At 41.6% G+C, this 57,671-nt stretch carries 51 protein-coding genes and 4 tRNA genes (2 of these 55 cut by a window edge); 22 read left to right on the forward strand and 33 right to left on the reverse strand.

Annotated elements, in window-relative coordinates; all coding sequences use genetic code 11:
• The 7 genes in view from cmoA to GFB48_RS07230 are tightly spaced (at most 16 nt apart) and all read left to right on the forward strand, a layout consistent with a single transcriptional unit that may run on beyond the window.
• Positions 1 to 404, forward strand: the 3' portion of a protein-coding gene (gene cmoA, locus GFB48_RS07200) for a carboxy-S-adenosyl-L-methionine synthase CmoA (RefSeq protein WP_163933241.1). Its footprint begins 328 nt before the window's first position; the window shows 404 of its 732 coding nt (coding positions 329–732); its start codon lies beyond the left edge, outside the window; its stop codon occupies positions 402 to 404.
• Entirely contained in the window at positions 401 to 1,387 is a 987-nt protein-coding gene (gene cmoB / locus GFB48_RS07205) for a tRNA 5-methoxyuridine(34)/uridine 5-oxyacetic acid(34) synthase CmoB (protein WP_163933245.1), read from the forward strand. Before cmoA ends, cmoB begins: the two co-directional genes overlap by 4 nt.
• 16 nt (positions 1,388 to 1,403) lie before the next feature.
• Positions 1,404 to 2,135 (forward strand): ATP-dependent zinc protease, encoded by a 732-nt coding sequence (locus GFB48_RS07210; protein ID WP_163933248.1) that lies wholly within the window; start codon positions 1,404 to 1,406, stop codon positions 2,133 to 2,135.
• Positions 2,135 to 3,643, forward strand: coding sequence for an inactive transglutaminase family protein (locus tag GFB48_RS07215; RefSeq protein WP_163933251.1), 1,509 nt, complete (start codon positions 2,135 to 2,137; stop codon positions 3,641 to 3,643). The genes GFB48_RS07210 and GFB48_RS07215 overlap by 1 nt, the downstream gene beginning before the upstream one ends.
• Complete coding sequence (locus GFB48_RS07220) at positions 3,643 to 4,593, forward strand: alpha-L-glutamate ligase-like protein (protein WP_163933254.1); 951 nt, start codon at positions 3,643 to 3,645, stop codon at positions 4,591 to 4,593. The genes GFB48_RS07215 and GFB48_RS07220 overlap by 1 nt, the downstream gene beginning before the upstream one ends.
• Entirely contained in the window at positions 4,538 to 6,115 is a 1,578-nt protein-coding gene (locus GFB48_RS07225) for a hypothetical protein (protein ID WP_163933257.1), read from the forward strand. The genes GFB48_RS07220 and GFB48_RS07225 overlap by 56 nt, the downstream gene beginning before the upstream one ends.
• Positions 6,045 to 7,115, forward strand: coding sequence for a DUF3541 domain-containing protein (locus GFB48_RS07230; RefSeq protein ID WP_163933260.1), 1,071 nt, complete (start codon positions 6,045 to 6,047; stop codon positions 7,113 to 7,115). Before GFB48_RS07225 ends, GFB48_RS07230 begins: the two co-directional genes overlap by 71 nt.
• A 63-nt stretch (positions 7,116 to 7,178) precedes the next feature.
• Here the strand turns inward: GFB48_RS07230 and GFB48_RS07235 are convergent, their stop codons facing one another.
• The gene (locus tag GFB48_RS07235; RefSeq protein ID WP_163933263.1) at positions 7,179 to 8,018 is read right to left on the reverse strand and encodes an isopenicillin N synthase family oxygenase; all 840 of its coding nucleotides are present in this window, start codon (positions 8,016 to 8,018) and stop codon (positions 7,179 to 7,181) included.
• A 252-nt stretch (positions 8,019 to 8,270) separates the two neighbouring features.
• On the opposite strand from GFB48_RS07235, the gene GFB48_RS07240 reads away from it, so the two are divergent.
• Genes GFB48_RS07240 through GFB48_RS07250 form a run of 3 tightly spaced genes read left to right on the forward strand, consistent with a single transcriptional unit; the run spans position 8,271 to position 12,069 of the window.
• A complete protein-coding gene (locus tag GFB48_RS07240) occupies positions 8,271 to 9,092 on the forward strand; it encodes a mannosyl-3-phosphoglycerate phosphatase (RefSeq protein ID WP_163933266.1) in 822 nt (273 codons plus the stop codon).
• Positions 9,093 to 9,104: 12 nt separating this feature from the next.
• Positions 9,105 to 10,346, forward strand: a complete 1,242-nt coding sequence (locus GFB48_RS07245) for a glycosyl transferase (RefSeq protein WP_163933269.1) — start codon at positions 9,105 to 9,107, stop codon at positions 10,344 to 10,346.
• Positions 10,333 to 12,069 carry a sugar phosphorylase gene (locus GFB48_RS07250; protein ID WP_205597697.1) on the forward strand — a complete coding sequence of 579 codons (1,737 nt, stop codon included), beginning with the start codon at positions 10,333 to 10,335 and terminating at the stop codon, positions 12,067 to 12,069. The genes GFB48_RS07245 and GFB48_RS07250 overlap by 14 nt, the downstream gene beginning before the upstream one ends.
• A 90-nt stretch (positions 12,070 to 12,159) precedes the next feature.
• Here GFB48_RS07250 and GFB48_RS07255 read toward each other — a convergent pair whose 3' ends face one another.
• Positions 12,160 to 13,443 (reverse strand): DEAD/DEAH box helicase, encoded by a 1,284-nt coding sequence (locus GFB48_RS07255; protein ID WP_163933272.1) that lies wholly within the window; start codon positions 13,441 to 13,443, stop codon positions 12,160 to 12,162.
• A gap of 283 nt (positions 13,444 to 13,726) precedes the next feature.
• Here GFB48_RS07255 and GFB48_RS07260 point away from each other — a divergent pair, with 283 nt between their 5' ends.
• A complete protein-coding gene (locus GFB48_RS07260; protein WP_240464842.1) occupies positions 13,727 to 16,306 on the forward strand; it encodes a parallel beta-helix domain-containing protein in 2,580 nt (859 codons plus the stop codon).
• A 51-nt stretch (positions 16,307 to 16,357) separates the two neighbouring features.
• Positions 16,358 to 17,533, forward strand: coding sequence for an SO2930 family diheme c-type cytochrome (locus tag GFB48_RS07265; protein ID WP_163933277.1), 1,176 nt, complete (start codon positions 16,358 to 16,360; stop codon positions 17,531 to 17,533).
• Here GFB48_RS07265 and GFB48_RS07270 read toward each other — a convergent pair.
• The 4 genes from GFB48_RS07270 to GFB48_RS07285 all read right to left on the reverse strand — a co-directional run bounded on the left by GFB48_RS07270 (position 17,530) and on the right by GFB48_RS07285 (position 21,652).
• On the reverse strand, positions 17,530 to 18,438 hold the full coding sequence (locus GFB48_RS07270) for a helix-turn-helix transcriptional regulator (RefSeq protein ID WP_163933281.1): 909 nt from the start codon (positions 18,436 to 18,438) through the stop codon (positions 17,530 to 17,532). The genes GFB48_RS07265 and GFB48_RS07270 overlap by 4 nt on opposite strands.
• A 116-nt stretch (positions 18,439 to 18,554) precedes the next feature.
• Complete coding sequence (gene rplY / locus GFB48_RS07275) at positions 18,555 to 18,842, reverse strand: 50S ribosomal protein L25 (RefSeq protein ID WP_163933284.1); 288 nt, start codon at positions 18,840 to 18,842, stop codon at positions 18,555 to 18,557.
• 143 nt (positions 18,843 to 18,985) lie between these two features.
• Positions 18,986 to 20,185 carry a L,D-transpeptidase family protein gene (locus tag GFB48_RS07280; RefSeq protein ID WP_163933287.1) on the reverse strand — a complete coding sequence of 400 codons (1,200 nt, stop codon included), beginning with the start codon at positions 20,183 to 20,185 and terminating at the stop codon, positions 18,986 to 18,988.
• Between the two features lie 96 nt (positions 20,186 to 20,281).
• Positions 20,282 to 21,652, reverse strand: a complete 1,371-nt coding sequence (locus GFB48_RS07285) for a hypothetical protein (RefSeq protein ID WP_163933290.1) — start codon at positions 21,650 to 21,652, stop codon at positions 20,282 to 20,284.
• Between the two features lie 406 nt (positions 21,653 to 22,058).
• Between GFB48_RS07285 and GFB48_RS07290 the strand changes: the two genes are divergently transcribed.
• The 4 genes from GFB48_RS07290 (at position 22,059) to GFB48_RS07305 (ending at position 28,153) form a co-directional block, all read left to right on the forward strand.
• Positions 22,059 to 23,174 (forward strand): MFS transporter, encoded by a 1,116-nt coding sequence (locus GFB48_RS07290; protein ID WP_163933293.1) that lies wholly within the window; start codon positions 22,059 to 22,061, stop codon positions 23,172 to 23,174.
• A 68-nt stretch (positions 23,175 to 23,242) separates the two neighbouring features.
• Entirely contained in the window at positions 23,243 to 23,671 is a 429-nt protein-coding gene (gene trxC, locus GFB48_RS07295; protein WP_163933296.1) for a thioredoxin TrxC, read from the forward strand.
• A 109-nt stretch (positions 23,672 to 23,780) separates the two neighbouring features.
• Positions 23,781 to 24,971: an efflux RND transporter periplasmic adaptor subunit gene (locus GFB48_RS07300; protein ID WP_163933299.1), complete on the forward strand. Its 1,191-nt coding sequence runs from the start codon at positions 23,781 to 23,783 to the stop codon at positions 24,969 to 24,971.
• A gap of 2 nt (positions 24,972 to 24,973) precedes the next feature.
• The gene (locus GFB48_RS07305; RefSeq protein WP_163933302.1) at positions 24,974 to 28,153 is read left to right on the forward strand and encodes an efflux RND transporter permease subunit; all 3,180 of its coding nucleotides are present in this window, start codon (positions 24,974 to 24,976) and stop codon (positions 28,151 to 28,153) included.
• A 64-nt stretch (positions 28,154 to 28,217) separates the two neighbouring features.
• Here GFB48_RS07305 and metA read toward each other — a convergent pair whose 3' ends face one another.
• The 8 genes from metA to GFB48_RS07345 all read right to left on the reverse strand — a co-directional run bounded on the left by metA (position 28,218) and on the right by GFB48_RS07345 (position 35,770).
• Positions 28,218 to 29,159 carry a homoserine O-succinyltransferase gene (metA, locus tag GFB48_RS07310; protein WP_163933305.1) on the reverse strand — a complete coding sequence of 314 codons (942 nt, stop codon included), beginning with the start codon at positions 29,157 to 29,159 and terminating at the stop codon, positions 28,218 to 28,220.
• A 136-nt stretch (positions 29,160 to 29,295) separates the two neighbouring features.
• Entirely contained in the window at positions 29,296 to 29,568 is a 273-nt protein-coding gene (locus GFB48_RS07315) for a DUF1315 family protein (protein WP_163933307.1), read from the reverse strand.
• Positions 29,568 to 29,894 carry a zinc ribbon domain-containing protein gene (locus tag GFB48_RS07320; protein WP_163933310.1) on the reverse strand — a complete coding sequence of 109 codons (327 nt, stop codon included), beginning with the start codon at positions 29,892 to 29,894 and terminating at the stop codon, positions 29,568 to 29,570. Before GFB48_RS07320 ends, GFB48_RS07315 begins: the two co-directional genes overlap by 1 nt.
• 111 nt (positions 29,895 to 30,005) lie before the next feature.
• The gene (gene kdgT / locus GFB48_RS07325) at positions 30,006 to 31,004 is read right to left on the reverse strand and encodes a 2-keto-3-deoxygluconate transporter (protein ID WP_163933313.1); all 999 of its coding nucleotides are present in this window, start codon (positions 31,002 to 31,004) and stop codon (positions 30,006 to 30,008) included.
• Between the two features lie 111 nt (positions 31,005 to 31,115).
• Complete coding sequence (locus tag GFB48_RS07330) at positions 31,116 to 31,691, reverse strand: hypothetical protein (protein WP_163933316.1); 576 nt, start codon at positions 31,689 to 31,691, stop codon at positions 31,116 to 31,118.
• Positions 31,692 to 31,737: 46 nt separating this feature from the next.
• Positions 31,738 to 32,667: a homocysteine S-methyltransferase gene (mmuM, locus tag GFB48_RS07335; protein ID WP_163933319.1), complete on the reverse strand. Its 930-nt coding sequence runs from the start codon at positions 32,665 to 32,667 to the stop codon at positions 31,738 to 31,740.
• Positions 32,668 to 32,748: 81 nt separating this feature from the next.
• Positions 32,749 to 35,127, reverse strand: a complete 2,379-nt coding sequence (locus GFB48_RS07340) for an acyl-CoA dehydrogenase (protein WP_163933323.1) — start codon at positions 35,125 to 35,127, stop codon at positions 32,749 to 32,751.
• 13 nt (positions 35,128 to 35,140) lie between these two features.
• Positions 35,141 to 35,770, reverse strand: coding sequence for a TetR/AcrR family transcriptional regulator (locus tag GFB48_RS07345; protein ID WP_163933326.1), 630 nt, complete (start codon positions 35,768 to 35,770; stop codon positions 35,141 to 35,143).
• A 174-nt stretch (positions 35,771 to 35,944) separates the two neighbouring features.
• Here GFB48_RS07345 and GFB48_RS07350 point away from each other — a divergent pair, with 174 nt between their 5' ends.
• Together GFB48_RS07350 and GFB48_RS07355 are read left to right on the forward strand one after the other, a co-directional pair.
• Entirely contained in the window at positions 35,945 to 37,684 is a 1,740-nt protein-coding gene (locus GFB48_RS07350) for a DEAD/DEAH box helicase (RefSeq protein ID WP_163933328.1), read from the forward strand.
• A 71-nt stretch (positions 37,685 to 37,755) separates the two neighbouring features.
• Positions 37,756 to 38,019, forward strand: a complete 264-nt coding sequence (locus GFB48_RS07355; protein WP_163933331.1) for a GrxA family glutaredoxin — start codon at positions 37,756 to 37,758, stop codon at positions 38,017 to 38,019.
• A gap of 89 nt (positions 38,020 to 38,108) precedes the next feature.
• Here the strand turns inward: GFB48_RS07355 and GFB48_RS07360 are convergent.
• From GFB48_RS07360 to GFB48_RS07415, 12 genes are all read right to left on the reverse strand, one after another.
• A tRNA-Lys gene (locus GFB48_RS07360) sits at positions 38,109 to 38,184 on the reverse strand.
• Between the two features lie 47 nt (positions 38,185 to 38,231).
• Positions 38,232 to 38,307: transfer RNA gene (locus GFB48_RS07365), tRNA-Lys, on the reverse strand.
• Positions 38,308 to 38,354: 47 nt separating this feature from the next.
• A tRNA-Lys gene (locus GFB48_RS07370) sits at positions 38,355 to 38,430 on the reverse strand.
• Between the two features lie 47 nt (positions 38,431 to 38,477).
• Positions 38,478 to 38,553 (reverse strand) — tRNA-Lys (locus GFB48_RS07375).
• Positions 38,554 to 38,690: 137 nt separating this feature from the next.
• Entirely contained in the window at positions 38,691 to 39,425 is a 735-nt protein-coding gene (gene ybgF / locus GFB48_RS07380) for a tol-pal system protein YbgF (protein ID WP_163933334.1), read from the reverse strand.
• A gap of 15 nt (positions 39,426 to 39,440) precedes the next feature.
• Positions 39,441 to 39,962 (reverse strand): peptidoglycan-associated lipoprotein Pal, encoded by a 522-nt coding sequence (gene pal / locus GFB48_RS07385; RefSeq protein ID WP_163933338.1) that lies wholly within the window; start codon positions 39,960 to 39,962, stop codon positions 39,441 to 39,443.
• 31 nt (positions 39,963 to 39,993) lie between these two features.
• Positions 39,994 to 41,349: a Tol-Pal system beta propeller repeat protein TolB gene (gene tolB / locus GFB48_RS07390; RefSeq protein ID WP_163933405.1), complete on the reverse strand. Its 1,356-nt coding sequence runs from the start codon at positions 41,347 to 41,349 to the stop codon at positions 39,994 to 39,996.
• An 8-nt stretch (positions 41,350 to 41,357) separates the two neighbouring features.
• The gene (gene tolA, locus GFB48_RS07395) at positions 41,358 to 42,254 is read right to left on the reverse strand and encodes a cell envelope integrity protein TolA (RefSeq protein ID WP_163933341.1); all 897 of its coding nucleotides are present in this window, start codon (positions 42,252 to 42,254) and stop codon (positions 41,358 to 41,360) included.
• 2 nt (positions 42,255 to 42,256) lie between these two features.
• A complete protein-coding gene (gene tolR, locus GFB48_RS07400) occupies positions 42,257 to 42,694 on the reverse strand; it encodes a protein TolR (RefSeq protein ID WP_163933344.1) in 438 nt (145 codons plus the stop codon).
• Between the two features lie 2 nt (positions 42,695 to 42,696).
• Complete coding sequence (gene tolQ, locus GFB48_RS07405) at positions 42,697 to 43,380, reverse strand: protein TolQ (RefSeq protein ID WP_163933346.1); 684 nt, start codon at positions 43,378 to 43,380, stop codon at positions 42,697 to 42,699.
• Positions 43,370 to 43,771 (reverse strand): tol-pal system-associated acyl-CoA thioesterase, encoded by a 402-nt coding sequence (gene ybgC, locus GFB48_RS07410; protein ID WP_163933349.1) that lies wholly within the window; start codon positions 43,769 to 43,771, stop codon positions 43,370 to 43,372. The genes tolQ and ybgC overlap by 11 nt, the downstream gene beginning before the upstream one ends.
• A 398-nt stretch (positions 43,772 to 44,169) precedes the next feature.
• Complete coding sequence (locus tag GFB48_RS07415; protein WP_163933352.1) at positions 44,170 to 45,021, reverse strand: OmpA family protein; 852 nt, start codon at positions 45,019 to 45,021, stop codon at positions 44,170 to 44,172.
• 160 nt (positions 45,022 to 45,181) lie between these two features.
• Here GFB48_RS07415 and rnt point away from each other — a divergent pair, with 160 nt between their 5' ends.
• Together rnt and GFB48_RS07425 are read left to right on the forward strand one after the other, a co-directional pair.
• Positions 45,182 to 45,847 (forward strand): ribonuclease T, encoded by a 666-nt coding sequence (gene rnt / locus GFB48_RS07420; RefSeq protein WP_163933355.1) that lies wholly within the window; start codon positions 45,182 to 45,184, stop codon positions 45,845 to 45,847.
• Complete coding sequence (locus GFB48_RS07425; RefSeq protein WP_163933358.1) at positions 45,844 to 47,166, forward strand: Na+/H+ antiporter family protein; 1,323 nt, start codon at positions 45,844 to 45,846, stop codon at positions 47,164 to 47,166. Before rnt ends, GFB48_RS07425 begins: the two co-directional genes overlap by 4 nt.
• A 271-nt stretch (positions 47,167 to 47,437) precedes the next feature.
• Here GFB48_RS07425 and sucD read toward each other — a convergent pair whose 3' ends face one another.
• The 3 genes from sucD to grxD form a co-directional block, all read right to left on the reverse strand.
• On the reverse strand, positions 47,438 to 48,310 hold the full coding sequence (gene sucD / locus GFB48_RS07430; RefSeq protein WP_163933360.1) for a succinate--CoA ligase subunit alpha: 873 nt from the start codon (positions 48,308 to 48,310) through the stop codon (positions 47,438 to 47,440).
• A 1-nt stretch (position 48,311) separates the two neighbouring features.
• The gene (sucC, locus tag GFB48_RS07435) at positions 48,312 to 49,478 is read right to left on the reverse strand and encodes an ADP-forming succinate--CoA ligase subunit beta (RefSeq protein ID WP_163933363.1); all 1,167 of its coding nucleotides are present in this window, start codon (positions 49,476 to 49,478) and stop codon (positions 48,312 to 48,314) included.
• 333 nt (positions 49,479 to 49,811) lie between these two features.
• Positions 49,812 to 50,150, reverse strand: coding sequence for a Grx4 family monothiol glutaredoxin (gene grxD / locus GFB48_RS07440; RefSeq protein ID WP_163933407.1), 339 nt, complete (start codon positions 50,148 to 50,150; stop codon positions 49,812 to 49,814).
• A 205-nt stretch (positions 50,151 to 50,355) separates the two neighbouring features.
• On the opposite strand from grxD, the gene sodB reads away from it, so the two are divergent.
• Together sodB and GFB48_RS07450 are read left to right on the forward strand one after the other, a co-directional pair.
• Positions 50,356 to 50,940: a superoxide dismutase [Fe] gene (gene sodB, locus GFB48_RS07445; protein ID WP_163933367.1), complete on the forward strand. Its 585-nt coding sequence runs from the start codon at positions 50,356 to 50,358 to the stop codon at positions 50,938 to 50,940.
• Between the two features lie 245 nt (positions 50,941 to 51,185).
• Positions 51,186 to 51,911 (forward strand): SapC family protein, encoded by a 726-nt coding sequence (locus tag GFB48_RS07450; RefSeq protein ID WP_163933371.1) that lies wholly within the window; start codon positions 51,186 to 51,188, stop codon positions 51,909 to 51,911.
• 17 nt (positions 51,912 to 51,928) lie between these two features.
• Here GFB48_RS07450 and GFB48_RS07455 read toward each other — a convergent pair whose 3' ends face one another.
• The 4 genes in view from GFB48_RS07455 to GFB48_RS07470 are tightly spaced (at most 8 nt apart) and all read right to left on the reverse strand, a layout consistent with a single transcriptional unit that may run on beyond the window.
• Positions 51,929 to 52,666: an efflux RND transporter periplasmic adaptor subunit gene (locus GFB48_RS07455; protein WP_163933374.1), complete on the reverse strand. Its 738-nt coding sequence runs from the start codon at positions 52,664 to 52,666 to the stop codon at positions 51,929 to 51,931.
• 8 nt (positions 52,667 to 52,674) lie between these two features.
• Entirely contained in the window at positions 52,675 to 54,639 is a 1,965-nt protein-coding gene (locus tag GFB48_RS07460; protein WP_163933377.1) for a DEAD/DEAH box helicase, read from the reverse strand.
• On the reverse strand, positions 54,632 to 56,791 hold the full coding sequence (locus GFB48_RS07465; protein ID WP_163933380.1) for an efflux RND transporter periplasmic adaptor subunit: 2,160 nt from the start codon (positions 56,789 to 56,791) through the stop codon (positions 54,632 to 54,634). The genes GFB48_RS07460 and GFB48_RS07465 overlap by 8 nt, the downstream gene beginning before the upstream one ends.
• Before the next feature lie 3 nt (positions 56,792 to 56,794).
• Positions 56,795 to 57,671: the 3' portion of an efflux RND transporter periplasmic adaptor subunit gene (locus GFB48_RS07470; protein ID WP_163933382.1), read on the reverse strand. The gene runs 1,061 nt beyond the window's last position; the window shows 877 of its 1,938 coding nt (coding positions 1,062–1,938); the start codon falls outside the window, past its right edge; its stop codon occupies positions 56,795 to 56,797.

Consider the following 57,671-nt stretch of genomic DNA (forward strand, 5'->3'; position numbering starts at 1 on the left):
CAAGTATTGATATTATTTATCAAGATATTAGAGAAACAGAAATTGAAAATGCCTCCTTAGTCATTTTAAATTTCACCATGCAATTCCTAAAGCCAGAAGACCGACAAACCTTAGTAAACAAAATTTATCAAGGACTTAACCCTGGTGGGGCACTCATAGTCTCTGAGAAGTTAAGCTTTAATTCAGCTACTGTTGGTAAGCTAATCGATGATCTCCATTTGGACTTCAAAAGAGCCAATGGCTACAGTGAATTGGAGATAAGTCAAAAACGTTCCGCACTGGAAAACGTAATGAAACCAGACACCCTTGAAACCCATTTAAATCGACTCAAAGAAGCTGGGTTTGAACATAAAAGCGTCTGGCTACAAACCTTAAATTTTGCATCCATGGTGGCAATCAAGTGATCTCTTTTAGTTCTTTTTATCAACAAATCGCCGATGATGTTCTTGCCCATTGGTTAGAAGACCTGCCTAAAATTTTAGGCCAGTGGCAGCATGAAAATAAACATGGAAAATTGCCATCCTGGGAAAAAGTTCTCAATAAACTGCCAAATAACTGTGCCGATTACATCGACTTAGAAAATACGGTAACGATAGGTAAGGCTGATGAACTGGATGCCAGTCAACGTCAAAAAATTCATAATTTGCTGAAAATCTTTATGCCCTGGCGTAAGGGCCCCTATCAAGTTTTTGATACCTTTATTGATACCGAATGGCGTTCCGATTGGAAATGGGAGAGGCTCAAAGATCATATCAGCCCATTAAACAATCGATTAGTGCTCGATGTCGGCTGTGGCAGTGGTTACCATATGTGGCGCATGTTAGGTGCTGGCGCTCGTCGAGTCGTTGGGGTCGATCCTTCGGCATTATTTTTATGTCAATTTGAGGCCATAAAACGCTTAGCTGGAACAGACAAGCCGATCCATCTACTACCTTTGGGAATAGAGCAACTGCCACCATTGGATGCTTTTGATACTGTTTTCTCGATGGGCGTGCTTTACCATAGGCGCTCTCCAATTGAACACATCTTGCAGTTAAAAGATTTACTTCACGGTGGCGGTGAACTTGTCTTAGAAACATTAATCATCGATGGTGATGAGAATACTGTACTCGTGCCTCCTGGTCGCTACGGAAAAATGAATAATGTGTGGTTCTTACCTTCAATCAAAGCGTTAGAGTTATGGCTAGCAAAATGCGGTTTTGAAAATATCAGAGTAGTCAACGAAGATGTTACTGCCTTAGCAGAGCAAAGAGCAACCCCTTGGATGACCAGTGAATCTTTAGTCGACTTTTTAGATCCCAATGACATCGACAAAACGATAGAAGGTCACCCAGCGCCAAAACGTGCTACATTTGTAGCAACAAAGCCAATAAAACCATTATCTTAATAAATAGAGTTTATCAATGATACGAACTATTTTAGCGTTATTAAGCTTGTCATTTGTGAGTGCCTGTAGCATCACCTCAACTACCCCAGGGGTCACCCAGAAGCAGTTAAAATCAGCCCTAGATAAACAGCAGCAGCTAATTGCTTCTCAAATTGCTGAGCAATGTACCCCTCCGAAATTAGTCACCGGCCTACAACAACAAGTTCAAGCCCTTGGCCAATCACTGCAACAAATAGACGATAAAAAGTTAACGATGCAAATGGCCCAGACAATGCCGAAATGCCCTGAAACTCCTAGTATGCAAGATAAAATGATCTTAGGCGCAATTGAAAATGCCTATTTAAGTACCTTTAAAACACAATTAGTCGCAAGAATTGATACAGGCGCCGAATCCTCATCTTTAGATGCCCGAGAGATCCAAAACTTTGAGCGCGATGGCGATGACTGGGTTAGGTTTACCTTAATCAATGGTCAGCAACCCATAGTGCATGAAGCTAAAGTTGTCCGTTTTGTCAATATTAGACAATCTGCAACCAATAATGCAGACAGAAGGCCAGTGATTCATGCACATTTGCAAATAGGCAGTTATGGCCAAACAACTGAAATAAACTTGACGGACCGTTCCCATCTTGACTATCCCCTATTGCTAGGCAGAAAGTTCATCAAAGATATTGCCATTGTTGATGTATCTAAAGAGTTGTTCCAAGGTGAACCTACTAAGCCAATTTCACGCCAAAAGGATAACTAATGCAATCGCGCAAACCTTTTTATTTATTTATTAGCATTTTATTTATTGTCGGCATCATCACGACTGCCTTTCGACATATTGAACAAGATGTGCCTTTAGTGCCTGGCGAGCAAATCCAAAGTTGGGCAATTGATGCCAAACTCTCTTTTCAAGGCTCAGGTGAACCGGTTGAGCTCACATTTGCCCTACCTTCAGACCCTGCTTTTGAAATTATTGAAGAAAATGCGACATCTTCAGGTTATGGCTTAACCATTGCAGAAAACCAACAAGGCAGACGAGCACTTTGGAGTCACCGTCAACCCCAAGGCAATCAACAGCTTTTTTATAGCGCGACCTTAATTCCTACTAAGCAAACCCAATTACTGCAAGATGAGGAACCGCAAGCCCCTAGCCCTGTAGTGTGGGATGACGAATACCGAGGCGCAGCTACTGAAGTTATTGAAACCGCTTGGCAAAAGAGCGCTAGCGCTTATTCTTTTGCTTTAGAAATAGCCAAAATGATGACCTCAGATTCCCCTAGTCAAAACATTGCCCTGCTTAATAATGCGTTTAAACGAGATAAACTGCTACTAAACTTCATGCACAGTGCTGGTTACCCAGCTAAAAATATGCATGTGCTCATGCTCGAGGATCAGCGCCGCCGTCAAAAATTGGTCACTATGGTAGCGTTTTATGAAGAGGGGCAATGGCAACTTATCAACCCTGATACTGGCATCATTGGTCGCCCGAAAAATGCTCTGGTTTGGGATTTTAAACAATCCTCTATACTGGATGTGATTGGTGCTAAAAACTCCACTGTCAGCTTTTCTATGCTTGAAAAGCAAAGCTCGGCTTTAAAAACAGCAGTTGATGTGATTGATCAGCAAACTGATTGGGATTTCTCTCTCTATCAGTTGCCGATTGAAGAGCAAAGTCTTTTTAAAGGGATTTTGTTGTTGCCTGTTGGGGTATTAGTTGTGGTCTTTTTAAGAGTTCTGGTGGGCATCAAAACCTCTGGTACCTTTATGCCCGTACTCATTGCCATGGCTTTTATACAAACTACCTTGTTGACTGGTTTAATCGGCTTTCTGCTGATTGTGTCGATCGGTTTGATGATCCGCTCTTACCTGTCCAATTTAAACTTATTACTCATATCAAGAATATCCGCAGTCGTCATAGTGGTAATAGGTATTATTGCCATATTCACCCTACTCGCTTTTAAATTAGGATTAAATGAAGGCCTGACCATTACTTTCTTTCCTATGATCATTTTGGCATGGACGATAGAAAGAATGTCGATTTTATGGGAAGAGGAAGGCCCAAAAGAGGTGTTCGTCCAAGGCGGTGGAAGTTTATTTGTAGCCGTACTGACCTATCTAGCAATGAACTCTAATTGGATTCAGCACTGGGTATTTAACTTTTTAGGATTACACTTAATCATTCTGGCATTGGTGCTGATGATGGGCCAATACACTGGCTATCGTTTACTAGAACTTAAACGATTTCACCCTTTCGTGGAGAGAGGTTAATGTTCGCTAGCCCGAAAGCACTAGCCGCCAAGGGTGTGCTAGGTATGAATAAACGAAATATTGATTATATTGGCCGCTATAACCCTAGACGCCTCTATAAATTCGTGGATGATAAACTATCGACCAAACAACTGGCTATAGATAATAATATCCACAGTCCTGGGTTAATTGGCGTTATCAGCCAACAACATGATATCGCCATGGTACCTAAACTCGTTCAAGGAAAATCTGGGTTCGTAGTTAAACCCGCCCAAGGAAGTGGCGGTAAAGGGATCATGGTGATCACTAAGGTTAAGGATGGTCGCTTTTATAAACCTAATGGGGATGAAATTACTCATGAGGAAATGACCCGTCATGTGTCTAATACCCTAAGTGGCCTATTTACCCTTGGTGGTAAACCTGATGTGGCAATGATTGAAGAGTTAATTCAATTTGACCCTGTATTTGATGGCTTTAGTTTTGAAGGGGTGCCAGATATTCGCTTGATCATTTTTAAAGGGTTCCCTGTAATGGGCATGCTGCGTTTATCAACTAAAGCTTCTGATGGTAAGGCTAACCTTCATCAAGGTGCGGTTGGTGTAGGTTTAGATCTAGCCAACGGCCAAGGATTATACGCCGTACAGTTTGATAGAAAAGTCGAATACCACCCTGATACTGGCCGCAAACTCAATGAGATTAAAGTGCCCCATTGGGATAAGCTTTTACATTTAGCCGCGGGTTGCTATGAAATGTCAGGCCTTGGCTATTTAGGAACCGACATGGTTCTTGATGTTGAACACGGGCCCTTGTTACTAGAATTAAATGCTCGCCCTGGACTTGCTATTCAAATTGCCAATGATCAAGGTATATTACCAAGGCTAAAACAAATTGAAGCCTTAGGTGAACAGAATATGGATGTTGAACAAAGAATTGCGTACTCTAAAAAGCATTTTTCTACTGCTCACGCTTAGTTGTGTTATCACTGATTCAGCTGCCATTGAAGGTCAACTTTGGCAGCGTTTTCAGCAATGTCAGCAAGCCTTACCCAGTACCGACCTTTATCAACAATTTGCGATTGCCGAACGCGCAACTTTACTGCAAAGGCAAGAGCTGCCAATTTATAACTTATTTGATTATCTTGATTATCTTAATCAGACACCGTTGAAGCTTAATCAAGAGCTACAAGGTGCGTTCTTGGGCTGTCAAACTCGATTAAAAAAGCATCTACTTGATCACATTCAATTACTCAAGAAAAGTGGCTTTATTAGTGAGCTAGCACAGGCCAAGCAACCTCATTTACAAAAATTAAGCCAAGCCTATTTAACACTCGAAACGATTTTATTGACTTTTGAGTTAAAAAACCTAACCACTAAAGCCAATTATTTATCGCTACTTAGGCAAAGGACGCACATAACCTTAAAAAATCAGGCTTGTCATAATGAACACTACCCCAACGGGCTGATTAATTTACGTCAGCTCAATCGTTACTTCTTAACAACTTCTGAAGAGTGCGGCCAACAAGCATGGCAGCAAAGCCGTCAGTTAAATGATCAAACGTTCAATCAACAATTGAGTCAGGATAGCTCTCTTCCTAGCCAATTACATTTTGTCGAACCAAAACGCTTAGAAAAGTATTTAGCCAAAATAAACCAAAACCCACTATTGGTTAAACCATGGCAGCTACCCAAACAATTAATGTTAGAAGCTCGTCCACCAGCTTGGGATAGTTATCAAAGAATGATGGAGATTTTAGCTGCACTTAACTATCAGATAGAGCCCATTATTCCACTCAATAGCAGTGATAAACAGCAGCCCCAAAGAGTGAGAATATGGTCCAAAAAACGTCCTGTTGCTGAACTTTTGATACAAACGGCTGATAACAATTATGCTCAAGTAATTCAAAAAGGAGTGATTGGAACACAACTTGCGCAGATACATCTTTATCAAAGAGCGCAGATAACAACCCCTCAGCAGCAACAGCAATGGCTAATGATGCTCGCTAAAATATTTAAAGTCATTGCCAACCCAAATGCTTTTTATTTGTTATCCCATTCCGCTGATGATGCTGAGCTGGATAACTTATATCAATATTGGTTTGTTGATACCTTCAAAAAAGACAGTCATTGGCAACGAATATATGATCAAAGCCAATGGTTCAAACACAGTTATCAGTCTCAAGTTTTTGTGAGTAAGAACTTTTCCAATAAAATCCACTTTAAAGAGCGATTACAAGGTGTCAAATATTTGCAGCAGGCATTAATGCCGCCCCTTGCCAGTTACCTCAACAAACATCATTGTGATTCTGTTATTGCTTGTTATCGCACACTTTTTAGCAGTGAAAATAACAATGATTTAATTTGGGTTTATAATCAAATTACCGGAAAAAAACTGACAAAAACAAGCTTTTGGGAGCACTTAGAGAATGAAGTCTATCAATTTGATAATACTAATACTGATCTCACTGCCGGCATGCAGTCAATTACCCGAAAATAAACGTGTGCAATCGTTACAAAAACTACAACAAACCTTTGAACCTAAGCTCTATCAACTGCCCCCAAGAATTCAAGGCCATTATGGCCTAAGAATGTTTCGTCTCAGTGGTAAAGAAGAGTATCTACAAAGCAGTTTAATTGATTTATATTCTGTCACTGACGCACAGCGATTTTATGCCTGTTCAAGTGATGATCAAGCCTTTATAAAGCACCAAGCGAACATCATGATCGACCAGCTTGGCAACGGTCCTCGTGCTCGAGCTCGTAAAAAGGCCATTCAACCGTGGCCTGAATTTATCTTCTATGCCGATGCACTACTTCGCTATGGTTCAAGGATAGACGCCCTTGGATTTTACAGCCCTTGCCACTCCAAAATGCTGCAAGCGTTAAAAGATTATGATCTTACTGAGGCTATCACTGATCCGGCAATGATCAAAAGCTGGGCGGCTCAACTTGCCAATTATGTCTATTGGTCGGAGCAACTAAACTCTGGTGATTACATCGCCGCCTATACCAAAGCCTTCAAAAATGTCTATGCCGACGACAAAGACAGTAACTTAAGTAAAAGACAGTTTAAGAATAAAATCTATGGAATGACACATTTCATTTTCGCCGCTAGCCATTACTATCAAAAACGAATTAGTGCTAAAGAATTCAAATGGATTTTAGATTACTTCCAAAACAACATCGATCGCATTATTAATGAAACGTCTAATGACGTCATTGCTGAAGTTGGCGTAAGCTTCTTATTAGCCGAACAGTATCAGCACCCTGTCGTTGCTCGCTGCCAAGATCATATTATCAGTCAAATTGATCCCCATTATAATATGATCTTATCTCCAAGCGGTCGCTTCGATCTGGCCAGCGGTGAACACAGAAATATGCTTGCCCTAATGCTATTAAATGGTATGCAATCCCCCTTACACCCAGGACCTAATTTAGCCAGTTACTCCCAGCTAGCAAGTTATCTTCCCAAGGGACTACAACCTCTGCCAAAGTAAACCAATACCCCTACAAAAAAACCCGTTTGTTAACGGGTTTTTTTATGAGCAAATATTGCTTTATTAAATCACGCCTAGTTCGCGCAAACGTTCCATTAGATAAGTTTTAGCAGTATGACGCTCTGATAAAACCACTTCTGGATTAGGGTGTAAAAACAGTGGTAATGAGATCCGCGACTTAGTGACCTGTTCACCCGTTGGATTAATCACTCGGTGAGTGGTCGACGGGAAGTAGCCCCCTGACGCTTCTTGTAGCATATCCCCAATGTTAATAATTAAATTACCAAAATCACTAGGAACATCAATCCAATTGCCATCTCTGCCTTTCACCTGCAAACCCGGCTCATTCGCCGCAGGTAAAAGAGTAATTAAATTAATATCCTCATGGGCCGCCGCTCGAATGGCACCTGCTGGCTCATCACCTTGCATAGGTGGATAATGAAGAATACGCAGTAACGTTTGTTGCGAATTCTCAATCATCTTACTTAAGGCAATTGAATATTTTTCTGATACAGACTCAGGAGAATGAGCTTCGATCCAGCTTAACAATTGAGCAGCTAGTTCAGTCGTATTTTTGTAATACAGCTCGATATTTTCCCTAAGCTCTTCTGGCATTTGACCCCATGGGTAGAAATGAAAATACTCTTTAATATCTTTTTGGGTGTGACCTTTCGCCGTTTCCGATACCTCAGAAGAAAAAAAACCATCTTGAGTGTCTTTATTATAGGTAAATTCCGTTTTGCGGTCGCTGTTGAAAAATTCTTGCCATTGCTGATAAATAGTTTCAACCAAATCTTGATCTATAGGATGATTTTTTAAAACACCAAAACCTGTGTCATGTAAAGATTTTACAAATTCTGCTTCACAATTTTCACTCAGAAAATCTATGGCTTCTAATTTCATTTTTATTTTTAACCTTATCAAAAAACGCTGTAAGTTTAACGAGTAGTAACATTGCTCTCAAGCACCCTACCCCTAAGGTGTCACAATACACAGGATGTTGCACGGTTTTTGTGCAACATTTGTGGGCATCCCTAAGCAAGCACCGAATTAGTGCAAAAGAAAACTTCTATTAACGCCAACTCACTTATTACACTGGTAATATTTTTGGCATAGCTCTTGCCTTTCAAGTATAGATAATTATTTGGAGGCCAAATGAAAAAGCCAATTAATATAGTGTTTAGTGACATTGATGGTTGCTTACTCGACCATCATAATTACCAGGATAAAGCTGCCCAAGCGGCTTTAACTTGGTTGCAAAAAGGCCATTTCCCATTAGTGTTAGTAAGTTCCAAAACCCTTTCTGAAATGACTGAATTGCAAAGGAAATGGCAACTTGATACGCCGATGATCATCGAGAATGGCAGCGCTATCGCCTTCCCTAAAAGTCATTACAGCGAAAAACAAATCGAGCAAGCATACAGTCATGGTAATTATTGGCTCAGGGCATTAACGGAAAAAATAGATACCGTTGCTTTGCTTGAAAACTTTCAACATTGCGCTAAGACCTTCAGTCAAATGGACATCGAACAATTAATGGCATTAACGGATTTAGAGGCCGAACAAGCACGACAGGCACAAGACAGGCTATTTAGTGATCCTATTTATTGGTCAGGCAGTCCGCAGCAACTGGCCCAATTTAAACAACACTGTCATCAGCTTGGGATCAAAGTTAACCAAGGGGGGCGTTTTATACACCTCGATAATGGCGCAGATAAAGGTTACGCCGTTAATAAACTGATTGAGTTGTTAACCCAGATCCAACCCCAACTTAATCCCATTTGCAGTTTGGCTCTGGGAGATGGTGAAAACGACTTGCCTATGCTCAAAGTATGCGACTTCGCCGCTCAAATCGCTTCACCTAGTCATCATTTCCCAAGTTTTAGTCACCCTAATTTATTTCGTAGTCAACAATATGGACCGGCTGGTTGGTTCGAAGCTATTGAATACTTTTTTTCTCGTCGTCAATTGGCCTAAGGAGAGCGTAAGATGTCCGATTTTCACCAAAGTGGTAGTGTCACGACTTTACATAACCTAGAGACTCACTCCCTTGAAGAAATGGAATATGAACTCAATCATTTTTCTCGTTTCAGACCTATGGGATTGATCCTACCTTCACTGTTTAGTGAGCTCGAAGGGCCTGCACTCAAGCATATTGTAAAAGAATTAGAACAGGCCGATTATCTCAATCAAATTGTTATCGGGCTTGATAAAGCCGATTTCGAACAATACCAATACGCCAATGAATTCTTTAGCTCATTACCTCAAGAACATGCCATTTTATGGAATGATGGCCCAAGACTAAGAGCCATTGATCGCGAACTTGCAAAGTATGATCTTGCTCCTAAAGAAGCAGGTAAAGGCCGAAATGTATGGTACTGTATGGGTTATATGCTGGCCACTGGTAAAGCCGAAGCGATAGCTTTGCATGACTGTGACATTACCACTTACGATCGTTCTATGCTGGCAAAGTTGTTGTATCCCGTGGCTCACCCGCAATTTCAATTCGAATTTTGTAAAGGTTATTATGCCCGAGTCGCGGATAACAAAATCAATGGTCGAGTATCTAGACTATTAGTGACTCCATTACTTCGGGCCTTACAAAAAGTTTTAGGTCATCACGACTATTTAGAATTTTTAGATAGCTTTCGCTATCCCCTCGCCGGAGAGTTCTCATTTAGAAAGGATGTATTAACTGATATTCGCATTCCTAGCGATTGGGGATTAGAAATTGGGGTATTGTCCGAAATGTACCGTAATTACTCTTCTAACCGCATTTGTCAGGCCGACATCGCCAAACATTATGATCATAAACATCAGGATTTATCTTTAGAAGACAAAACTAAAGGTTTATCTAAAATGTCTATTGATATCAGTAAAGCCATATTTAGGAAACTGGCAACTTGCGGTGTAACCATTGATTCAGAAACATTTCGAACCATTAAAGCCTGCTACTTCAGAATCGCCTTAGATTTTGTCGAAAGTTACCAAAAAGATGCGTTAATGAATGGCTTACAGTTAGATGTACACCAAGAAGAAAAGGCCGTAGAAATGTTTGCTCAAAATATTCTTCAGGCTGGGCAAATTTTCCTCGACAATCCTGCAGAGCGACCTTTTATTCCAAGTTGGTCTCGTGTTCAAGCTGCTATACCCGATATTTTTGACCGTCTTGCAGAAGCTGTTGAGTTAGATGCTAAAGAATTAAGAGGAAAATTAAGTGAGTCAGCATAATTTATTGTCGACCCAGTTACAGGCCCTGCTAGCACCGGTTTACTCATTATCTGAAACGGAATTTACTGATTTATGTGAACAGCTATTAGCAATAATGGGTCTTAATAAAAATGCGGTAAAGAATGAACTCGAACAACATTTATGGGATGAGAACGATGTCTTTTTGATTACCTATGGTGACAGCATCAATCACCCTCACAAGCCATCTCTGCAATGTTTAGAGCAGTTCATGCATAAATATGTTGATCATTTTACTGGTGTTCATATTTTACCTTTTTACCCCTACTCTTCAGACGATGGCTTTGCCGTGATTGATTATACATCGGTCAATGAATCCTTAGGTAACTGGAATCATATCAGTCGCTTCGCACAAGCCTACCGATTAATGGCGGATTTGGTCATTAATCACGGTTCAAGCCGTTCCATTTGGTTCGAACAATTTTGTAATGGCGTTGAACCGGGTAGTTACATGTTCTATCAAGGCAATCCCGCGGATGACCTATCAAAAGTCGTCAGACCGAGAACCAGTCCGTTACTCAGAAAGGTGGATACTTTAAATGGAGAAAAGCATCTATGGTGCACCTTTAGTCACGACCAAATTGACTTCAATTTTGAAGACCCCCGTGTCTTTGTACAGTTTATAAAAATCATCGCTTTTTATTTAGAAAAGGGCATCCGTATCTTTAGACTCGATGCCGTGGCCTTTTTATGGAAGGAAGTAGGTACTGACTGCCTGAATTTACCGCAAACTCATCAGCTAATAAAAGTGATCAGACTGCTTATTGAGCAAGTAGCACCGAATGCCATTATCATCAGCGAAACGAATCTACCCAATGAACAAAATCTAAGCTACTTTGGTAACAGCAATGAAGCCCATAGTATTTATAACTTTTCGCTACCACCGTTATTACTTCATACTTTAACTACGGGGAATTCTCAGGCGCTGACACGCTGGTTAATGGCGCTGCCCCCTTGTGTCGCAGGCAATTGTTATCTCAATTTCATAGCTTCACATGATGGCATAGGGTTAAGGCCTGTCGAAGGGTTGTTGAGCGCTCAACAAATACAAAACCTAGTGCAACATGCTCTTGATTGTAATGGCCAAGTCTCTTTCAGAAAAGTTGACCAACAACAGCAAAAGCCTTACGAGCTCAATATTGCACTGTTTGATGCTATGTCTCGAATGCAATCCCAATCCAAAGATAGTTTACAAATCTCGAGGTTTATCGCGGCACATGTGGTCATGCTTTCTATCGAGGGGATCCCAGCATTTTACCTGCACTCTTTGTTAGCAACTCAAAACGATATTAATCGATTTGAAAACTCAGGGCACAAACGCCATATCAATCGACGTCGATATTTGGTTGATGAAATTGAGTCTGCACTGGGCGATAAAAATAACCATCAACATAAGGTTTTCACTGAACTTAATCAAATTATCAAGATCCGCCAACAACAAAAGGCATTCCATCCCAATGCCACTCAATTTACCCTGCAATTAGGTAGCAAATTTATTGGCTTGTGGCGTCAATCATTAGACAAAAAGCAGTCCATATTTTGTGTGATTAACATCAGCTGTGAAACGGCATTGTTCTCCCTTGCCGAATTAAACTTAATTGATGGTCAAAATTGGTATGATTTACTCGGCCATGATATTGGTCAAGATCCATTTTCTGAGCTACGGGTTGAGCCTTACCAATGCCTGTGGATCACAAATATATGATCTAAAAATGGCTGCGATTGCAGCCATTTGGTTATTGATAAATGAAGCAAATACCCCACCATGCGATGCTGTTCGGCATCGCTAGGTCGCTCACTTTCCTGATTTTAGATGACGCTGAATGCGCAAACGACGCTCTGCACTGAATTGATCATCCTTAGGTTTATCTGGATTATTAACTCTCGAGCGACGCTCTTTAAAAGCTGGCTTTGAATTTAACTTAGCTAAGAAAGCATCACGATTTTGAATTTCATAACCTGATTGCACAATGCGCTTTATTCTCTGGCCGATTAATTGCTCAACCTGCATAACGGTTAGTTCTTCTTCGCGATTCACAAAAGACACCGCAGAACCTCGTTGCCCAGCTCGACCGGTGCGACCAATACGATGAACGTAGTCCTCTGCCAGGAAAGGCATGTCATAGTTAACCACATGAGGCAGAGATTCAATATCCAAACCACGAGCGGCTACATCGGTTGCCACCATCACTCTTGCTTGGCCGGATTTAAATTCATCAAGCGCTCGACGACGAGCACTTTGGGCACGATCTCCATGGCAAAGTACAGCCTTAATGCCATCTAGCTTAAGCTCTTTTACAATATTATTGGCGGTTTCTTTGTAGTTAACAAAAACCAATACCTGCTGCCAGTTCTTTCGACCAATGAGCTCTGCGAGTAATTCGGTTTTACGATCCCCATCAACAGGATAAAGAACATGGGAAATGGTTGAGGCGGTGGTGTTAGCTCGTTCAACTTCAATTCGCTTTGGCTTCCTTAAAATATCAGCAGCCAGAGCATTAAGTTGCTTAGAAACGGTCGCAGAGAACATCATAATTTGCGGTGAGGAATTTACCTCCATCATGATTGCACGCACTTTACTGATAAAACCCATATCCAAAATACGATCAGCTTCATCGAATACTAAATGACTAATATTTTCAATATTGAGATTTTCAAGCTCAATGTGTTCCCATAAACGACCAGGGGTTGCAACCACAATGTCTGCACCATCGCTGAGTTTGCGTTCTTGGGATGACATCTTGACGCCTCCATAAACACTCACCACCTTCAAATTGGTATATTTGACATAAGCACTGATATTGTCGGCAATTTGCGCAACTAACTCACGAGTAGGTGCCAAAATTAACGCCTTGGTCGTGTATGGGCTCGCTGGAGAATTATCTTTTAATAGGTGATTGATAATAGGAAGAGCGAAAGCGGCGGTCTTGCCTGTTCCAGTTTGAGCGGTGGCAAGGATATCCTGACCTCGCTTGGCAACTGGCAATGCCTGTTGTTGAATTGGGGTTAATTTCTGATAACCACATTCTTCAAGCGCTTTGAGCAACTCCTCACTAAACCCTTGGGATGAAAATAGCATAATATTAGTATTCCTAGTTATCAGGTGAAATATGGGTGGGCATCATAATCTAACTTGAGCAAAATTTCTCGTCATTATCGACAAAACTGCACTTTTACTCATTAAAGATCCTATCGCTCACACCCATATAGTACAAATTAGCATTAAATTGGCCCATTTCCACATTGGAATTTTAATGGTTACAAGGCAAGTTAGATATGAATAATTAAAAGGATTGATTATGTATAAATATAATAATAAATGGCTAAGGGGCTTTTTGCTAATGGCAACAGCCTCATTCGCTATGACCGCTTGTAATGATGACAAAGAGACTGTCACCACTGTTCCAGTCGCCCCTCCCCCTGTAATTGAGGCTCCAGCACCTGACCGTACCTTTCCTCAAGGCGCAATTATGATTGAAGCGGGTGACGGTCTCACCACGCGACTCCAAGAAGCCTTAATTAATGCTCAAGCAGGTGATGTAATCGTTCTGCCAAAAGGCCGTCACATGATTGACTCTACTCTCTCATTTGATGGTTCATCTGCGACAAATGTCTCTATTTTGGGTTATGGCATGGAGCAAACCATCCTTGATTTTAGCGGTTCACAAGATGGTGATGGTATTTTTGTGCAAAACGCCAAAAATATTTTGATGGAAGATCTATCTGTTTATGAAGCCAATAACAACGGCATTAAGCTTAAAAACTCCAATGGCATCATATTACGTAGAGTTGGGGCTGTCTGGGAAGGTGAACTCAATCAAGGTAATGGTGCCTATGGTTTATACCCTGTAGAATGTGAAAACATTCTTATTGAAGACAGTTATTCCCGCGGCAGTGCTGATGCTGGTATTTACGTAGGCCAATCGAAATATATTGTGGTGCGTCGTAACCTAGCCCTAGAAAACGTTGCAGGTATTGAAATTGAAAACTCAATGTACGCTGATGTTTATGATAACGTTGCGCGTGGTAACACCGGTGGTATTTTAGTATTCGACTTACCCATTGGTAATCATAGATACGGCTCGAGTGTGCGTATCTTTAATAATATTGTCGATGCTAATAACACCCATAACTTTGCAAATGCTTCAGCGAATCCAGCCGGTGTTCATATCGTCCCTCCTGGCACCGGTATGATTATTCTCTCCACTCGTGATGTTGAGATCTTCAATAACACCATCACCAATCATGATTCAATGGCTATTGCCATCTCAAGCTTTTTTATTGCTGAGCAAGATAAGTTAGAGCCTGACTTACTGCCTTTCGTTGAGCAATATACGCCTATTATGGTGGATGGATGGCGCCCAATTCCGCGCAACATTCATATTCATCACAATACAATTGAACGCTCAGGTCTAAGCCCTAACGGTAAATTAATTGAAGATATCATCCTTGCCTATCTTGCTCTAAGAAAGGATTTTCCTGATATTTTATACGACGGTATTGGTCCTTTAATTGCCAATAGTGGTGGCCTATTGCCTCTCGGTGAAGCGCCCTTTGCAGAGGATGGTAGTGACAATATCTGTGTGAATAACAATGGCACAGCATCTATTGGACAATTATTTAAAACCGGTTTAGATCTTGCAAATCCAGATACCCTGTTGGAAAAGCCCGCAGAAGGTACTGAGAATACTTTACTATTTTGTAGTCAACCACCGCTACCAACCCATGCAGTGACGTTTGCTGGTGAGCAATTCGGCTGTAATATCGATGATGATTTTGCCGGCTGTGACAGTCCCACGATTGTTGAAAATGAAGGTGGCATTGGCTTTGGTACTGGTGGTCTAAGTGGCGATGGTGACCTTAGCTTATGTAGTGCTGGTGAAGGCGCGAACTGGACTGCGCTGTTAGGGGCAAACTGTCCTAAGCTGTCTGACTACAATCTTTTTGTAGACCCTAGTGACCCAACTAAAAACGCCAATTCGGGTGGTTTAGCGTATGATTTGAATACCCAATTATTCACTGACTATGCCAGTAAATATCGTTATGTATTTATCCCTGAAGGTGAAAGTGCTGAGTTTAATGCTACTGAAGTCTTTAACTTCCCTGTCGGCACGGTGATCACTAAAACTTTTGCAATGCCAGCTAATACCGCTAATCGTGGTATCGCTAATGAAAGCCTGATTGAGACACGACTGCTTATCCGCCGCGTTGATGGTTGGGCGGCGTTACCTTATGTTTGGAATGCAGAAAAAACCGATGCGGTACTGACTAAAGCCGGTGCTTCGCAAAATATGATGATCAGTCATAACGGTCAAGATTATGATTTCAATTATAAAGTACCTAACATTAATGATTGTAAGCAATGTCATCAATTTAAAGCAGATGCAAACTCTGCTGCAGAGTTCTTGCCTATTGGTCCTAAAGCTCGCAACCTTAACAAGGACTTTGATCATGGTGCCGGTGCTATCAATCAACTTACTGCGTGGGCTCAAGCGGGTATCTTAGTTAACTTACCAGAACTTAGCAGTGTCGACAGCGTACCAAGTTTCAATGATACAGATGCCGCAGCGATTGCAACCATGTCCGATACGGATCTAATGGCCAATGCTAAAGCATACTTAGACATTAACTGTGCCCATTGTCATCGCCCAGAGGGTAATGCTTCAAATACTGGTTTAAAACTAGAATATGGACGCAGTTACGCATCCGATCCTTTCGGTCATGGTACTTGTAAATCGCCGGTCGCCTACGGGGGCGGTAATCTAAGTTATGATACTGTACCTGGTGATGCGGATAACTCTATTATGCATTATCGAATGGCTTCGACTGATCCAGGTGATCGAATGCCAGAGATCGGGCGCTCGTTGGCCCACCTTGAGGGTGTGGCACTGATAAAAGAGTGGATCAATCGCTTACCAGCAGCAGACTGTTCACCTCAGTAAATTAACTTTTAACGTTTAAGGCCGCATTTTGCGGCCTTTTTTGGAGTACCAATGAGAGTCTTACTTAGTTGGCTCATTCTGGCCATATTGAGCGCCTGTGATTCAACCACAGGACCTTTAGAAAATACTAATGTCCAAGCAGAACAAAGCATCACTGACATCCCTGTCACTGAAGATAACTTGCAAGACAATAATCCACAGTGTCAAATCAATGCTCAACAGATCCAGTGGCAAACTCTAGCGACTCAAAATTGCCAATACTTATCAAGTTATGGTCTTTTTAGTGACCCACAAAACCCTACCAGTGCAGCCAATAATGGCATCGCCTATGAATTAAACAGTGCACTTTTCTCAGACTATGCGAGTAAATATCGCTTTATTTTCTTGCCTCAAGGTGAGCAAATGACATTAGCTTGGCCAACCATGTCCTTTCCTATTGGCACTGTGCTCAGCAAGACTTTTGCTATGCCAACTGATAGTCAGCTTACTGGCTTTAGCAATGAGCGCTTACTTGAAACGCGGTTGTTAATTTTGAGGGAAGATGGTTGGCATGGGTTAACCTATCAGTGGCAAGGTCAACAAGCGCAAAGATTGCAAGTTGGTGCTAGGATTGCGATTGAATTAAACCATCAAGATCAGCTTCTCAGATTCGATTACCAGATCCCATCAGAAATTGATTGCATCACCTGTCATCAACAATTCAGAGATGGGCAACTCGCTAGCCACCCTATCGGCCCCAAGCCAAGGCTATTAAATCGTGCGGCAACGACAAGTAATAATTTGAATCAACTTCACTACTGGCAACAGCAGGGATACTTACGCCCCTACGATAAAACCATTACCATTGAACCCATGGCCATGTTAGGCAACAACGTTAACCTTGAATTACAAGCTAGGGGCTATCTCGACATTAACTGTGGCCATTGTCACCAAGCCAACGGCAGCGGAAGTGTCTCTGGTTTGAGGCTAACATTTGCAACCGATCCCCACAGTCATCAATATGGTATTTGTAAGCAACCGCCAGGTTGGGATGGGGGCCCCTTAGGCTTGGATTTTGATATCGTACCTGCAAACGCGGACAGATCGATAATTCCCTATCGCATGCAATTAACAGATGCAAAAGACAAAATGCCTGCATTAGGAAGGCAAGTCGAAGATACAGAGGGGGTACAATTGATCAAACAATGGATTAATTCATTAGATCCAAGTTTAGGGAATTGCTATTAAGTTATCTTGTTGCAGCTGTTTAAAAAGTCACTGATCCTTTGCTGATGCCACCTTTTAAAACAGTGATGTAAATTACTAGGATCACTCAGCCCTAGCTGCTCAGCGATTTGTATCATCGATAGCTCAGTTGTTAACAACAACTTTTTTGCTTGTGATGATCTGATTTGATCCCAGATTTGTCGATAGCTGGTATCGCATTGAGCCAACCGCCGCTTTAACGTTCGCACACTCATATTGAGCTTCTGCGCCAGTTGTTCAACCCCTAAGGCCATGGGTAGATTTTCAGCCATCAAACTATAGATTTTCTCGCACAAACTATGCTGTTGTAAATGTGGAGAAAAATATTCTAAATCACTGTGTTGGTTGGCCAAACTTTGTATTTTGCACAGAGGCATCGTTAAGGATAAAGTATGAATATTGACCGTTAATGGTTGCTGCACTCCTCGTTGCTTTAAGAAGTTACCCAAGTGACGTTGGTGAAATTGCAACAGCCACAAAGCAAGATGACGCCGACTATTATCCTCAATAAACTGTACCGTTACGTGGTCTTCGCCAGTCATTACATAAATATCAACTAAACCAAAACTCAGTCGATATTCATCATTTAAGCTCTGCAGTAAAGCCTGAATATCATCTCTAGCAATGGGCTTTCGGGGAAGATAATAGTGGTGAAGCTGCCACGATAGATGATCATAATGCATAAGTTGCAAGAACACCGGCTCAACCAAATAAGCTGGAATAAAGCGGCAATACTCGATGAAGGAAACTTGATTTGTGAACTTGTCACTAAACCGATACCAAGACTCTCCATTTAAATGTTGAGCCAAGCTCTCAAGCAATGGCTTGAGTAACTGGCAACTCAGAAGTTGGTCACCGATTAATGTCTGGGAGAAGTATTGATTCATCGTATGCTTTTATTATTTTTTTATAAAAAAAGCATAGGATCTGTTTGTAAGCAATGATGCTTATCAATAGCAACAAAAAAACCGCCCGTAGGCGGTTTTTAGTTCACACTTAACAATTAAGCGTAAACGAAGTCTAAGTGAACTAGCTTAGGCTTGAAAGAGTGACGTTGAACGTCTTGTACTTTAACAGTGATATCTTGACCATCTAGCTTGATAGTTAGAGTTTCAGTGAAGAACTCTTGCTTCTCTTGCGCGTGGTAAGCAGCATCGTGTGCTAAAGTAATGCTTACAGGCTCTTTACCTTTACCGTAGATAACAGCAGGTAGTTGTTCAGCGTGACGTAGGCGGCGGCTCGCACCCTTCCCGATAACTTCACGTTTAGTAGCTTCTAAAACGATAGACATAATAAATTCTCTCTTTAAATAAATAAAAACTCGCAACTTTTGCGACCAAAGCTGCGAGGGCGACGAAGTCTAACACAGAGGAGTTTATTGTTTCAAGTTAAGCTGACGGTTAATTACCACAAATGCCGGTAACTTTGCATAACCTATAAAGCAAACTTGTCATAGATATCCGGACGATAAGACAAGCTTCCGCCTTCAGCCCAAGTGGTAAAATAATCGATATAAACAGGCAGCGGTTGTTGCAGTTTATGCCAACTCTCTTCCTTGGTGGGTTTATCTTTGGTTAAGATTTGCCAACGTTGCTGACTGATGGCGTAATCTGACACAATTTTTTCAGCTAATAAAAGCGCCTTTTCAACCCGAATACAGCCGTGGGAAATGGCCCTTTCTGATTTTTTAAAATCATGTTTAAAAGGTGTATCATGCAAGTAGATATCATCTTGATTAGCCATATAAAACTTAACTTTACCAAGGGAGTTGAACTCACCTGGGCGCTGACGCAAGAAGATATTATGGGCAACATTTTCGAGATCAATATCTTGGTAAGAAAATATCTGTCCTTGCAAATTAAAAAACTCAAATCCCTGCTTAAGCATCGATTCAGGCTTTACTCTTACCTTTTCAACCAAACTAGGTTCCATCGATTTAGGCACATTCCAGAAAGGATTGACAATAATCGATTTCAACGTTTCACGCATGACTGGAGTTTGATGAACTTTAGAACCCGCAACAATGTTCGTAGTGAAGACGACTTTTCCCGCTTGCACCATACGCAACTTATATTCCGGGATGTTTACCAAGATATAATCTTCATCTTGATGTGATGATAGATATTGTAACCTTTTGAAGCTATGGGCCAATGACCAAGCTCGTTGTGTTGGTGAGACATTTATCCAATCCAAAGTGGCCAACGTTAATTTACCCGAAGGCAAAATATTATGACGCTTCTGAAACCGCTTTAGGGCAATCATTAAATTCGCATCATAAATCAGTGTGCCATCGTTCTTGTCAAGGTCGCCCAAAATTTGTAAGCGTCGCTTAATCACCCCAATAATGGCATGCTTATCCCCTAACACTAATGATTTGTTGAGCGAGATTTTAGACCAAGAATGATGCCTCAAACCATCGAGTCTGGCCAAGTGATGAGTAAAAACGTCAATGTTAACGGCTTCCTCAGAAAAGCCTGGTACTAATAAATGGTTCGAGCCCTTAGCCATAAGCGCTTTATCAACAAAATAATCAGTATATAACTCGCTTATCTCTTCATCTGTTAATTGTTGCTGAGCAAACAACGGCATTTGCAGAATACAAATTACTGCCCCTAACAGCCTTAACAACTTCACGGCATCCCTTCCAACTAAAACTAGATATAATATCCTAAACGACCATTTTACTCTTAAGATAAAAAAAAAAGCCACCTAAAAGGTGGCTTATTATTTTTATTTAAGATGCTCAGGGATCACATCGCGGGAAAATACCTGTTCAATAGATTCGTGCTTCTTGATCCAGTGGGCTTGATCACCATGAACTAACACCATTCCAGGACGTGGTAAGGCATTAAAGTTGGTGGTCATTGGTTCAATGTAAGAGCCGGTACTCAGCAGTGCCATCACATCGCCCTTTTCCATTTCAGGTAATTGCTGATCTAAGAACAACATTTCAGCATTACAAGTTTGCCCCACAACATCAGCTTTCATGGTTGTAGGCTGCTCAAGTTTGTTAGCTACGACTAACGGGAAGCGTTGTTGATCACTGCCACCGTGCAAATTCAAGAATGTTTCAGCAGTATCCAATTCAACCCAAATATTAGGTTGGTACATGGTTTCACGCTTAATATTACGCACCGTGGTGATATGAATACCCGTTTCATTATGTAGAGCGCGACCTGGCTCGACTTCAATGGTAATACCTTTGGTTTCCAAACCATAATGATTCATGGAATCACGGAACTGACTAGTAATGGCTTGTGCATAACCTTCAAAACTTGGCGTCTCATAGTCAGTCACATCGACTAAAATTTCGTTATCACGCTCAGAAGCAATACCACCTCCGAAATCAACATGCTTAGGCAACCAGCCGTTAAGTTCGGTAGAGATCATATGAATCATTTCTACATATTGGCCCACTAATGTTTTCCAAACATCGAGCTTTTTGGTGTGACGTCCCATATGAATATGAACACCTATTAAGTTCATCTCTGGGCTATCTTTAAGAATGTCTAAAATTGGGGCTATATCAGAATTTGGCAGACCATATTTAATACGTTGGGTCAGATCGGTAATGGTTAAACTTGGATAAAAATCAGAAGGCTCTTCACTAATACTCGGCATATAAGGTTTCAGTCGAAGCATGATGCGAGCTTGTTTATTTAGGCGAGCACAAACCTTCTTGATAATAGCCAGCTCATCGATTGCATCAATAACAATTCGAGCACCAAAATCAATGGCTTTTTCAATAATTGATTCATCTTTAATTGAGCCATTTACCGAAACCAGTTCCGCTGGTGTTCCTGCTTGCATGGCACAATAAAGCTCACCTGGACCATAAATATCACAGCCAGCGCCTTCAGAATTTAAGATACGGCGTATCGCTAAGTTAGGATTAGACTTTAATGCTGTCATAATCGCTACCTCACCCTCTGGCCAGAATTTCTCAAAGCTTGTTTTTATCTTTCTAAAGTTTTCTCTAAGAAGGGCCTCTGAAACTAGAAACACTGGAGTGCCAAACTCCTTAGCTAACTCAGAAACGTTACATTCTTCAATAAATAATTGGCCATTTCTTGAACTAAGGTAGGGATTAGTTTTAATCATTATATATTTTGCCTTCTTACAACTTCCATGCAGCGACACCATGTCTGTTAGACCAAAATATATTCAATTTGGGTCTTTTTTTATCGCTGCTTCATTGCTTTGCTCTTATAAAGTGGGATCTTTATCTCAATTTACCCCTTAGGACTAAATACCCAATAAGGGTAGTATGCAAACTAACGCATAATGTGCAGAGGAAGCAAATGTGATTTAAATCAATAACTTACCAATTAAACAGAATCTTAATCTAGGAAAACTTTATATACACGACTTGTTACCAATTGGTATCAATGTTAAAAAGTTACTGTCAGCTTGCAACCTAAATCCAACAAGAATCACCCTTTAGGATCAATTGTAAATTGTCAAAAATTTCATTTTCATAATAAAAAAATAATAAGTGGTTACCTTTATGAATACTTATCAATCCAGTAATAAAAATCTTATTACTGCTGCAATTATGTCCGCCGTAGGCAGTTTATTTTTCTTGATGATGCCTACCATTTTAGCAATGCTTGGGGAACATTTTAAGCTCTCTTTAGAGTTACAAGGTTATACTGCTTCGGCCTACTTCTTAGGTTTTTTAGTTGCTGGCTTATGCCAAAATAAAATTGAACAACTACTAGCTTTGAAACAACAAGCGCTAATCAGCTTTAGTTTCGTTTTAATGGCTCTACTTTTACTCAGTTATATTAGTGAGCCGGCGCTGTTACTGCTCAATTTAATCTTGCTAGGGATTGCCTCTGGTTCACTGTTTTCGTTAGCCATCAGTATTATCAGTTTCGCTGATGATCCAGATCGCTGGTTTGGCATCAAGGTTACCGCTGAACAGATTTTAAGTGCTATATTGCTGTTTAGTTTGCCTTTGCTGGTTACAGGATTCGTCAGCTTAATCTATTTATTATTTGTTGCCTGTATCATTTGTGCATTTTCGATATTTTTACTGCCTAAGCAAAAATTACAAAACCACGAAGCCGCTTCCTCTTTTAAATTATCTGATATCAATATCGCTTTTAAAGTCGGTGTCATTGCCATCATCATCAAATTTGCCGGGTTATCTGGTTTATGGGCATTTATTGAAACCATGGGCGGCGAACTCGCCCCCTCACCAGAGGTATTTGGCCAATCTATTGGTATCAGTTTGCTTGGTGGTCTAGTAGGTGGCTTAATTGCAGCCATTAAAGCCAGTAAATTTGGTCATAAGATACCATTGATCTTTGGTAACTTACTGCTACTAGCTATCATATACAGCTATAGCCTAGAACTGAATTTTGAACTGTTTATTGGCATTACTTTCGGTTTATCCTTCTTGTGGAACTACACCATTGCTTACGAACTAAGTCTGGTTGCTAAACATGATCCAAATAATAAGTACGTTTCATTAATGGCCCCAGCCATTGCCATTGGCGCTATTATCGGTCCGGGAATTGCCGGTAACCTCATTAGTATTAGCTCAGTCACGCTATTACTAAGTTGTGCCGTAAGTACCTTAGTAGCGACGATAATGTTCCTCAAAACCGATAATTAAAATAGCCACTCTTGAATTTTTTCAGTATTTACCCCATATAGTAATGAAATCTATAAGGGGTAAATTTTATGAATATTGTTTGCAGCCATTGCCTTGCAATTAATCGAGTTCCACAACAACGTCTTAGTCAACAACCCAATTGTGGTGGTTGTAAACAGCCCTTACTTGCTGGCACTGGATTAAATGTCAGCAGTGCACAATTTCAACGGTTTGTGGAAAAGTCTGAGTTTCCTATCGTCGTAGATTTTTGGGCAAGCTGGTGCGGCCCTTGTAAAATGTTTGCTCCTGTATTCAACCAGGTTGCTGACAATAAGAAGTCCCATGCTCATTTTTTAAAGGTAAACAGTGAAACCGAACAAGCGCTTGCTGCGCAATTTCAAATTCGCTCTATTCCAACACTGTTAATTATCAAAGATGGCAAAGAAGTTGCCCGTCAAAGTGGCGCTTTTAATGCGCCGCAATTTGAGCAGTGGCTTAAACAGCATAATGTTTGCTAAAGAGTGTTAAATTATTTTACATTTATAAAATATACATATAACAATCCATTAGTTAAACTTCTGTCGTAGTAAGGTCGATTATAATAGTGCCAAACGACAGGAGTGTTTCATGGCCAGCAAAAAACAAATTATTTTTCCTATTGTAGCAATTGCTGTAGCAGTTGCCATTGCAGCAATACTGGTATCACAAAAAAAGCCATTAGAGGTTAAAAAGCTTAAAGAAAGCATCCCCATAGTAAGCACCTTAGAAGTTGAGATCGCACCTAAACAATTACTGGTTAACTCTTATGGGATTGTCCAACCTCAATTTAATACCGAACTTATCGCTCAAGTCACTGGTGAGGTGGTCTATGTATCTGAAAAATTTGTCGACGGTGGCTTTGTTAATGAAGGCGATATCCTAATTAAAATCGACCCAAGTGATTATCAAGCCGATGTATTAGAAGCCAGAGCCAATGTTGCCCAAGCCAAAGCCAATCTTGTGCAAGAACAAGCTCAAGCAAAAGTTGCAGAAGAAGAATGGAAACGCATTAAAACGGGTACGCCAACGGCGTTAAGTTTACGTAAGCCACAATTGGCACAGATGCAAGCAAAATTAGACTCAGCCAAAGCTCGCCTGCAACGAAGTCAAAGGGATCTAGAGAGAACCATCATTCGAGCCCCATTTGACGCTCTAGTAGAACATCGACGCATTGGCCTAGGTGCTTATGCTTCCAAGGGAAGTCAGCTTGGTAATGTATTAAGCTCGCAGCTTGCAGAAGTCAGACTGCCTGTGAGTGACAAGGATTTACAATTCCTAAGCAGTATGGGCCATAACGCCAAGGTAAAGCTTAAAGCTGAATTTGCTGGCGAAGTACAAACCTGGTCAGCTCAAATCCAACGCAGTGAAGGCGTGGTTGATAAGCAATCTAAAATGACCTATCTAGTGGCTCAAGTTAAAGACCCATATTCCCTCAACAATACTTTACCTCCATTACGTTTTGGCAGCTATGTTACCGCAGAAATTGAAGGCCAAAACATAAAACAAACTACCGAGGTGCCAAGTTATTTAGTCAATAACAATAAAGTGGCAATTTTAGCAGCAGACAACACATTGCAGTGGCAGCAAGTTGAAGTGCTCAGAGAAGAAGGCAGAAATGCGGTGATCACTGCTGGTTTAGAGCAAGGGACTAAATTGATCACTTCAGCACTCGATTACCCAATTGCTGGTATGAAATTATCTGAATCCCCGATGAACGCTGAGGATAAGCTGGCCAGTGAAGATAGCACCATTAATGTCGCCGAAGTTAAAGGACAATAATCATGCCTGATACCAACAAAGGACTTATTGCCTGGTTTGCACGTAACTCGGTTGCGGCTAATTTGCTCATGCTTATTATCATTATCGGCGGATTGGTCAGTGCCAACGGCATTCGCAAACAGTTCTTCCCCCAAGTAGAAATTAACTGGATCCAATTTTCTGCTCAATATCCTGGAGCGGCCCCACAAGAGGTTGAAGAAGGGATCACCATGAAAGTTGAAGAAGCCTTAGAAAGTATCCAAGGTTTACAAAGGGTGATCACTTACTCTAATCGTAATCAGTCAACGGGTTGGATAAGAGTTGAAGACAGCTATGACCCACAAGTGGTTCTTGAGGAAATAAAAGCCGAAATCGATGGTATTAATTCTTTTCCTGAAGATATGGAAAGACCAAAGGTCAAACGTGAAAAAATGCGCCAAGAAGTGTTTTATTTAAGTCTTTATGGTGATTTAAGCTACAAAGAGTTAAAAGACTTAGGTCAAACCATTCACGACGAAATTCAGCAATTACCAAAAGTTACGATCTCTAACTTTTACGGCGGCTTAAACTACGAAATTGCTATTGAAGTATCTAAGGATAAATTGCGCCAGTATAACCTGAGTTTTAATGATGTTTCCCGAGCCGTTCGGGGTTACTCTCGGAATATGTCAGCTGGGCAAATCCGCGCCGAAAATGGTTATATTAACTTACGAGTGGAAAACCAAGCCTATATCGGGGACGAGTTTAGACGGTTACCACTTCTGACCTTCGAAAACGGCAGCAAGCTATTACTGGGGGACGTTGCCACAGTCAAAGACGACTTTGCCGAAGGCATTCAGTACTCAAAATTTAATGGTCAAAATTCGGTAAACTTTTTCGTTGGCGCTGCCCCTGATCAATCCATCACAGATATCGCAGATATCATAAAGGCATTTGTAAAAGAGAAGCAAAAACAGCTTCCTAAAGGCGTTTCTTTTGAGCCTTGGGTTGACATGACCTACTACCTAGAAGATCGCTTAGATTTAATGTTAGATAGCATGAAAACCGGTGCGCTACTGGTGTTTTTAATGTTAGCAATATTTCTTAGAATTAGACTGGCATTTTGGGTAATGATGGGCTTACCGGTTTGTTTTTTGGGGACGTTATTACTCATGCCGGTGGGGATGATTGATGTCACTATTAACGTGATCAGTTTATTTGGGTTTATCCTTGTGCTTGGTATCGTTGTCGATGATGCCATTGTCATGGGAGAAAGTTCACATCAAGAAACTGAGCGCCATGGCCAGAATATCGATAATGTCATTAAAGGTGTCAAAAAAGTTGCGGTTCCTGCTACTTTTGGGGTGCTTACCACAATAGCTGCATTTCTGCCTTTAATCTTGCAATCGGGACCTTCTGCAGCCTTTGGTCAGGCGATCGGCTTTGTGGTGGTATTGTGTTTATTATTCTCATTGATTGAATCAAAACTGATCCTGCCAGCCCACTTAGCTCATATGGCCGCCCCTACTCCAATTAAGGAAAACCCAACATCGCTAATGGACCGGTTGCGCAAGGTTATTAATACCGTGCAAATGAGTGTTCAAAATGGCTTAACAAACTTTATTGATAATAAATATCAGCCATTTATGGTTAAGGGTATTAAGTATCGATACACTATCATTATGAGCTTTTTGGGATTGTTAATTATCGCATCTGGAATGTTTATGGGTGGCTTTGTTAAAAATGTGGGTACCCCAAAAATTCCTCACGACTTTCCTCGGATCAATATTGAAATGAATGTCGACGCGTCAGAACAAGCGACTCTTGAGGCCGTGAAGACCATTGAAGCGGCTATGTATCGTGTTGATGCTCGTCTGCAACAACAATTTGGGCAGCCGATGATGGCTGATGTTCAAGTGCGCTTAAATGGTCGCACTCAAGCAGAAGTCATGACTAAGTTGGTTGATCCTGATTTACGTCCTGTTACTCCATTTGAACTCTCTGATTTATGGCGTGATGAGATTCCAGATATTCCTGGACTAAAATCATTCACCATTAAAGACAGCCTGTTTGGTGGTGGCCGTGATGATGGTGACATTAGCTTCCGCCTAAAAAGTAAAGACGAAACCCAGCTATTAGCCGCCGCGTCTGAACTCAAAGCCAAGCTTAACAGCTTAAAAGGAGTGAGTGACGTTAACGATTCTCGACAGTCTAGTGCTAAGGAAGTGCAATTTACCCTTAAACCACTGGCTGATGCGTTAGGGTTAACCTTAGCGGATATCGCTTCGCAAGTAGGTAACAGCTTTTATGGACTAGAGGCACAGCGTCTTATCCGCAACGGCGAAGAAATTAAAGTAATGCTACGCTATCCTGAAGAGCAGCGTAATTCCGTAGCAGATGTCAGTAAAGTATTGATCAGAACCAGTCAAGGCGCGGAAATTCCATTATCTGAACTGGCGAATATTGAATTGATTGATGGCATTAGTAGTATCCGCCGAGAAAATGGTAACCGAACTATCAATATTTGGGCGAGTGTAGATAATGAGCAAGCACAGCCTTTTGCCATCGCTGCAGACATAAAAAATAACTTTATCCCTGAACTGCTGCTCAGCTACCCTAAGGTAAGCTCTGAGCTATCTGGCAGTATTCAAGAGCAATTAGATGCCCAAGCTGAGCAAAACACCTTTTTCGTTATTGCGTTACTGGTTATCTTCACATTGCTGGCTATCCCGCTGAAATCTTACTTACAACCTTTGATCATTATGCTGGTGATCCCATTTGGAATTATTGGCTCTATCATAGGCCATATGGTGTTCCAATACGATCTTAGTGATTTATCCATGTTTGGTATTATCGCTGCTGCTGGCGTAGTTGTGAATGATTCACTGGTAATGGTGGATTATATAAACCAGGCTCGAGCAAGGGGCGTAGCGGTAAAACATGCTGTGGTAGAAGCTGGCTGTAAGCGTTTTAGAGCAATTTTGCTGACTTCTTTAACGACATTCATCGGGTTAATGCCTATTATGGCGGAAACCTCGATGCAAGCACAAATGCTAAAACCGATGGCTATCTCGTTATCCTTCGGGGTGCTATTCGCAACTGTGGTGACTTTGTTACTTACTCCTTGCTTGTACGTAATGGTTGAGGAATTGAAGCAAAGCAGCTATCGCTATTTTAAAATGGCAAAAAATATAGTTGTCTCTGATCATCAGCATTCTGCTTAAGCACTAGTAACAAAATAAAAATGCCCAGTATTTAATACTGGGCATTTTTAATGGGCCTGATAAATTAGGACACTTCCCAAGGCGTAATCGCTGACATATCTGACAAATCGTATGGGGTAAGTTGGTAAACGTAATAATTTAACCAATTGGCTAATAACAAAGAACCATGGCTACGCCAACGGCCTACTGGCGACTGACTTGGATCATTATTTCTGAAGTAATTCACCGGAATATCTGGATTGATACCAGCCTGAACATCCCTATGGTATTCCTGAGCTAAAGTATCCTTATCATACTCAGGGTGCCCCATCACAAATAGATTTCGATTATCTTTACTGAGTACTAGATAAGCACCCACCTGTTCTGAACTGGCTAATACCTCAAGCTCAGGGTGCAGCTCAAGCTCCTCTAGATTCATCTCGGCAAAGCGAGAATGCGGCGCATAAAATTCATCATCAAAGCCCCTGAGTAATGGCGCATTACTATCGGATTTTTGATGTAAGTATACTCCAGAGCGCTTTTGCTCCCTGACCTCTCGATTTAGACCATAAAAGTGATAAAACGCGGCATGGGCAGCCCAACATAAATACAGCACAGAAGTGCAATGCTGTTGTGACCAATTAAAGATGTCTTGAATTTTGTCCCAGTAGCTCACCTCTGTGAAATCAATTTGCCCCAATGGTGCTCCAGTGACGATTAAACCATCATAATTACGCTCCCTGATGTCTTTAAAGTCACGGTAAAAAGCATTCATATGATCACAAGGAGTATGTTTTGACTGTTTATCATGGATCCTTAGTAATTCAACATCGACCTGCAGTGGCGAATTACTGAGCATGCGCAAAAGTTGTGTTTCTGTCTCAATCTTATTAGGCATAAGATTTAAGATCAGCACCTTCATAGGACGGATTTCCTGATTGGCAGCCCTAGTTTCGGACATGACAAAGATATTTTCTTGATTTAATGTCTTAGCTGCTGGGAGGTGGTCAGGAATACGAACCGGCATAGTTACCTCTAATGATTATATCTATTTGTTCTATTAACTATAATAGGCATCATACACCTTGACGTCTAGATGTCTACACTTCTAAAGTTAAAATAAAAGCCAATCGACAAGATTGGCTTTTATGTACAAACATTAACTACTGGTTTTTAATTTCAATAGTGTCACCCTGCATTTCTCGCTTAAGCTGGGCTTTGCTCTTGTGTATTAAGTCACCATCGTTACCTACACTGAGATGGTCAGTATTTTTCATCTTTTTGGCTTGATATAGGATCACCAGCTGCATAGTGGATTCTTTTTGGTCTTCTGTAAGTGCTTGACCATTCTCCCACTTGCCTAATTCTATGGCTGTCCTCAACTTTAAGAAGAGCTTCTCATCCATGGAGTCAATAATCTTGTTTACATCGGTCATTATTTGTTCTCACGTTTATGCAGGAATAATCTAATTCGGCTGATCACATACCATAGCGCCCCAACAATCCCCATGGTAAACGCACTGATCTGTTCTCCAGAGCTCGGTTTATCTCCGCCCCAAAAATACAATGTCATAGCCGCAACGACTAAGGTGACAGCAGCAAATCCATGGGTTGTTAAACTGGCTTGCTTTTTAATCCTTTCAATGCGACGCCAACGCTCTAACGAGGCACTATCACCACTAAAGCTAACACCACAATAGCGACATTCTTGAGCTTTATCAGAGTTACGTTTATTACAAACTGGGCAATTTACTAAAGCCATTATGATTCTCAAACCTTGATTATTATTATGCAGTGATTTTACTGACATTTAACCATGAATGCGATCAAAAAAGCCGCCCAAATTGGCGGCTTTAACGTAGTTAGGGTACCCTTACGCGGTTTGCGCTTCAGACTTTTTTACACTATTAGCGCCACCTTGAGCCATAGTACCATATTTTTTTGAATACAAAGCGGTGATCACTGGCACAACTAGAGATGTCACAATAACGGCGGTCGCGACCAATGCTGTCGCTTGTTTAGCAATTGGTTCGAACTCAGGCACCAGTGCTGCAATCGCAACTGGGTTGCCAATAGCTGCACCTGCGGTAGAAGAAGCGGCAAGGCCGGCAGTGCCATTACCACCTCCAATCCATTTATCAGCGTATATGAGTGGGATACCAGTAATCACGATAACAGATAATCCAAGTAGTACGCCCAATACACCGGTATCCGCAAGTACAGTCAGATCAATAAAGTTACCAAGGGCAAAGCCAACAAATGGAATCATCACACCTGTAGCCTTAGAGAAAAACGCACGTAAATCATGGTCTAGGTTACCTAGAATAAAGCCCGCTAGGAAAGGCAAGATCGCACCAATTAAGTGATGAATTTCAAAGGTCGCCACCCCCGCTGCGCCTAAGATAAGCATGGTCATAAGCGGACCTGATTCAAGTGACATAAGTACAAATGCCCCTGACTCTTCTTTAGTACCATATTGCGTCATCAATGATGCGTATAAACCACCATTGGTCATATCCATCGCCGACACCAACGCCAATACCGAAAGACCGGCAAAAAAGCCAGCTTCAATGCTGCCACCAGGCATCCAATAAGTCGCCAGAACAGCGACAAGCCATGCAGTGGCGAGTTTAGTGATAACTAATACCCCTGATTTTTTAAGTACTACACCTGTAGAGCTTAAATTAATCGAAGCACCAATGCAGAAAAACCACACCGCTAAGATAGGTACGATACCTTTCATGATCCCATTAGTGAAACCACCAAAATATCCCGCTGCATCTGGGGCAAAAGTATTGATCACCGCACCAATAAAAAGAGGAATGAGCATCATGCCACCAGGGACACGCTCTAGAAATGCTTTAATTTTCATAGTCCATCACTTGAGTTAGTTGTTATTATCTCTAATGTAACTTAAGAAAATTAATCTTGAAGTGTAAGTAAAAATTCATTTTTCAGGTCAGATGTTCAATATATGGAATATTTATTGCGCCATATATAACTGCAGCCTCATAATGGCATCGACTACTCTGTAAAGCATAGGATGACGGGTCCAAATTTGACCTGACTCAGAATCAAAGTCCCTAGGTAAATTTGGCAAAGGATAACCCTCTATTCCTTGTTGGCTTAAGGTCATTTGCACTCGACAAGCATGAGCTTGATGGGAAACAAACCAGACTTGGTTCTGCTTAAGATGTGATTTCAACTGCTGTGATACCCCTTTAGTACTGAGGTAGTTGTTATTAACAGGCTCAATGGCGACAACTTGTGGATGGCCATAATCACTTAAAAAACTTGCCACTTCCCATTGCGCTAGGATCTGACTATCAAAAAAGTATGAAGATGAGCTGATCGTTTCGGCCAAGGTTTGATTTACAGGACCTGCCTGATATTGCCCTAGTTCGTCATAGCGATTACCAAACGCAAACGCAGTAATCGTGGTAGAAGCAAAGCCACTAGGTGGTGTTAATTGACAAGAAGAACTAGAGGCTACGAGCCCCAGATAAAGCAAAATGCTGTAAAGTATTGCCGAACCTATCAATAAAGCACTTTTAATCAAGCATGCACCTTATATCAATCAAACATTGATATAAGGATAGTATAATTTAATGAAATAACTCTGCTAAAGCATTAATATGCCTTGGGGTAACACGACAACATCCGCCGATAATTTTCACTCCCTGGCGAGACCAGCCTTTGGCATTATCGACAAAGCTAGCAACGTCACTATCACCATGCCAACACTTTTCACCAGCATCATAAGACTCTCCTGAGTTTGGATACACCAAAATAGGTAAATCAGTATTGGCTTTTAGGGTTTCAATCAGTTCTGTAATATATTTAGGCGCTGTGCAATTAATTCCGATGGCATGGATATTTTCTATGCCATTAATTAATTTAATGGCATCAGTCACTGCATTGCCATCATTTAAGCGATAGCCATTTTGACAAGATAAGCTGAGCCAAATGGGTTTTTCAAGTCCTGGCGCGAGTTCAGTAATCACCTTAATTTCCTGCAGACTAGGGATGGTTTCAAAAAGAATAACATCGACACTTGCCAGATTGAGCTGCAGCAGTCTTTGAAAATGAAATCGTTCTAAATCTGCATCATTGATGCCGTAATTGCCATGATACTCCGCCCCATTAGCCAATACCGCACCATAAGGACCAACACTGGCCGCAATTAAAGGTTGCAGCCGGTCACAATGGTTGAGCATAAAGCGTGTTCTTGCTTCAACTGCTAACGTGCTAGCAAGGGCCATGGCCTGTTCGATTTGCTGTGGTCGCAACCCTAGCTCAGCAAAACCTTGCACACTGGCCTGATACGAACTGGTTATGATGCAATCTGCTCCCGCCTCTAAAAATGCTATGTGCGCTGCAATTATTGCTTCAGGTTGCTCTAATAATAATTTTGCTGACCATAGGGGATGATTAAGATCATGCCCCATTGCTTCGAGTTGGCTGGCCAAGCCGCCATCTAAAACTAATGGCAATTCAAGATTTAACAAATTGTGCTTGAAAGCAGATATAGACACGATTTCTCCAAACAAAAAAGGCTACCCTAAAGGTAGCCTTAAATTAACACAGCGTGACAATGACTGTCTTGCCCTTACGGGTTAAGCCACTTCTGTCTCATCATCTTTTTTTGCTGCGGCCTTCTTAGTCGTCGTTTTTTTGGTTGCTTTTGCAGCCGTATTGACTACTGGTAATTCAGCAAAATCATTTACAGCCATTGCTGCTTTACGAAGCTCTTCAAACTCAAGTAATTGACTTGCTTCATCATTATCAATGAGCTCTTGCTCCAAAGCCTTGTCAACTAGCACAGGGATAGCAACTTTACGTGGAAGCTTGCCTGAGCGCTGTGCTTTAGCCAGTTTTTTCTGGATAGCCGCTGTAGCCAGCTGTGCTTGGTAAGCAGTCTCAACCTCAGCAATACCACTGGTATCACCTTCAAGATCTGGACAAAGCTGAGTTAAGCGTTGACGTACAATAGTATTACCAGCAACCGAACGAGCCACATCTTGGGCTAACGCATCGCTTGGCACCTTAAAGTGATTACCAAATGGGAATACTAACAGTTTAAGCAAGCCGCGAGCGATGGTACTTGGGAAGTTACGGATCGCACCCTCTAGCGCTTTTGAAGCATTGTATAGACGGTTTTGCATGATGTAATGCACAACTGGCAACTCTTCTTGAGTATGACCATTTTCTTCAAACCACTTAAGTGCTGCTGAAGCTAAGTAAAGCTCAGACAGTACATCACCTAAGCGCGCAGAAAACATTTCTTTACGCTTAAGATCACCACCTAGAACTAACATTGAAATGTCCGTTACAATCGCTAATGAAGCGGAAATACGGCCCATTTGTTTGTAGTAGCCCTTAGTTTCACCAGCAACAGGGGAACTGTTAAAGGCACTTGCCGTAATAGCGCTAAAGAAGCTCTTAAAGGCATTAGTCGTGGCATAACCAATATGCTTAACAAGTAGTTTATCGAACTTGTCTAGACCTGCATTTTGGTCTTCCATTGCCGCCGCTTCCATTTCACCAAGAACGTACGGGTGACAACGGGTCGCACCTTGACCAAAGATCATCAATGAACGGGTTAGAATGTTCGCGCCTTCTACAGTAATCGATACTGGTACGCCCATGTAGTGATGGCCTAAGTAGTTTTTAGGGCCAAGTTGGATACCTTTACCTGCTTGGATATCCATCGCATCATCTAATACCTTACGACCAAGTTCAGTCATATGATACTTAGTCATCGCAGTTACCACTGATGGCTTCACACCCGCATCAAGGGCGCCAAGAGTTAGGCGACGTGAAGCTTCGAGTAAGTAGGTATTGGCTACCATACGGGCTAAGGCTTCTTCTACACCTTCAAATTGAGTAAGTGATACACCGAACTGTTTACGAACATTACCATAAGCAGTGGTTGTCTTTAATGCCATGTGAGAGGTAGAGGTCGCAAGCGCTGGTAATGAAATACCACGGCCAGCAGACAAACATTCAACCAGCATACGCCAACCACGGCCAGCGTAATCGACACCACCAATGATCCAATCTAGTGGAATAAATACATCTTTACCACGGGTAGTACCGTTCATAAATGCCATATTTAATGGATTATGGCGGGTTGATTTAATTACACCTGGATGATCTGTTGGGATCAAAGCACAGGTAATACCCAGCTCTTTCTTATCCCCTAAAAGACCATCTGGGTCGCGCATCTTGAATGCTAAACCTAATACCGTCGCGATAGGCCCCAAGGTAATGTAACGCTTATCCCAGTTAAGACGCAGACCAAGTACTTCTTTACCTTCGTGTTCACCCTTACAAACCACACCGGTATCTGGGATACCGCCGGCATCCGAACCAGCTTCAGGACCAGTTAATGCAAAACACGGGATTTCACGACCATCAGCGAGACGAGGTAACCAGTAATCACGCTGCTCTTGAGTACCATAATGACTTAATAGTTCACCAGGACCTAATGAGTTAGGTACCATTACCGTCACGCCCACGCTATAAGAGCGAGCCGTAATTTGGCTTACAATGGTAGAGTTAGCGTATGACGAGAACTCACGACCACCGTACTTTTTAGGAATGATAAGAGCAAAGAAACCTTCATCTTTAAGGTATTGCCATAATTCTGGTGACAAATCTTTACGATTTTGCACAAAATCATGGTCGTCAATCATCTTCAGTGCCGTTTGCAACTGATTGTCGATGAAATGCTGTTCTTCTTCTGTAAGCTTGTTCGCTGGGTAGGCGTGCAGTTTGTTCCAATCTGGTGAACCAGCAAATAATTCGCCTTCCCACCAAACTTCACCTGCTTCCATCGCTTCACGCTCAGTGATAGACAGAGGGGGTAGAACACGTTTGAAATAAGCAAAAGCAGGTTTCGAAAGCAGCTGCTTTCTAAAGCCTGGGACTGCCAGTACGATGGCGATTACTGCGATAGTAACCGTCAGGATAAATAGAACTAAATCTAACATGATCTCGCTTTCCTTAACTGATGCTTGTGCCACTTACGCCAGCAGCGACGTAGGACACTAGCATGTCGACGATATTTTCAATTTTATTATTTTGAGAAAAATCTGCTTCAGCAATTTCTATCAAGGCTTTGCCAGAACCAATGGTAAAAATCATAGCACCTAAACTAAAGTGCATACGCCAAAACAGGTCTGAGCGACTAATTTGCGGCATCGCATTACTTACTCGCTCAATAAACACATTCAAAGCCTGCCCATATTCGGTCATGATAAACCAGCGCAAATGCCCTTGGCTTTCCATGTAACCGCGCCCTAAAATCTGTAAGAAGATTCGAGTTCCTTCAGCACTTTGGTTGTTCAATGCTAAAATTGCCATTGCTAGGGCATTGAGCACCTGTTTAATGTTTGCATCATGTTGCAGGTCTAGTAGGTTTTGCTCTAAAGTAGGCATGACAATGTCTAAATGACGAGCTAAAACTGCTCGTATCAATTCCTTTTTAGAACCAAAGTGATAATTAACTGACGCTAGGTTGACTCCTGCTTCGTCGGTAATCAATCGTAATGAGGTCTCGGCAAATCCTTGCTCGGCAAACAGGTGTTCTGCTGTTTCTAGAATTTTAAGCTTCGTGCTATTGGCAGCAGCCATCTAAAAAACCATTAATCAAAATTCAAACATACGTTTAAATTAAATAATAGTTTAAAACATGTCAAGTTTGTTAAGGCCATATCGAAAATAATTACATACAAACGAACAATTAACCTTTCTGAAACAGCTTTTTCATCTTTACAAGCCTCGCACTAACGGTAAAAATATTAAGTTATGAAATTACGCCCATACCAACAGCAAAGCGTCGAAGCAGTGATCAATCATTTTCGAACAAGTAATGATGCTGCTGTCATCGTTTTACCCACTGGAGCAGGTAAGAGCATTGTTATCGCCGAACTTGCCCGCATCGCCCGTAAAAAAGTTCTGGTACTCACCCATGTCAAAGAATTGGTAGAACAAAACGCTCAAAAAATTTCCCTGCTTGGCACGCAAATGAGCATCTACGCTGCAGGGTTAAATACTAAGGACACCAAAAACAAAGTGGTCGTTGCCAGCATTCAAAGTGCTGCTAGGGCTCCAACACGCTTTAGTGAAGATTATTCGTTAGTTATCATTGATGAGTGCCACCGAGTCAGTGACATCGAAGATTCTCAGTATCTGCAGTTACTAGAGCACCTTCGAAAGCACAGTCAACGATTATGCCTACTAGGGTTAACAGCCACCCCTTATCGTCTAGATACTGGCTGGATTTATCAACAGCATTACCATGGCATTGTTCGCTCTGATAGGCCAAAGCCTTTCTTTAAGTGTGTGTTTGAATTACCCCTTAGGCAACTTATCAAACAAGGCTTTCTCACTGAGCCGAAGCTGTTTGATGGCCTCAGTGCTCAGTATCATTTTGATGGCTTACAGGCGAGCCCTAATAGTGACTACCCAAGCGCTCAGGTCGACGCAATTTTGAGCACCCAAGGCCGAGCCACTCGCCAAATTGTTAAGCAAATCATGCAAATCTGTCAGACTCGCCAAGGATGCATCATTTTTGCAGCTAGCGTTGCCCATGCCAATGAAATCATCAAACTACTCGATACTGAACAAGCGGCTTTAGTCACAAGTGAAACAGATAACTTAACGAGAGCGCGAATAATCAGTGAATTCAAAGATAAGCAATTAAAGTATCTGGTCAATGTATCGGTATTAACCACTGGTTTTGATGCGCCCCATGTGGATTTTATTGCCATTTTAAGACCGACCGCATCGGTCAGCTTATATCAGCAAATGGTCGGCCGAGGCTTGCGTTTAGCGGCTGATAAAGAAGATTGCCTGGTGATTGATTACGCCGCTAATGGCTTTGATTTATATGCTCCGGAAGTCGGTGAAGCCAAACCAGACAGCAGTAGTGTACCAGTACAAGTGCCCTGCCCTGAATGTGGCTTCGGTAACACCTTTTGGGGTAAAGTAGATAGTGATGGTGATGTCATTGAGCACTTTGGTAGACGCTGCCAAGGACTTGTCGAGGATAACCGCTGTCAATTTAGGTTTCGCTCACGCATATGCCCTGAATGTGGCCAAGAAAATGATATTGCCGCCAGAGCTTGCTATCAATGTCAGAGCCTGTTGGTTGATGTCGATAAACATTTAGCCGCGGTTCTTAAACAGAAAGATCGCCATATCTTTAAATGCAGTGCGATGTCACTAGCAATCACCCATGATAAAAAAAACCAAACTAGGCTGACAGTAACCTACTTTGATGAACAAGCTCAAAATGTCGAGCAACATTACCACTGGCAATCCACTAAACAAATCTATTTTGCACACCACCATTTCAGTCGCAGACATGCCAAAGCACCGGATACCTTCGAAGCTTATGAAGATTTGAACCAGCTTATAGCTAATCAAGATAGTTTTAAAAAACCAGATATTTTAATATTAAAAAAAAGCAAATTTGGTTGGCAAATAGAACACGCCTTTTTTGATTATAAAGGCCGCCACCAAAAGCCCACAGATGCTTTCTAGGGGTTTACTCTAGAGTTTATTCTGGCGCTGTGTTATAACTGCCTCAAAATTGATTTATAGGAAAGAAAACTATGTTCGTAGTCATTTTTGGCCGCCCAGGCTGCCCATACTGTGTTCGCGCTAAACAATTAGCTGATAACCTCACTGAAAAACGCGATGATTTCAAGTATCGTTATGTAGATATTCATGCAGAAGGGATCAGCAAGGCTGACTTAGAAAAAACAGTAGGCAAGCCAGTAGAAACTGTGCCACAAATTTTTGTTGATTCAAACCACGTTGGCGGCTTCACTGAATTTGACGCTTATGTAACAGAGCACAACCTGTTACCAGCATAATAATAACTTGCTAACCCCAAAAGGAGCCTTGAGCTCCTTTTTTGTTTTTACCATAAAAAAAGACACCATGAAGGTGTCTTTTGTAATAGTGGTGGGTCGTGAAGGATTCGAACCTTCGACCAATTGGTTAAAAGCCAACTGCTCTACCAACTGAGCTAACGACCCACGCTAATTTTTCTTTGCCCAACCACTGACGCGACTTGGCGAAATAGTGGTGGGTCGTGAAGGATTCGAACCTTCGACCAATTGGTTAAAAGCCAACTGCTCTACCAACTGAGCTAACGACCCACGCTAATTTTTCTTTGCCCAGCCACCGACGCGACTTGGCGAAATAGTGGTGGGTCGTGAAGGATTCGAACCTTCGACCAATTGGTTAAAAGCCAACTGCTCTACCAACTGAGCTAACGACCCACGCTAATTTTTCTTTGCCCAGCCACCGACGCGACTTGGCGAAATAGTGGTGGGTCGTGAAGGATTCGAACCTTCGACCAATTGGTTAAAAGCCAACTGCTCTACCAACTGAGCTAACGACCCACATCATGTTGAGAGCTATCTCGTCTCAACGGGCGCTTATAATACCTATTTAATTCTTCCATGCAACTGCTAATATAATATTTTTAGCTGTTTGTCCGAAAAACAAACTAAGCGCCTGTTTTTTTAACGGCATTGGTCTAAATTTGATTCAATTCCTGCTGTGCAATAGTAGCAGCAGTTGTCTTAGGATGCTGTTTAATTACTTGCTTAAAGTACTTTGTTGCTAGCGGCTTGTTGTTAGCCACGACAGCAATCTGACCTAACTTAACTAAAGACTCTGCAACCTTAAGGCTTTTTGGGTATTGATTGACCACAAGAGCAAATGCTGTTTGAGCTTTATCATATTGCTTTTTATTAAACAAAAGCTGCCCTAACCAAAAATGCGCATTCGCTACAAATGCCGAGTTTGGATATTGCTTAATAAAACTTTCAAAAGCTGGAATTGCTTGATCGTACTTTCTTGCCTTAATCACAAGATCTACAGCTTTTTGGTAGGAATCGGTCTCTGATAGAGACTGGGTAGATGGGGTGTTACTATTGAACTCAGGCGTAGCTGGCGTGACAGCGATTGCTGTCTTTTGCATGGAAAGCTCAGCTAACTCATCGAATATTTGCCTTTGTCTTTTGACTAATTGCTCTAATTGGTAGGTCAATTCTTCGTTTTGGCCACGAAGCTCAAGCACTTCTTGTTGGAGCACATCTAAACGTTGCTGCAACTCGATCTGCCCTCGAGTACTCGCCTTTAATTTTCTCTCAAGCAATTCCATTTTTGAAATTTGCCCCTGAGAATATTGGGCGTCCTCAACGGGAGCGGGGGCTGCCATGGCAACCCCCGAAATGCTTAGTAGACCTACGAGTAAAACTCGCTTCATACTAAGTTCTTCCTATTAGTAAACTAAAACCGCACGACGGTTTTTAGCAAAACCTTCTTCAGTGCTTGATACGTCTAGAGGCTTCTCTTCACCGTAACTAACGATAGAGATTTGGCTTGCCGCTACACCAAGACCTTGTAGGTACTTAGAAACCGCTTGTGCACGACGCTCACCTAGAGCAACGTTGTACTCTGGAGTACCGCGCTCATCAGCGTGACCTTCAACAAGTACTGTTACGTTAGAGTTAGCAACTAGGTATTCAGCGTGCGCTTCTAGGATTGCTGCGAAGTCAGCAGATACATCACTACGATCGAAATCGAAGTAGATGATGTGCTCACGACGAAGCTCAGCTTGCTTTTGACGTTGGATCTCTTCTGCAGATAGAGGAGCTTCAACCGCACCTGTATCAACTTGAGCAGGAGCTTCAACCGTCGTTTCAGTTGCAGATGAATCTGTACCTGAAGTAGAGCTACAAGCTGTGATAGCGAAAGCTGGAGCAGCTACTAACATAGCTTTTAGAAGTTTATTTAAAGTCATTTTATTTTCCTTATTTAAATAATCTTAAGAATTACAAAAACGGTGACCAAGCGGGTGCTTTAAGCTCGCCTTCACCTGTAGGTAAGCGAGCTTTAAACCTGCCATCGGTAGATACCGCTGCCAAGACTTGCTTGCCATTATGAGTTGTACCATAAATGATCATCGAACCATTTGGTGCAATACTTGGTGATTCATCTAATCGAGTTGTGGTTAATACCTGCATAAATCGAGTTTCCAGATCCATGCGTGCAATATGATATAAACCATTGGTTCGATTAACAAACACTAAATTTCTTCCATCCGGAGTAATACTTCCGCCCAAGTTCCATTCGCCCATATTAATGGTAAGACGACGAACTTTCTTGTTACTTAACTGTACTTGATATATTTGTGGCTTACCACCTCGTTCAGAGGTAAATACTAACGATTCACCATCTGGGGCCCAACTCGCTTCGGTATCAATTGTAAAGTTACGGGTTAATCTAGATTTTGTCTTAGTGATTAAGTCAATCACATACAGTTCTGGATTGCCATCTTTTGAAAGCGTTACCGCAAGCTTGTTGCCATCAGGCGAAAATGAAGGGGCACCATTAATACCTGGAGTCCTGCTGATCACTTCGCGGGTTTGTGTATAAATATTTTGTATATAAATCTCTGCACGACGGTTTTCAAAAGACACGTAAGCAAGTTTACTGGCATCAGGTGACCAAGCCGGTGACATCAATGGCTCAGAAGAGGACAGAATAGTCACTGCATTTTCGCCATCATAATCAGCAACAATTAAACGGTAAGGCTTGCTCTCTTGGCGACGTACTTCTACATAAGCAATCTTAGTAGAAAAAGCGCCTTTCACCCCGGTGAGCTTTTCATAGATAATGTCTGAAATTTTATGACCATAACGACGCATGTCTCTAGCCGTAATAATGACATCTTGGGATGCCAGAATAAAATCCTTACTATCCAAAGTTTGCTCAGTCGTAGAAGTTGCTAACTGGCTTAGTGCCATTTGGGCACGGATCATATCAACCAAATCAAAACTAACTTTATATTGGTCGATACCATAAGTCTCGATACTTCCCACTACTACCGCTTCAACCTCGGTCTGCTGCCAAAGGTTAAAATCAATTTGTTGCGCCTGCTCAACTCGTTGCGGTAATTGGTCTAATGGGATGGTTTTAAACTTACCACTACGGGTAAGATCAGAACTAATAACCTCATCAATAGCATAAGGGATCGGCCCTTGGCCCTGCCAACTAAAAGGCATCACTGAAACCGGTCTGGCAGTATCAATACCATCCGTAATAACAATTTCTAATGGAGCAGCATGCAATTTAGCCGTTAGGCTTAACAACAATACTATTAAAAAATTAAGCGCTCGAAAATGCATCATAATTCCTAATTAAAATCTGGTTGAACAGTAAGATTGATATTCTTAAGCTGCTGATAAATTTCAGGTTCGCTTGACACCGGTAGTTTACCCGCTTTCTTGACAGCAAAAATAGCTGTTCCACAAACGTGACTGTCTCCGGAGATTTCTCTTACATTAGTAACAAATCCATCACTAGCAAGGCGAATATTAAGACGACAATGCTTACCACGCATAGTTTCATCTTTATTCCAATTTCTTTGGATAGTCGCACTAATTAGAGCCGTGTATCTTTCCACTTCAGATACCACTCTTTTTGCTCGAGCTTGTGCTATTTGCTCTTGCTCGGCCGCTAGTTGTCTCGCCATTTCTTCTTCTAAAGCTTTTTGACGAGCCTCTTCTTGTTTGCGCTTACGCTCAGCTTCTGCTTTTCGTTTTCGCTCAGCTTCTTCTTTTTGTTGGCGCTCTTTTTCTTTACGTTTACGTTCCGCCTCTGCCTTGGCAAATTCTGCTGCCGCTTGTTCCGCTTTTAGTCTTTCTGCTTTTTCTAAAGCTTTTGCTTTGGCGGCCGCTTGCTTAGCCTTTTCTGTTTCTTTGAGTTTCTGTTGTCGTAGGCGTTCTAGCTCTTGGAGCCGCTTACGCTCTTTCTCTGCCACACGTTTAGAGTCCGCAATTTTTTTATCGACCGCTTTTTGTCTTGCAATTTCATTCTGCTTAATGCGTTCGCGTTCAGCCTTAATTTTGCGTACTTGCTCTTCTACCTTAGCTTTATCAACAACAACTGCTTCAACAATATCCACTTTAGGCTGGGCGGCGACTATTGGCTTTGGAGTATGATTTTGAGCAGAAAATGCCAATGCTACCAGCGCAACAACATGTGCAACGGCAGAAATTAACAAAAACTTTTTAAATAAACCCGTTGCCATTATTACTCCTGTTCTGGCTCAGTCATTAAACCAACCGCAGGCACCCCGGCCGACTGCAAGGTAATCATTAACTGGATCACTCTGTTATAGCTGACTTGACCATCCCCACGAACAACCACATTACGTTCTGGCTCTAAAATGATTAAGGCTGCCACACGAGTGGCCATGTCTTCTAGCTCAAGGGGCTGATCTGCTCCGGCATTACCATCAGCATCTAAGTAATAAAAGCCTTCAGCATCAACCGAAGCAACAATAGGAGGCTTAGCATCAGTTGGTAAAGCTTCAGCTTCACCCTGGGGTAAATCCACCTTCACACCCTGAGTGATAAGCGGCGCGGTAACCATAAAGATGATCAGCAACACCAACATGACATCGATATAGGGCACTACGTTAATTTCAGCAACTGGACGACGTCTACGACGTTGATAAGTGCCATTCATGGTTACTTACCTTTTGCCTGATAAGCTTGGCGCTGCAAAATGGAGGTAAATTCATCCATAAAGTTTACATAGCTACTTTCTAGCTTTTCTACTTTTACCGTATAACGGTTATAAGCCATTACTGCAGGAATTGCAGCAAAAAGTCCCATCGCAGTCGCAACTAGCGCCTCAGCAATACCTGGGGCAACCATAGATAAAGTCGCATTTTGAACTGAACCTAAGGCAATAAATGAGTTCATGATCCCCCAAACCGTTCCAAACAATCCAATATAAGGACTGATTGAACCAATGGTTGCCAACGTTGGTAATTTTAACTCAAGATTATCCACTTCACGGGTTAAACTTACTCGCATGGCACGATAGGCACCACTGACTAATGATTCTGGAGTAGAGTTGGCTAATTTAGAGCTTCTCGCAAACTCTTTAAAACCATTACTGAACATCAGCTCTAAAGCATTGGCCTGTTGTTTTTGCTTTATTTCTGCAAACAATTGATTTAAGTCGGTGCCAGCCCAAAACTTATCCTCAAAGTTTTCCGCCTCTATTACAGCCTGCGCTAATAACTTGCGTTTTTGTAAAATAATCGCCCATGAAACCACTGACATCAGCAATAATGTCAGCATAACGACTTTAACTAACCAACTTGCTTGTAAAAAAAGCCCTAAAAAGCTCATATCAGCTTCCACAAGTAAACTCCTTTAATATCTCTTTTGGTATCGCACAGGGGCGCATACTCTCCATATCTATACAGGCGACTTTAATTTTCCCTTGGCAATATAGGGCACCAGTATCGTCTTGAAGTTCCTGAACAAATAACAAACTGGCACGGGCAGCTTTTTCTAATTTAGTCACAACCTTTAATTTTTGTTCTAATTGTGCGCCCTTAACAAAATCAAGCTCAGCCTTAGTCACCACAAACCCTAACTTGGCTGCTAATAACTTTGATTGATTGATGCCTAAATGAGTTAACCATTCGCTTCGAGCTCTTTCAAAAAACTTCAAATAATTGGCGTGATAAACAATCCCACCAGCGTCAGTATCTTCATAATAAATTGTAATAGGCCAACTAAATTGCATTTGCTTCCCTAACATGCTCATTTTCGCTCACTATACATGAGTTCATCTATGATATAAATTCCTCAGCAGAGGTAGCGAACATTATTCAAGCAGTTATACATCAATAATTTTCATAGAAAATGTAACAAAGCATTGGGGTAGTCTAATCAAAGAGCCTGACTTAAGGCTGAACAGATGACCAAAGCTAAAAATAAAACCAAACATTCATTAGAATAACTAATGTCCCTGTAAAGTTTTATTCGTTTGATATGCGACTATTTAAATCTTAATATAGCGACATATTAGTGACCTGAACCCCAACCTCAGCTCACTTTTAATCATCATTTTTGATTGACTATCTTTTAAATTGTTGATTTTCCATACCCTAACCCGCAATAAATTTTCATTGCGGGTTTTTTTTAATCCCTTTTCAGTTCTATCATCACGCGACGATTATTGGCTCTTCCAAATTCACTCGCATTAGAATCTATAAATCGTTTTTCACCATAAGCATTTTTCACGATGATACGATCATCGATACCAATATCACTAAAATATGCCTGCAACGCCTCTATCCGTTTCTCACTCATGGTTTTATTGCTTGCCGGAGTGCCATAGCTGTCTGTATAAGCTGAGATAATAACCGCAGTTACTTCGGGCTGAAGTGCTAAATAACGCTTTATCTTTTTTAATTGTTGTAATGAACTCAATGTGAACCTTTCACTACCATGTTGATAGCCAATTACGGTTAATGCAATATCCTCAAAACGATAATCGAGTAAACGACTTAAACACTTTTGATAACGTTGAAAGTTGTTCTGAAAATTAACAGGTTGAACAACAACCCTGCCATATTGCTGGTGTGGTGCGCTTTTAATTAATAAACCTGTCTGGGCACCTTGGGCTAATACCTCAATGATATTTTGGGTTTCAGTCTCCCCGAGCACAAGATCAAAATGAGCATGATAGTCCGCTTCAAATAGTTCTTTAGGTTGCTCTCCCGGTTGCCAAGGAGGTGCAAGCTGTAAAAACTTAACCTTTTGTGAAAGCCTATTAACTTGATTAGAAGTTAAGACAAATTGGCTGTACTGCTCTCCAGCTTGCTTTACAATCTTAACTTGACCAAAACTCGCGATATCATGACTAAGCTGGCATTGTAGGGGGGAATCGAATTGCAACGTCCACTTGGCTTGGCTTAAAGGTGTCGAAATGTCTGCGCCTTGGAGTGCCCAACTATAAAATAATATTATCCCTAATGCGTATTTTCTCACAACCTCATCCCAAAAATTTAATACTTATAGTAAAAGTCGGCAAACTTCTCGTAAGCTTTACTAACATAAGACTAATTTATCCTTTTTCTGTTGCATAGGGCAATGACTTCTTGTTCCGGATTGTAGATAATAGGCTGATATTTTTTGATTGAGCTTTTCCATGTCCGACGAAATTAACTGTCTATCCTTAAAAAGTCGTTTTCGAGGTTATTATCCCGTCGTTATTGATATTGAAACTGCGGGTTTTAATTGCCATACCGATGCGATGCTCGAAATTGCTGCCAGTTTAATCGCCATGAACGACCAAGGCGACCTTTACATTAAAGAAACCCTACACTTCAATGTTGAACCTTTTGAAGGTGCAAATTTAGAAAAAGCGGCATTAGAGTTTAACGGTATTGATCCGTTCAACCCCTTGCGAGCTGCGGTATCCGAGAAAGACGCCCTACAAGCCATTTTTAAAGCGGTACGTAAAGAATTAAAACACACTGGCTGTCACCGAGCATTACTGGTCGCCCATAATGCAGCTTTTGATAATGGCTTTTTTCAACAAGCTACCGCTCGAGCAGCCTTAAAAAGAACGCCATTTCACCCGTTTGCCACTTTTGATACCGCGACCTTGGCTGGATTAGCATTAGGCCAAACAGTGCTGGCAAAAGCTTGTCAGCAAGCGGGGATCGAGTTTAACAACAAAGAAGCCCATTCAGCCTTATATGATACAGAGCGAACTGCCGAGCTATTTTGCTTTATCGTAAACCGCTACAAAGCACTTGGTGGCTGGCCATTAGCCATCGACACCCCAGAATCAACAGAGGATAACAAATGAACGCGGTAGTCATTGCAGTTTGTTTAATGCTGGGCTTATCATTAGCCCGCATAAATGTCGTAATCGCTTTAACAATCAGTGCCATTGTCGCTGGACTTAGCGCTGGTTTAGGTATCAATGATACCATTAGCGCCTTTAATGAAGGCTTGGGCGGTGGAGCAAAAATTGCTTTAGGTTATGCTATGCTTGGTGCGTTCGCGGTTGCCTTGAGCCGCAGTGGGATAACTGATTTACTTGCCCATAAATTATTAGCCAAGTTTAATCAAAGTCCACAGGGTAATAACCTAGTTTGGGTTAAATTTGCTCTGCTCTCGTTGGTGCTGATGGCTGCCGTAAGCTCCCAGAATATTCTGCCGATCCACATTGCTTTTGTGCCTATTCTGATCCCACCATTATTAATCCTATTTAATGAGCTACAGATGGATAGGCGTCTTGTCGCTTGTGTGATCACATTTGGTTTAGTCACTACTTATATGGTGTTACCTTTAGGGTTTGGTGGTATTTTCTTAAATGATATTTTGTTGCAAAATTTACAACAAAATGGGTTAACCGTTGCTTTAAACCAAGTACCTAAAGCAATGTTACTGCCTGCATCTGGAATGGTGTTTGGCTTACTTGTTGCTGTATTTATCAGCTACCGTAAACCAAGACAGTATCAAGAAAAGCCTCTTTCTCAAGTTCACAATGAACCAAAACAAGTAGAGCCTAAACAACTGCTGATTGCGCTGACCGCGATTATTGCCACTTTATTAGTGCAATTGACCACTGATTCAATGATCATTGGTGCCCTTACTGGTTTCATGATTTTCTCATTAGGTGGTACTTTAAAAGCAGATGGTGAACAAGACGCGGTACTTGAGGGCATGCGTATGATGGCCATGATTGGTTTTATCATGATTGCCGCAGCGGGCTTTGCTTCGGTAGTCAAAGCAACCAATGAAGTACCCGCACTTGTCGATGCTATTTCTGGTTCAATAGGACAAAATAAAGCATTGGCGGCTATGGCAATGCTGATTGTTGGATTGTTAATTACTATGGGTATTGGTTCATCGTTTTCGACCATTCCAATTATTGCCACCATCTATGTACCACTGGCATTAGAATTTGGCTTCAGCCCAATGGCCATTATTGCACTAGTGGGTACCGCTGGTGCATTAGGTGATGCTGGCAGCCCAGCTTCAGATTCAACCCTAGGGCCAACCTCAGGCCTAAATGCTGATGGCCAACATGATCATATTCGGGACTCAGTGATCCCAACGTTCCTACACTATAACTTACCGTTATTAGTGACAGGCTGGATTGCGGTAATGGTGCTGTAGCCGGCGAAGCCCGCAAACCCATGAACTACAAATTAAAATGCCGCGTTATCGCGGCATTTTTTATATGGGATTAGCGATTACAATGAGTAGACTGGTGAAATTAATGTAACTGTAACCCCATTTTGCGGGTACAAAAAAGGGCCACCTATTGTAAGTAACCCTTTAATTTAAAATTAAATTCATTCACTGTAGCCGTTATCGGCGTGCCGTAGATGCAAAACAACACCCAAGGCGAAGCCGCGCTCAAGAAACGAATTTTCGTGCGAGTTTATTACCAGCCCGTTTTCTCACGCAGTGCACTGCCAATTTCAGCTAGAGAACGAACGGTACGAACGCCCGCAGCTTCTAAAGCGGCAAACTTTTCGTCTGCAGTACCCTTACCACCAGAGATAATCGCACCGGCGTGGCCCATACGTTTACCAGGAGGCGCGGTTACACCTGCAATGTAAGAAACGACAGGTTTAGATACATTATCTTTGATGTAAGCCGCGGCTTCTTCTTCTGCGGTACCACCAATCTCACCAATCATGACGATGGCTTCGGTTTGAGGGTCGTTTTCGAACATCTCGAGCACATCAATAAAGTTAGTGCCAGGGATTGGGTCGCCACCAATACCTACACAGGTAGACTGACCAAAACCTTCGTCGGTAGTTTGCTTCACCGCTTCATAGGTTAAAGTACCAGAACGCGAAACAATGCCCACTTTACCAGGCTTATGAATGTGGCCTGGCATAATGCCGATTTTGCTCTCACCTGGGGTGATAATACCCGGACAGTTAGGACCAATCATACGCACGCCTGACTGATCTAGCTTGATTTTAACTTCAACCATATCCAAAGTTGGAATGCCTTCGGTAATACAAACTATCAGTTCAATACCCGCATCAATAGCTTCTAGAATCGCATCTTTACAAAATGGCGCAGGTACATAAATCACCGATGCGGTTGCGCCCGTTTGTTCAACCGCTTCCGCCACCGTATTAAATACGGGTAAACCTAGGTGGGTTTGACCGCCCTTACCTGGGCTGACACCACCAACAAGCGCTGTGCCGTATTCTAGTGCTTGCTCTGAGTGGAAAGTGCCTTGACCACCGGTAAACCCCTGACAAATAACCTTCGTATCTTTATTTAATAAAACAGCCATGTTATTTGCCCTCCGCTGCTTTAACGACTTGCTCAGCTGCATCAGACAGGCTGCTTGCGGCAATAATATCTAAACCAGAGTTAGCAAGAACCTGTGAACCTTTTTCAGCGTTGGTCCCCTCTAAACGGACAACCACAGGTACAGTAACACCTACTTCTTTAACGGCGCCAATAATACCTTCAGCAATCATGTCACAGCGGACGATGCCACCGAAAATATTCACCAATACGGCCTTAACGTTATCGTCTGAAAGGATAATTTTAAAAGCTTCTGCCACGCGCTCTTTAGTTGCACCACCGCCAACATCAAGGAAGTTAGCAGGCTTACCACCGTGCAGGTTAACAATGTCCATGGTACCCATTGCAAGACCAGCACCATTAACCATACAACCCACATTACCATCTAGGGCCACATAGTTCAGCTCCCATTGCGCAGCATGAGCTTCACGCTCATCTTCTTGGGAAGGATCGGCCATCTCACGAATCTTAGGTTGACGATAAATAGCATTACTATCAACGTTGATTTTGCCATCCAAACAATTTAGACCGCCTTGCTTAGTGATCACCAACGGATTAATTTCCAGTAGAGCAAAGTCTAGGTCACTAAACATTTTCGCTAAACCTAAGAAAACCTTAGTGAATTGCTTAATTTGATCACCACTTAGGCCCAATTTAAATGCCAGTTGGCGTGCTTGATAGGGTTGCGCCCCAACTAATGGGTCAATTGCGACTTTATGAATCAGCTCAGGCGTTTTTTCCGCAACGGTCTCAATATCTACACCGCCTTCGGTTGACGCCATAAATACTATTTTTTGACTGGTACGATCCACCACCGCACCTAAATACAACTCATTGGCAATGTCACAACACTCTTCAACTAAGATTTTGTTGACCGGTTGTCCATTTTCATCAGTCTGATAAGTTACTAGATTTTTGCCTAACCAGCTTTGGGCAAATTCTCTAATGGCGTCCTTTGATTCGACAACTTGAACACCTCCAGCTTTTCCACGCCCACCAGCATGTACTTGGCATTTTACAACCCAGCGACTACCGCCAATCTTATCTGCAGCTTCCGCCGCTTCTTGCGGGGTACTACAGGCTAAGCCTTCTGACACTGGAAGGCCGTACTTGGCAAAAATTTGTTTTGCCTGATACTCATGCAGATTCATAATATCCATCCATATATCAGAACGTATACTGCAAGGGCTTCATCTATGAAAATTCAGTTTTCATAACTACAGATATTGAGTCCTTTAACGTCCTACTTTTAATATTCTGCCGACTTTCTAAGCCAACTTAAGCGTGGCATTTAATAATGCATACCTAACATGACCAATTTATAATCATAATGCAACAGCAAATTGTGCGAAAAAAACTCAAGTAAAAAAAGGATTTAGAGTCTGTTTGATAGGGATCAAAGATATCATGGTGTGAGCCGAGCCTTCTTATTAAAAAAGCCCAGCTTTCACAAGCTGGGCTTTAAAACCTGGAGGCAGTTGAGATTACTCAGCGTCTTCTTGTTTGTGTTTTGCGGCTACTTCATCGATAAGTGGCTTTAGTTCACCGGTTTGGAACATTTCAACAATAATATCGCAACCACCAATTAATTCACCTTCAACCCATAATTGTGGGAAAGTTGGCCAATTAGCAAAAGCAGGTAGCTCAGCACGGATATCTGGGTTTTGTAAAATATCAACATAGGCAAAAGGCTGACCACAGTTGATTAATACTTGTGAAGCTTGAGAAGAAAAACCACAGCTTGGTAGCTTAGGTGAGCCTTTCATGTAAAGGATAATTGGGTTTTCAGCAATTTGTTGCTTAATTCTATCTATGGTTTCCATAATCTGACCGAAGTTATTCATAAAGATACATCTATTCTACGCCAACTTGGGTAAAACAAAAACACAGTTTTTGTAAGGGAAATCCTTCAGATGCTCATTCAATGGGCAAAATATCAAAAACAGAGGATATTTGATTCACTTCACAAAAATTATCAGTACAATACTCAGTGGAATTTTTTAAAAAATGCAAAAATGGAGCGCCATCATGGCTTTTGAATTACCTGCACTACCTTATGCAATCGACGCCCTAGAGCCGCACATCTCTAAAGAAACTCTAGAGTTCCACCACGGTAAGCACCACAACACTTACGTTGTTAAGTTAAATGGTCTTATTCCTGGTACTGAGTTTGAGGGTAAATCACTAGAAGATATCGTTAAAACTTCTACCGGTGGTATCTTCAACAATGCTGCTCAAATCTGGAACCACACTTTTTACTGGCATTGTTTAGCACCAAATGCTGGCGGCAAGCCAACGGGGGATCTAGCTGCAGCTATCGACGCAAGCTTTGGTTCTTTCGAAGCTTTCCAAGCTGAACTGAACGACAAAGCAGTAAACAACTTTGGTTCAAGCTGGACTTGGTTAGTTAAAAACGCTGACGGTTCTCTAGCCATCGTTAATACTTCTAACGCAGCGACTCCACTCACTGAAGATGGTGTGACTCCACTACTAACTGTAGACCTATGGGAACACGCTTACTACATTGATTACCGTAATGTGCGTCCAGATTACCTAAATGGTTTTTGGCAATTAGTAAATTGGGAATTCGTAGCGGCTAACTTCGCTGCATAAGTTTATTTCCTGCCCCCTTAACTAAAGGTCAGTGACTGAGTCGCTGACCTTTTTTTATCTAAGCTTACTGCCTGTAATTATTTTTAAAATCCCATCTTAATCATTTTTAAAACCGTCATTTGTTGGCTAAAAATTAGCCAACTGCTAACTTTGTGACTACAGTTATTAATGTCGTAAAAAACACTCTCTGCGTGAGAAACAACATTATTTCCATATAGTTAAAAAGCCATGGAGCCTACAAAGTTATGGACAAACAATTACTGATATATGATCAAGTCGAAGCACTTAGTAAACAAAAGCATGCGGATTTATATGTCAAATCTGGCAATGACTACTCTTTTGCTAAAGACATAAATTCAATCCCCCTTATGGCGGTTGAATTTCGCAATGCTGCCAACGAGTATCCAATCGTCTTCACCGGAGGTAATGAAATCATGCCCGCTGTTATTGTCGGCACTCGCAATGATGAGAACCTCTACTATTCAGTAGATAAAGGCTGGGATGCTAACTATGTTCCAGCCTTTATTCGTCGCTACCCATTTGTCTTTTCAAGTAGCGATGCTGGTGAACATTTTACCTTATGTGTTGATAGCAGTTTCTCTGGCTGTAATACCGAAGGTAAAGGAGAGCGACTTTTTGATAGTGAAGGGGAGCAAACTCAGTACCTTAAAAATGTATTAGCATTTATGAAAGAATACCAAGCTCATTTCAAACGTTCACAGATGTTTTGCCAGAAGCTTAAGGAGCTTGATTTACTGGAGGAAGTTGGCGCTCAATTTCAAGAAAATGGAAAGCAACGTTCTTTGACGGGTTTTTTAGCCGTCAATCGCGAGAAACTAAAAGCACTCAGTGCCGAGCAGTTAAAAGAACTGATGCAAAATGATTCGATCGAATTATTGTATCTTCATTTACATTCACTAAATAATCTCAACGCCCTAGTCCAACGAAGTATTAAGGTAGAAGCGGCGTAATGAATTCAAGCCACACATTAGTGTGGCTTTTTAAATTGAATGCTACACATCAATCCCGCAGGAATATCTAAATTGGGATTGGCCAAAGTTAAACGTACCCCAAAGCTATTACTAGCGGCATCCATGACTTGATCTATCACATCAACTTTAGCTTGATAAGTCTTAATAAATGGATTGGTTATCTGCAATTGTGCACTTTGGCCAACACCAATTTCAGGATAAAAATTTATTGGTAACAGAACTTCAACCAATAAAGGATCCATTTTTGCGATTTCTACTACAGGGCTTTGTTCATAAGCGTATTCACCAGGATAGAGCAAGTTTTTGGTGACTACGCCTTTAACTTGGCTTTTTACTTTATTCCTTTCTAGGAACAAACTGTTCTTTTTGAGATCCAATTCGGCCATCAAATATTCAAACTTGGTATTTTCATAAAGCTCTTGGGAAACCATATTTTGCTGTTTTAAGGTTTCTAACCTGTCTAATTGATCTTTTAATAGTTTAAGCCGTTGATTAGATAAGGTGATACCAATTTGCTCTAGTTCACTATCAAGACTCACCAAAGTCTGCCCTTGAACAACAGTATCCCCCCTTTGCACATGGAGCTTATCAATGATCCCTTGAGCCGGACTGCCTACTTTTATCACCATTTGCGGCTTCAACATACAATCAAAACTTTGCTGATAAAAATCTTGTGCTGGCAAGTTTGTCGTAACGACTAAAAACAGCCAACCTGTCATTAAATTGCGCTTCATAAACTTTATCATTCTAATTGTCCTGTGATCGCGAGATAGTCCGCCAAATACTCCTGCTGTTGACTGAGTTGCTTTCTGGTTTTGTATGCCCGCTGTTCATTTTTATTTTGGATAAATTTAACCAAAGGCGCTAACCAGAGTCCTGCTTGTTGCTCTTTTAACAAGTTAAGCAACCAGTTAGGAACATGGCGTTTAAAAAAGTCGTCTTCTTTACTTAAAAATAATTGCACCACACCTGGGTCCCCTTGCCTTGCCGCACGTCCGAAAAGCTGCCGGTCAACCCGCCGATAATCATTTAATTGAGTCACTATGATATGCAATCCACCACTGTTCGCTACCGTATCAGATAGCTTAATATCAGTCCCTCTGCCAGCCATATTGGTCGCAATGGTGATCTGCCCAGGTTGACCCGCTTGAGCAATGATTTTCGCTTCATGCTCATCTTGCCGCGCATTGAGCAGTTGATGTGCCATCGCTTGCTGTTGTAAGAACTGTGACAATAATTCTGATTCTTGAACACTTTGAGTACCAATCAAAATCGCCTTGTGCTGTCGCTGCCACTGTTTAACCCTTGCCACAATTGCCACCATTTTTTGTTCCCCAGTTGCAAACACACAAGGCTCTAAATACTTTCTTCTATTGTTTTGATAAGGCTCTATTCGAACCACAGATAATCCATAAACAGCAGCAAGCTCTTTACTGATTTCTTTAGCGGTACCCGTCATTCCGGCGAGCAAGAGATAGCGTTTGAAAAAACGTTGATAGCTAATACTTCCTATGGTCTGCCTTTCTTTACTCAGTAACAACCCCTCTTTGAGCTCAATTAATTGATGTAGCCCCTGCTCCCATGAGCGATCGGCCATCACTCTGCCAGTACTTTGATCAATAATCACAACCTTGCCATCAGCGACTAAATAATCGAAGTCTTTGTTGAATAAATACAAGGCTTTTAATCCGTTAAGCACCAACATTTCACGAGTAACAGCAACTTGCCATAACCCACTAAATTGCTGACATAATTGTGAAAGTCTATTTTGCCCATCTAAGGTGAATTGTAAAAAATGCCTAGGCTTATCAACAATAAAATCTTTTCCTTGCTGTAATTGCTTAGCTAGCATTAACGCCGTTTGATAAATTTCCTGCCGAGCCGAGGTGTCGATGTCACTAGATATGATGAGCGGCGTGATGGCCTCATCAGCTAAAATACTGTCTGCCTCATCAACGATCGCATACACTAAGCCTGGCAACATAAGTTGCTGAGCTTTATCCCCTAATAACCCCTGCTTTAGTGCCAATTGTGCCGGGGTATTCGACCCCATTTTCATTCTGTCTCGTAAATGGTCAAAGACCACCTGCTTGTTGGTGCAATAAACAATATCAGCTTTGTATGCTTCAACCTTTTCAGGTTCAGTCATCCCTTCAGTGATCACCGCGGTGGTTAAGTTGAAGGCTTCATAGATGGGATTAAGTGCTGCAACATCACGTTTGGCCAAATACTCATTGACAGTGATCACATGGCATGAAACTCCAGCAATCGCCATCGTGGTAGCGGCAATCGCTGCAGTCAGCGTTTTTCCTTGGCCAGTGTCCATTTCCGCAATTAGACCTGACATCAACACCCATGCCCCTTCAAATTGAGTTGGAAAAGGACGGTAGCCAAATTGTTGTTGGCAAACGGCACCAATAAGGGCAAATGCCTGACTGGCAAAATCGAGGTTTATCCCATGGTTAATGGCTAAGCGTTGCAACTCAACTTTCTTAGCAGCAATACTCTGCGACTCTAAATTAGCAAGTTGCTGATAATAATTAGCAATATTATCATGCAATTTTTTTAGCTGTTTAGAGTTCACCCGCTGCATATTGGCACGGCTATCAAGATACCCTTGTAATTTATCTTCCCATGATTTGTTGTGCGTAGGCCATCTCATTAAATAGGTCTGTTGTGGCAGTGGGTATGGTAGACAATTAGACACCGAACTCTCCTAAAAAATTTTGTCTAATGGCACGATAAAAGCGGCTGGCTAGGGTTTCATCATCTTTGGTAAAACGTACCCACACTCTTGAGCCGTAAAATTCTATTGGCTGTCTATTAACTAACTTAATGTCATACCAAAATACCCGCTTAAAGGTCTCTTTTTGACTGCTCGAACGGGGATCGACATTGATCTCTCCTCCTGCTAAATGCCCTAGAGCAATACTAGGCAAGCTAAATTGAGCACCTGGATTAATGCGACTTACCTTCGCTGGCAAGATCCCTTCACCAAAAGCATTAATTAATACTTCAACTTGTTCACTTGATTGTCTGATCTGCTCAATATCTTGCTGCGTAATTGCCACTTGTATCGTTAATTCCCTCGCTAATTCAGAGACGTAGCCAATGGCCTCGCCTTTGGAAAAATACCGCCCAGGGAGAGACTCTAAAGCCGAAATCAACAGTCGCCCATCTACTGGGGAATAAATGATGGTGTTCGCCAACTGTTGTTCGATATAAGCAAGATTACCCTGTAAATTTTTAATTTCTGTTGCTACCAATTGAGCTTGCTGAGGTTGCCCCTCAAAGCGCAACTGCACAAGCTTGATTTGCAATTCCTGCAATCTTGCCTGGAGTACTTTCTTTTCGGTCGTCAATTCATCACTTTGACACAAAAATAACGGCTGGTTTTTACTAATTTTCGAGCCCGGATTTACCATCACTTGCTCAATAAAACAATTACTTTGAGCCCTGATTATGGCGTCTTCAGGATGTTTAATGATCCCCTGTACTAGGGTTGTTGCTGAGAATGGCACCGCAAAAAAAATCAGACTAACACTGAGCATTAATAATGCTACTACGCTTATGGCTCGCAACCTTAAGCGATTCAGCTTGGGACTTTTTAGCAAAAATTTACTCTGTTTATACAAGGGTAAAATAAACATAGTAAACAACGAAAATAACGCTAGCGCTACTCCAATAAAGAAAAACTGTTGTGCTAAAAATATTGCAATAATAAACACAATGAAGGCTCGATAACAGAATGAAGCGATCCCATAAAAGCTGAACCATGCCGCTTCCCCCTGAGCATAAGCCGGAGACTTTATATCACTAACTAGCAATAAGTAACGTTGTATCACATAAGCAATATATTGATTCGACCTTGATGCTAAGTTAGGAATTTCAAGCAAATCGGAAAGTATGTAGTAACCATCAAACTTAAGTAATGGATTTGCATTAAATAACAGCGTTGAGACCCCAGCGATAAGCATGATGTTATAAAGTAAGGTGCGACTTAAGCCCGCTTCTAACTGGACCCAAAGGTGCAAAGCCAGCGCAGCAATAAACAGTTCAACCAACATACCCGCCGCCCCTACCAACACTCTTTGGTAGCGATAGCTAAAATTAGTGGCTGCAGATGCATCTACATAAGGAACGGGCATGAACACTAAAAACATGATGCCAATATCATGGACTTCTCCGCCATATTTTTTCACTAAATAGGCATGCCCCAACTCATGTAGTAATTTGACAATTGGAAAAAGCAACCAAAGCAGCAGTAAATTGCTTGGAGTTAACACCGTATCTACAATATTTTCAGTTAATTGCGGCCAATGGGTTAATGTTTGCAAAAACGCACTGATCACCACCAGCAGCCACACCAGCGCAAACCAGCGACTCATAAAAGGTCGGGCAAAGTTAACCGTCTTAGCTAAGAATGGCTCGGGGTCGAACAAGGGGACCCTAATGGCTAGCGGACTGCTGAGTTTCGCTTTTAATTTACTAAAAGCCATATTGTGTTTTCGTCTTAACTGCTCGCCATGGTCGGCTAAACCATCACTAACCAATAAACCCGCTTGGTATAATTTAGTAATAAGGGCTATTACCTGTTCTTGACTGGGTGCTTTATCCTGCAATTTAATAACTGCATTTTCCCAAATATCGTTAACACTTTTACTGCCATCAAACTGACTGATCAGTACATAAGCTTCATAGTTGAACCTGTGATGGGCAGCGGTGATCTTATCTTCAAAAAAATACCAAACTCGGCCACGTTTAACTTGTCTTTGAATATTTATATGGTTTCTAAGTTGGGGCTTTAAAGCTGCAACTCGATACCAATAGGGACTGAATAATTGACTCTGTTTTGTCATCAATTACACCTTAGCCGACCAAAACCACAGCTTGAACCAATGCACAAAGTTTCTGGTTGCAATCCACAAGTAACTACGCTGCTCTATTTCTACTTTACCCGCCCCTTGCATCCCAGGTCTTAACCACTGTGGGGCCTCATCAAGTTCAGCTTCTACCTTAAAGATATTCTGTCCATCAACGACTTCCGCCATAGGTGTAAGACGTTTTACTGTAAAATTTAAACCCTGTCCTGGCATCGAAGACAATACCAAAGTACCGCTCTGACCTAAGTTAATCTGCCGAATTTGCTTTTCATCGATATGCAAAATCACTCGATATTTATCTAAGGGCGCAATCTGCATCAGGATATCCCCTTTTTGAACAGGTGCTCCCATAGATTGGGAAAGGTCCCCAGCAACCACAATACCCGCGAATGGGGTGGCAACTTTGCTCTTACTGATGTGCTTTGATACCAATTCTAAATTGGCTTCAACCTGGGCTATCCTTGCTTTTAAAATTCCCACCTTAGTTTTATCGTAATTGGCAAAAGCATCGAGATATTCCTGCTTAAGTTTGATGTGTTCGCTTTGCCATTTCAAAAGCTCAAGTTGAAGTGCATTATCGTCAAGCTCAAACAATACCTTGCCTTCATCGACCAGATCGCCAGGAAATGCATTGACCGCTTTAATGTAACCATCTTGAGGGGCGGCGATTGAGCGTTGCAACCATCCCTCTACAGTGGCATTGGCATGCACTTTATATTGAGTTTCAAACACTCCCGCCAGCACTATGACAAGTGCCAAACTAGCCAGAATAAATTTGGCTTTAAGATACTTGAAGCCAAATATGTTGAATAGACTATTTCGCCCAGCATCTATTAGTACTTGCCATAGATTGCGA

The organism is Paraferrimonas sp. SM1919, from assembly GCF_010993985.1.
Taxonomy (GTDB): Bacteria; Pseudomonadota; Gammaproteobacteria; order Enterobacterales; family Shewanellaceae; genus SM1919.

Coding starts and splice junctions, on each gene's coding strand:
- GFB48_RS07210 (WP_163933248.1), top strand. CDS start 1,404: ATGATACGAACTATTTTAGCGTTATTAAGCTTGTCATTTGTGAGTGCC.
- GFB48_RS07215 (WP_163933251.1), top strand. CDS start 2,135: ATGCAATCGCGCAAACCTTTTTATTTATTTATTAGCATTTTATTTATT.
- GFB48_RS07220 (WP_163933254.1), top strand. CDS start 3,643: ATGTTCGCTAGCCCGAAAGCACTAGCCGCCAAGGGTGTGCTAGGTATG.
- GFB48_RS07225 (WP_163933257.1), top strand. CDS start 4,538: ATGTTGAACAAAGAATTGCGTACTCTAAAAAGCATTTTTCTACTGCTC.
- GFB48_RS07230 (WP_163933260.1), top strand. CDS start 6,045: ATGAAGTCTATCAATTTGATAATACTAATACTGATCTCACTGCCGGCA.
- GFB48_RS07235 (WP_163933263.1), bottom strand. CDS start 8,018: ATGAAATTAGAAGCCATAGATTTTCTGAGTGAAAATTGTGAAGCAGAA.
- GFB48_RS07240 (WP_163933266.1), top strand. CDS start 8,271: ATGAAAAAGCCAATTAATATAGTGTTTAGTGACATTGATGGTTGCTTA.
- GFB48_RS07245 (WP_163933269.1), top strand. CDS start 9,105: ATGTCCGATTTTCACCAAAGTGGTAGTGTCACGACTTTACATAACCTA.
- GFB48_RS07255 (WP_163933272.1), bottom strand. CDS start 13,443: ATGCTATTTTCATCCCAAGGGTTTAGTGAGGAGTTGCTCAAAGCGCTT.
- GFB48_RS07260 (WP_240464842.1), top strand. CDS start 13,727: ATGACCGCTTGTAATGATGACAAAGAGACTGTCACCACTGTTCCAGTC.
- GFB48_RS07265 (WP_163933277.1), top strand. CDS start 16,358: ATGAGAGTCTTACTTAGTTGGCTCATTCTGGCCATATTGAGCGCCTGT.
- GFB48_RS07270 (WP_163933281.1), bottom strand. CDS start 18,438: ATGAATCAATACTTCTCCCAGACATTAATCGGTGACCAACTTCTGAGT.
- rplY (WP_163933284.1), bottom strand. CDS start 18,842: ATGTCTATCGTTTTAGAAGCTACTAAACGTGAAGTTATCGGGAAGGGT.
- GFB48_RS07285 (WP_163933290.1), bottom strand. CDS start 21,652: ATGATTAAAACTAATCCCTACCTTAGTTCAAGAAATGGCCAATTATTT.
- GFB48_RS07290 (WP_163933293.1), top strand. CDS start 22,059: ATGAATACTTATCAATCCAGTAATAAAAATCTTATTACTGCTGCAATT.
- trxC (WP_163933296.1), top strand. CDS start 23,243: ATGAATATTGTTTGCAGCCATTGCCTTGCAATTAATCGAGTTCCACAA.
- GFB48_RS07300 (WP_163933299.1), top strand. CDS start 23,781: ATGGCCAGCAAAAAACAAATTATTTTTCCTATTGTAGCAATTGCTGTA.
- GFB48_RS07305 (WP_163933302.1), top strand. CDS start 24,974: ATGCCTGATACCAACAAAGGACTTATTGCCTGGTTTGCACGTAACTCG.
- metA (WP_163933305.1), bottom strand. CDS start 29,159: ATGCCGGTTCGTATTCCTGACCACCTCCCAGCAGCTAAGACATTAAAT.
- GFB48_RS07315 (WP_163933307.1), bottom strand. CDS start 29,568: ATGACCGATGTAAACAAGATTATTGACTCCATGGATGAGAAGCTCTTC.
- GFB48_RS07320 (WP_163933310.1), bottom strand. CDS start 29,894: ATGGCTTTAGTAAATTGCCCAGTTTGTAATAAACGTAACTCTGATAAA.
- kdgT (WP_163933313.1), bottom strand. CDS start 31,004: ATGAAAATTAAAGCATTTCTAGAGCGTGTCCCTGGTGGCATGATGCTC.
- GFB48_RS07340 (WP_163933323.1), bottom strand. CDS start 35,127: ATGTTAGATTTAGTTCTATTTATCCTGACGGTTACTATCGCAGTAATC.
- GFB48_RS07345 (WP_163933326.1), bottom strand. CDS start 35,770: ATGGCTGCTGCCAATAGCACGAAGCTTAAAATTCTAGAAACAGCAGAA.
- GFB48_RS07350 (WP_163933328.1), top strand. CDS start 35,945: ATGAAATTACGCCCATACCAACAGCAAAGCGTCGAAGCAGTGATCAAT.
- GFB48_RS07355 (WP_163933331.1), top strand. CDS start 37,756: ATGTTCGTAGTCATTTTTGGCCGCCCAGGCTGCCCATACTGTGTTCGC.
- ybgF (WP_163933334.1), bottom strand. CDS start 39,425: ATGAAGCGAGTTTTACTCGTAGGTCTACTAAGCATTTCGGGGGTTGCC.
- pal (WP_163933338.1), bottom strand. CDS start 39,962: ATGACTTTAAATAAACTTCTAAAAGCTATGTTAGTAGCTGCTCCAGCT.
- tolB (WP_163933405.1), bottom strand. CDS start 41,349: ATGCATTTTCGAGCGCTTAATTTTTTAATAGTATTGTTGTTAAGCCTA.
- tolA (WP_163933341.1), bottom strand. CDS start 42,254: ATGGCAACGGGTTTATTTAAAAAGTTTTTGTTAATTTCTGCCGTTGCA.
- tolR (WP_163933344.1), bottom strand. CDS start 42,694: ATGAATGGCACTTATCAACGTCGTAGACGTCGTCCAGTTGCTGAAATT.
- ybgC (WP_163933349.1), bottom strand. CDS start 43,771: ATGCAATTTAGTTGGCCTATTACAATTTATTATGAAGATACTGACGCT.
- rnt (WP_163933355.1), top strand. CDS start 45,182: ATGTCCGACGAAATTAACTGTCTATCCTTAAAAAGTCGTTTTCGAGGT.
- GFB48_RS07425 (WP_163933358.1), top strand. CDS start 45,844: ATGAACGCGGTAGTCATTGCAGTTTGTTTAATGCTGGGCTTATCATTA.
- sucD (WP_163933360.1), bottom strand. CDS start 48,310: ATGGCTGTTTTATTAAATAAAGATACGAAGGTTATTTGTCAGGGGTTT.
- sucC (WP_163933363.1), bottom strand. CDS start 49,478: ATGAATCTGCATGAGTATCAGGCAAAACAAATTTTTGCCAAGTACGGC.
- grxD (WP_163933407.1), bottom strand. CDS start 50,150: ATGGAAACCATAGATAGAATTAAGCAACAAATTGCTGAAAACCCAATT.
- sodB (WP_163933367.1), top strand. CDS start 50,356: ATGGCTTTTGAATTACCTGCACTACCTTATGCAATCGACGCCCTAGAG.
- GFB48_RS07450 (WP_163933371.1), top strand. CDS start 51,186: ATGGACAAACAATTACTGATATATGATCAAGTCGAAGCACTTAGTAAA.
- GFB48_RS07455 (WP_163933374.1), bottom strand. CDS start 52,666: ATGAAGCGCAATTTAATGACAGGTTGGCTGTTTTTAGTCGTTACGACA.
- GFB48_RS07465 (WP_163933380.1), bottom strand. CDS start 56,791: ATGACAAAACAGAGTCAATTATTCAGTCCCTATTGGTATCGAGTTGCA.